Raw genomic sequence first — 57336 nt, 5'->3', positions numbered from 1 at the left:
GGGCTGCCAGCCAAGGCTTCTATAGAATCCGCTCGCACGGCTTGCTTCAGCGGTTTCTAACCATATCTTCTGATGGATTTGAAATAGAAAAGACTCTGCTTTGTGCATCAGATTGCGCCCCAACCCGTACCCTTCGAATTCCGGCAAGACGAAGACCGCGAATACGCAACCATCTTCAATATCGACCATCGAAAAACCGACTGGAACGCCACTGACCTCCGCGACCCAAGCGCACGGATTCTCTGAAATTGCCTGACTTATAGCTTCAGGCGTTATGCCTATCTCCGTTAACTGATCTTGAGATAAGTGATTTTCCCGAACACTGGTTCGAATCTTAAAAATCGCATCGATATCGGCAAGTTTGGCAAGCCGGATTACTGCGTCCATGGCATCTTCCTTTTTTCCATCCGTGTGATGAAAGCATCCTTACATATCTGGGCTATCAAGGGTGGCTCCAATCGTGTGGCAACAACTCCCCAATCTCACTTGCCCGCTGTGTCGGCAGTTTCCGAACGACCACGGACCTGCCACATTCGGGTTGCTCATCCAGTATCCGGAGGCGCACTGAATACCAGCCACTGCCACCCAGATCCATGTCATAAATCGCCACTCGCGATCGCTCGCACACCCAGTGCAAATGGGGGCAAAAATGGGGGCATAATTCTATTTTTTCTGGCTGTAAATACCGCTTTAGAGCCTAGTAAAAATGTTTTTTGGCTATCCTGGGAGTCTTTAGGCCTCGTCGGGCTGGCTGTTCATCTGATCATTTTTGCCCCTCCACAAACCATGGAGCTCCATTCACTTCCAGTGGATTGCTACATTGGGGGCACATCTGAGGGCATGCTTTGGTGTTCGATACCGCTGGCAATGGGTATGCCGAGCGTTCGTTGTCGGTGCTCAAGCCGAACGGCATCGTAGTGACGTCAATGGGCCTCAGTCATGCTCACATGCCCGCGTTGGCGGCTGCTTCCGGATTGCGCTTTTCTAGCGTTGCGGTAGAGCCAGATGGAGCGGGTCTGCAACAGTTGGCGGCGTGGGTGGGGTCCGGCCAATTGACGCCACACGTTAGCCACGAATTGCTACTTAGCGAAGGCGCACAGGCGCATGCGCTGGTGGAGCAAGGAAGCACATCGGGCAAGGTCGTGCTGAGGGTCACACCATGAGCGCGCCATCCACCCCGTCGCTAACTCCCCCCGTGGTTAAACCAGTTAGCGACCGACACGACCATGATTTCGTCAGTACTCGAACGTACGGTCGTAGGGAGGGATGCGATCATCAAAGTCATACAGGCCGCTGGCGCGCTGTATGAGACTCACTCGGTTACCTTCAGTGCCAGCTTCGGGAATCGGGAACTGTTCGAATATGAGGCGCAGGCGTTCGGCAACGTCGCCGTGCACGGTGTGGTGACACTGACACGAGGCTTGGAAGGAGAAATCGTCGCCGTTGGCGTTCACCACGGTCCGTTGAGCGCGGTAAACAAACTTTCTTCAGCTTTGAAAGAGCGTTTGGGCACAGAACTGGGCGCTGAATATTTCCCGTACTGAGCATCGGTTGTTTTGGCTGTAGCGCCTTTGCCACTTCAAAAAGCAACCGGCGACTTTGGTTGCGTGAGGCACTGGACCGAAAAGTCGGCCTATCGAGAGGCGATGAGCCTTAGGCAACAACTGCGTGCGAGGGCTTCTGGAGCTTGTGTCATTTGAGATCCCGTAATCACTGCGAATTCCATAAGTGAAGCTCAAGTTCGGCGAGAAAGTCAGAGTAGCTGCAAAAAAAAACTCACTTAATCTGAAAGATTAGCCGTAACTGATTGATATGCCGTCGGGCAAAATCTCATAATGAGTGATTACCCACGCCCTGCACACGGTCTGTTGTCTGTTGCCCCATGCGTAAACTTCTAGCGTTCACCGTCTCCATGGCCCTGGTTGCCGCCATCGCCGCGTATCTGGTCTGGACCCAGGAGCGCCCCGTGGCGCATTACCTGTCGGACCTGCGTATCACCCTGGCCGTCAATGAAGGCGAGCCCGCCGACCGTGGCAACCTGCTGGGCATCCAACCCGAGCTGTTCCCTGCTGATTACCAGAGCCTGGAACGCTTGCACCTGAAACTCTCGGCCTACCTGCAAAAGGCCCGCGACCAAGGTTTGATCAACGCCAAGACCGTCGTCGTGCTGCCGGAACATATCGGCACCTGGCTGATGCTCAGCGGCGAAAAGAATGAGCTGTACCAGGCCACTCACCTCAAGGACGCCATGAATTGGCTGTCCGCCAGCAACCCGTTGCAGTTTGCCCGCGCCTGGATCAGCGCCAAAGGCGATAACCGCATGGACGACGCCTACCTGCGTATGAAGGCACCGGCCATGGCACGCGACTATCAAGTGCTGTTCGGCGGCCTGGCCAAAGAATTCGGCGTGACCCTGGTGGCCGGCTCCATCGCGCTGCCCAACCCCAGTGTCAGCCAGGGCCAACTGCACATTGGCCATGGCGCGCTGTACAACGCCAGCGTGGTGTTTGCGGCCGATGGCCTGCCCATCGGCGAGCCACAGCGCCAGCTTTACCCGATTTACGATGAGCGCGGGTTTATCGCCCCGGGTGACGAAAATATCGTCAGCGTGGTCGACACCCCGGCCGGGCGCCTGGGCATCCTGATCGGCAGCGACAGCTGGTACCCGGACAATTACCGCAAGCTCAACGAGCAAGGTGCGCAACTGGTGGCCGTGCCGGCCTTCGTCACCGGCCGCGACACCTGGGACCGCCCATGGCGCGGCTTTAAAAGCGTGTCCACGCCGCCGGAAATCAGCCTCAAGCCCGAAGAACTCAGCGAAGGCGAAGCCTGGCGCCGCCTCACCCTGATCAGCCAGCAGCCCATCAGCCAGGCCAGCGCCGGCATGAGTGTGTTCCTGCGTGGGCAGTTCTGGGACTTGGGCACCGCCGGGCACAGCTTCCTCAGCAACGACGGGCACGTCACGGCGGGCAACGACGCCCGTGGCGCGCGCCTGCTGAATATCTGGCTGTAACGCCGTGAAGCCGGTGCGCCTTGGGGACTTGTCGGTGGGCTTTGTTCAGTCCTTGGCCGACGCCGTCCACAGCCACGGCCTGGACCCGCAGCCGCTGCTGCTGCAATACGGCCTGGACCCGGCGCGCCTTGCGGAAGCCGGGGCGCGCCTGTCGATCCCGCGCTATATGCGCCTGGGCCACGCCGCCATCCAACTGACCGGCGACCCCGGCCTGGGCTTGCGCATGGGTCAATTGAGCCGTCTGAGCCAGGCGGGATTGGCCGGCGTCACCGCCGCACAGGCGCCGAACGTACGCGAAGCGGCGCGCGCACTGACGCGGTTTGAAGCGCTGTACGGCTCCAACTATCGTGGCCAGTCGATCTTTCATGAGGACGCCGAAGGCGCTTGGCTGCGCTTCTATTCCATCAGCCCATACAACGCCTACAACCGCTTTGTGGTGGACTCGATCATCGCCGGCTGGCTGCAGCAATTGTCGAGCCTGGCCCAACAACCGGTGCAGGCCCAGCGCATCGACATCGAGTTTGAAGCCCCTGAGTACAGCGACCAGTACCGCGTGCTGGGTGACAGCCCCGTGCATTTCGGTGCCGAGGCCAACCAACTGCGCCTCAACCAGCCAACCCTGAGTCTGCGTAACCCGCAGCATTGCCCCAGCACCTGGCAGCTGTTGTTGAAGTTATGTGAACAGGAGTTGGAGCAGCTCACCCGCACCCGCAGCCTGCGCGAGCGCATCACAAGGTTGCTTGGGCCGATGCTCAATGGTGGCCGGGAACCCGACCTGGAAGAAGTGGCGGCACGCTTGAAGCTGCCTACCTGGACGCTGCGCCGCAAACTGGCCGACGAAGGCACGCAGTTTCGCGCAATTCTCAACGATACCCGCCGCGATCTGGCCATGACCTACATTCGCGACACGGAACTGGCGTTCGGCGAGATCGCCTACTTGCTCGGTTTTGCCTCAGCCCAAGCCTTTCAGCGGGCCTTCAGGCGGTGGAACAACCAGACCCCAGGGGAATTTCGCCGCAGTCAGCGGCATTCCGCCTGAAGTCGGTGTTACAGCTCGGTGGCGTCATCGGCCGGATCCAGCGGATCCAGTTCAAACGCGTGGTACTCCAGCAGTTCTTCCTGGTACTCGTCCATGGCGGACTCCTTCTTGGTTAAAAGCGCTTGCAGATAAATGACCTGCAAGCCCAGCCTAAAGTGCCGTGATGACGAAAAAATGTCGGCGCCATGACGTTCCTGCACTTCAAGATAAAACGTAGCAGGGTTGGATCGATTTAGCGTCGGAATCTTGAGGTGCTATTGCAATCATTGCATTTGCAATCAATAACAGATTTCCATTAGGGTACGAGACTTCGCAGCAAGGAGCCTCGACCATGCCTGTCTCTACCGCCCAAGCCGCGCAGCGCTGTATCGATGCGCTGAGCAGTGCCGCCCCGCCGCCCGGCTCGCCGCTGTACACGGTCATGAACATGGCCAATACCCTGGAATTCAGCCGACAGGCCTGGGTGATTCGTGGCCAGTCACGCAGCCGCCGTGCGGGCAACTGGCCCAGTTGGTTTGCGCGCAATACCGGCGAAAAACCCATACTGTACCTGCACCGTGCAGCATCGTCGGCGCAGTTATGTGGGCTGTCGCAGGCCGCCACGCAGCGCGGCATCCTCTGCAACGACGTCGAGAACCAGCCCTCTGCCTGGCCCAGGGGCGCGCAACCGTCGCTGCCGTTGTGGCTGGCGACCAACCCGCACTGCACGCCGTATGACCCGGCGTCCGGCGAAGAAGCCCGGGCGATTGTGCTGGCCGGGATTCGCGCGCTGTATGTCGACGGCAAGCCGGGGTTTTATTACCTCGCGCTGCATGATCAACAGCGCACAGCGAGGCTGGATAAGCAGGATCGTGAAAACGCGCTCAAGGGCATGTACCCGCTCCAGCGTACTCACACTGGGGAGGTGCGCTTGCTGGGTGCGGGCCGAGCGCTCGAGGACGTGACCCACGCGGCGCAATTGCTTGAACAGGATTGGGGCGTGACGGCGCAGGTATGGAGCTGCCCAAGCTACACGCGGCTGGCCCGTGAGGCAGCGGCGGCCGAGCGCTGGAATCGCCTGCACCCGATGGCTGCCCGGCAAAGCTGCCATCTGCATGAGTGCCTGGCCGGGAGCAGCGCGCCGGTGATTGCCGTGACCGGCTATCCGCAGGTGATTGTCGATCAGTTGGCGGCGTATGTGCAGGCGCGGTTTGTCGGGTTGGGTGCGGGGTCGGTGCAGGTTTCTGCGCCCAGTCGGTATTGGATTGTGGTGTGTGCGCTGCGGGCGTTGGCCGATGAAGGCCGTATTGGTGTCGAGCAGGTCGAAACGGCGATGCGTCGGTATCCACTGTGATGCATGGGCACGCGGTCAAACATGTGGGAGCTGGCTTGCCTGCGATGCAGTCACCTCAAGGTGTCAGGTACACCGCGGTGAGGCTATCGCAGCGGTGCGACGATTCGACAAGCCAGCTCCCACACAAGCTCGCATTGCACCTCAGGCCTTGCGTCGACTGCGGGTTTGCACGCCCGCCTCCACCGCCAACGCCGCAGTGCGCTCCAAGGTATCGGCAAACAGCTGGCGCTGCTCAGGCTCGATTTGCGACAGGAACAGCTCATCCACCGTGCTTTCGTAGATTTTCCACATCTTTTTACGCAACACCCGGCCGGCCTCGGTGATCGAGGCAAACGCTGCGCGGCCATCGCCGTCGGAGCGTGAACGCACTACCAGGCCGTCCTTTTCCAGGCGGTCTACCAGGCGTGTGAGGTTGTAGCGCTCAATCGCCAGCACATCGGCCAATTCGTGCATGCGCCGTGTGCCGTCGGGGCCGCTTTCCAGGCCCCATAACGCGTCATACCAGGCATAGGGCGGCAGGTCTGCTGCAGCCAGGCGGCGTTCGATTTCTCGGATGACCGTCCTGTGGGCCCTGACAAAACGGAACCATACATCTGGCTCTTTCGACGACATGCAACACCATCCGGGGAATTTCAAGAAGGTTGCAATAGTAGCTCATCCCGCGCTAGATTCAGTCATGTAGTTGCAATTGCAATTACATTTGCGCAACTCCCACAAGGAGCCCGCTGCTTGAAATCCGCCTACCCTGGAGCCTCACATGACCCCCAATAACGCAGTAAGACTGGACGACGATCCACAGGAAACCCGCGAGTGGCTGGAGTCCATCGAATCGGTGCTGTCCACCGAAGGCCGCCCGCGTGCCCACTACCTGATTGATCAGTTGCTGGATTTCGACGTTGCGCGCCATGGTGACTTCTACGGGCGGGTGACCACGCCTTACGTCAACACCATCGCGGTTGACCGCCAATTGCCCTACCCCGGCAACCTGGCCATCGAGCGGCGCACCAATGCGTTTATTCGCTGGAATGCCATGGCGATGGTGCTGCGTGCGGGTAAACACTCGGGTGTTGGTGGGCATATTGCGACCTACGCGTCGGCCGCCGTCCTGTACGACGTAGGCTTCGACCACTTCTTCCGTGGCCGAACCGATACCTTCGACGGCGACCTGGTGTACATCCAGGGCCACTCCTCCCCGGGCATTTACGGCCGCGCCTACCTCGAAGGCCGCATCAGCGAAGCGCAGCTGGACAACTTCCGCCGCGAGGCCGGTGGCGAGGGCTTGTCCTCTTACCCGCACCCACGGCTGATGCCGGACTTCTGGCAGTTCCCGACAGTATCGATGGGTCTGGGCCCGATTACCGCCGCCTACCAGGCGCGCTTTATGCGCTACCTGGAGTTCCGTGACCTCAAGCAACACCAAGGCCGCAAGGTGTGGGCGTTTCTGGGCGACGGCGAAATGGACCAGCCGGAATCCCTGGCGGCCATCTCCCTGGCCGGCCGCGAGAAGCTCGACAACCTGATCTTTGTGGTCAACTGCAACCTGCAGCGCCTGGATGGCCCGGTGCGTGGCAATGCCAAGGTGATCCAGGAGTTCGAAAGCCTGTACCGCGCCGCCGGCTGGAATGTGATCAAGGTGATCTGGGGCGGCGGCTGGGATGCGCTGCTGGAAAAGGACCAGAGCGGCCTGTTGCGACAACGCATGATGGAGTGCGTGGACGGCGACTACCAGAACTACAAATCCCAGAACGGCGCCTATGTGCGTGAACATTTCTTCGGCAAATACCCGCAATTACTGGCGCTGGTTGCCGACATGTCCGACGACGATATCTGGAAACTCTCACGCGGTGGCCACGACCCGGACAAGGTCTACAATGCCTACGCCGCTGCCGTGCGCCACAAGGGCCAACCGACGGTGATCCTGGCCAAAACCGTCAAGGGCTTCGGCATGGGCGAAGCGGGCGAAGGCCAGAACATCAATCACCAGTTGAAGAAGATGGGCGCTGATGCAGTAAAAGCCTTTCGCGACCGCTTCGGCCTGGAAGTGGCCGATGACCAGCTCGACGAAATCCCTTACCTCAAGCCCGCCGCCGACAGCGAAGAAGCCCGCTACTTCGCTGCCCGTCGCCAGGCGTTGGGCGGCTATGTGCCAGCACGACACACTGCAGTCGAGGCCTTGCAGATTCCCGAACTGAGCGCCTTTGCCACCCAACTCAAAGACACCGGCGAGCGTGCCATCTCCACCACCATGGCGTTTGTGCGCATCCTCGGCACGCTGTTGAAAGACCCGCACCTGGGCAAGCTGATCGTACCCATCGTGCCGGACGAGTCGCGCACCTTCGGCATGGAGAGCCTGTTCCGCCAGATCGGCATTCATTCCGCCGTCGGCCAGCTCTACACCCCACAAGACGCCGGGCAATTGAGCTACTATAAAGAGAGCAAAGACGGACAGATCATGCAGGAAGGCCTGAATGAATCCGGGGCTATTTCTTCGTGGATTGCGGCGAGTACGTCCTACAGCAATCACGGCTTGATGACCGTGCCGTTCTACATTTTCTATTCGATGTTCGGTTTCCAGCGCGTCGGCGACCTGGCCTGGGCCGCCGGCGATGCCCGCGCTCGCGGCTTTCTGCTGGGCGCCACGGCCGGCCGCACCACGCTGATGGGCGAAGGCTTGCAGCATGACGACGGCCACAGCCACATCCTGGCGTCGGTGATCCCCTGCTGCGTCGCCTATGACCCGACCTTTGCCTACGAGTTGGCGGTGATCATTCGCGAAGGCATGCGGCGCATGTACGTCGAACAAGAGGACATTTACTACTACATCACCCTGCTCAACGAGAACTACCCGCACCCGGCCATGCCCGAAGGCGTGGAGGACGGGATTCTCAAAGGCTTGTATCCGCTGAGCACGTCCCCCCAGGCGCAGGTGCAATTGATGGGCAGCGGCTCGATCCTGCGCGAAGTAATTGGCGCAGCGCAACTGCTCGACAAGGACTTTGGCGTAGCCAGTAATGTCTGGAGCGCCACCAGCCTGACCGAATTGCGCCGCGACGGGCACGCGGTGGAGCGCTGGAACCTGTTGCATCCGCAGGAAGAACCGCGTGCGAGCTACGTGGAAACCAGCCTGGCCGGACACAGCGGGCCGGTGGTGGTGGCGACGGACTATATGAAGTTATTCGCCGACCAGATCCGCCCGTTTGTACACGGCCGCCGTTTTGTGGCGCTGGGCACCGATGGCTTTGGGCAATCGGACACCCGCGAAACCCTGCGCGAATTCTTTGAGGTGGACCGCCACTTCATCGTGCTGGCGGCGCTGAAGGCGCTGGCCGATGACGGCGTGATCGGGCGTGACAAGGTGAGCGAGGCCATCAGCCGCTACGGGATAAACGTCGACAAGACGAACCCCGTAGCCGTCTGAGTTACCGCCCAGGCGTTGGCAGCGGTGGAATCGCCTCTGTCGGCGCCGGCAGGTTCGGGTTGGTCGGCGCAGGCGCTGGTTCCGCAGCCGGTGCAGGTGTTGGCGCAGTGGTCGGCACCGGCTCGGCCTGTGGCGCAATCGGTGCCGCCTCTGGCGGCGGTGCCAGCGGTTCCGACACGGCGGGCGCTACCGGAGCGTCTTTGGGCGCGTCTATCTTATCGGCGGGCGCTACCTTATCGGCAGGCGCTACCTTATCGGCAGGCGCAGGCTTATCGGCAGGCGCAGCCGCTTTCGGCTCCGGCATGCCCAGCTCAGCCTTGGGCTTCTCTGGAATATGCTCGGCCGCCTTCACGTCCTGGGGCAGGAACACATCCACCAGCGAGAAGTAGCGATCGTAAAACTTCGGTGCCGTCACTGTCTCGCTGGCCACCTTGACCATCGAATCATCGGTTGAGCCGATCGGCATCGACACCGAGCCCAACACACCCACGCCGAGACTGGCGGAGTTGTTGACCTTCTTCAGCGCGTAGCGGTCCTGCAAGGCGTTGGCGAACATGGTTGAGTGCTTGGCGCCTTTGCCATCATCGGCACATACCACGTTGAAGCTGATTTGCAGATGGGTTTCGCCGGTTTGCTGGAAACTCTTGTTACCCACCACCAGCTTGGGGTCGCTGCTGGTGATGATGTAACCCTGGCTCAACAGCGCACGTCGCGCCGCTTCACAGGCCGCCACATCGCTGACCGGGTAATCACGGGAGAACGTACCGGAGTCGTCGAAATTCTCATGTTCATAAATAGCGGTCTTGGGTGACGAGCAGCCCGCAGCGCCCGCCAGCACCAGCGCCAACCCGAGGCTACGCAAGTGAAATGATGTCGACATCGAAAATCCTGAGGAAAACAGTCAGGGCGCTATTGTGCAACAGAACGCAGGGTTGGCGCGCACATTCCTGTCGGTAAAACGTCACAGCGTTATTACACCGCCTGCGCAGGGAAAAGCCCGGCAGACATATGGTCGATAAACACCCGCAGCTTGGCCGAGGCAAAGCGACTCGAGGGCCACAGCATCCAGAAACTGCCACGGTGGACCAGGTGCTCATCCAGCACCCGTTGCAGACGCCCCTGGCGCACCGCCTCCTTGACCATGAAGTCCGGCAGGCAGGCGATGCCCAAACCTTCGTGCACCACATAGTTGAGGGACTCGATGGTGGTGCTGATCAGCGGCGCACGTAACACCGGCTCCGCCACGCCGGGCACATGGCGCAGTGGCCAGGGTTCCAGCTTGCCGGTGGCGCAGAATTTGTGGCGCAGGCAGGCATGGTCGCTCAAGTCCTGCGGGTGTTGCGGGGTGCCGTATTGCGCCAGGTAGCCTGGCGAGGCCACCAACACCAGTTGGTAATGCCCCAGATGACGTGCCATCAGCCGCGAATCTTCCGGCTTGCCGGTACGAATCACCGCATCAAAACCTTCCTCGATCACGTCCACCATGCGGTCAGAAAAATCCACATCCAGCTCGATGTCCGGGTAGGCGCGCATAAAGTCGCTGAGCACCGGCATCAACAGGCCACGCACCTGCGGCAAGCTGATGCGCAACGTGCCTCGGGGCGTGGCGCCGGCCTCAGTCAGCTCCTGCTCGGCCGCCTCCACCTCGGCCAGAATCCGCCGCGAGCGCTCGAGGAACAACGCGCCTTCGCCGGTCAGGGTGACGCTGCGTGTGCTGCGATGAAACAGCCGCACGCCCAGGCGTTCTTCCATGCGCGCGATGCTTTTGCCCACCGCCGAAGATGACACCCCCAAAACGCGGCCAGCTGCGGTGAAGCTGCGGGTTTCCGCAACCTGCACGAACACCGAAAGGCCGCTCAGACTGTCCATTGCCCTACCCTTTTTGATTACGGACGTTGACGTCCGATAAGTTCGGAACCTTAGCCTGTTTTTCCGCAACCCGCAGCCCCCTACTCTGCCTTCCTGACCTTTTTCATGGAGACGCAACATGAGCGACTGCCCTTCGATTACCGGCCCGGCCGCCACGGCCGTAAAGGACGCACTGCCTCTCGCCGGCTTACTGGCGTTGGCGTGCGCAGGGTTTATCACGATTCTCACCGAGGCCATGCCGGCCGGGCTGCTGCCTCAGATGGGCGAAGGGTTGCAGGTTTCGCAGGCGTTAGTCGGCCAACTGGTGACCCTGTATGCCCTTGGCTCGTTACTCGCGGCCATCCCCCTCACCCTACTGACCCGAGGCTGGCGGCGGCGCCCTTTGCTGCTGATTGCCATCGGCGGCTTTGCCTTGGTCAACAGCGTGACGGCACTGTCCACCCATTACGGGCTGACCCTGGCCGCGCGCTTTTTTGCCGGGGTGTTCGCCGGGTTGCTCTGGGCACTGCTGGCCGGGTACGCCAGCCGAATGGTGGCCCCGCACCTGCAAGGCCGGGCGATTGCTGTGGCCATGCTCGGCGCACCGCTGGCCTTGTCACTGGGTGTACCTGCCGGTACGTTCCTCGGCGCTGCGGTGGGCTGGCGCCTGAGCTTTGCAATCATGACCGGGCTGACGCTGTTGCTGTTGGTGTGGGCGCGCTGGCAACTGCCGGACTTCGCCGGCCAGCCGGAACAAAAGCGCCTGGGCTTGCGCCAGGTACTGAGCCTGCCAGGTATTCGTCCAGTGTTGTGGGTGACCTTTACCTACGTGCTGGCGCACAACATTCTCTACACCTACATCGCGCCGTTACTGGTGCCTGCCGGAATAGCCGCCGACATCGACCGGATACTGCTGGTATTCGGCTTGGCGGCCCTGTTGAGCATCTGGCTGACGGGCATGCTGATTGATCAACACTTGCGGCGCCTGCTGATCATCAGTTGCGTGATGTTCGCTGTATCGGCCCTGGCACTGGGCGTGTGGATGACTTCCACCCGTGCGGTGTATGCCAGCGTGGCGCTGTGGGGCCTGGCCTTTGGTGGCCTGCCGGCGCTGTTGCAAACGGCACTGGCCAAGTCTGCCGGCGACTCGGCTGACGCAGCGCAGTCAATGCTGGTGACGGTGTGGAACCTGGGAATTGCCGGCGGCGGGCTAGCAGGCGGTATGTTGCTACAAACATCGGGGGTGGCGTTGTTCCCGTGGGCGGTTGCCGGGTTGGTGCTTTTGGCATTGGCCGCGACACGGCGCATCGCGAGGACAAGCGCTTGATATACGGTTAATCTTGAAACACCCTGAAACTTATTCGGAATTCACCTGGGTGATCAAACCGTTCATTTCACTGCGCCGCCGCTTTACCTCACTGCGTTGGCGCACCCGGATCACCCTGTGGGCCGGCGCCACCATCGCCGGGCTGATGGTGGTGATGTTTGCGCGCCTGGCTGACGTGGCGCTCACTCAGTTCGCCGAGCAATCCAGCGCCCATCCGTGGCTGCCCTTCCTCTACACACCGCTGGTGGGCATGCTGGTGGTGTGGCTGACCACACGTTTTTTTGCCGGAGCCCAAGGCAGTGGCATTCCCCAGGTCATCGCCGCTACTCGCCTGGCCAACAAAGGACAGGACGTCAGCAAGCTGGTGTCCTTGCGCATCGCATTGGCCAAGATAGGCCTCGGAACACTGGCGTTGACCGGCGGTTTCTCTGCCGGGCGCGAAGGGCCGTCCGTGCAAGTGGCGGCATCGATCATGCATTTCTTCCATCGCTACCTGCCCAATGCACGCATCATCCGCAGCGAAGACTTGATCCTGGCCGGCGGCGCCGCCGGTATCGCCGCCGCGTTCAATACGCCGCTGGCCGGCGTCGCCTTCGCAGTAGAAGAATTGGGGCGCAAGCTAGAAACCCGCACCAGCGGGGTATTGCTCAGCACCATTATTTTGTCGGGGATGGTCGCCATCGCCCTGCAGGGCAATTACAACTATTTTGGCCACCTGGACGTTGAAGGGATCAAGCTCGACATCATTGTTCCGGTATTGGCGGCAGGCATCGGCTGTGGCGTGCTCGGCGGGCTGTTCAGTCGCATGCTGCTGTGGCCCCAGCGCTACCACAGGTTTGTGGTCTGGGAATGGCGACGCGCCCACCCGGTTTGGTTCGCCGGGGCGTGTGGGCTGGTGGTCGCAATCCTGGGCTGGCTCAGCGGCGGGATGTCCTTCGGCAGCGGCTACGGGATTACTTCGCAGATCATTGCCGCCGATGTCGGCCTGCCGTGGCATGCGCCTGTCACGCGTTTTCTGGCGACGGTCGTGACGTATTTTTCCGGAATTCCGGGCGGCATTTTTGCCCCGTCGCTGGCCGTCGGCGCGGCCGTGGGCGCCAACGCAGCCGAGTTTTTCGCGCTGGCAGCGCAACCGATCATTGCGCTGTGCATGGTGGGCTTCCTGGCTGCCGTGACGCAATCGCCGATCACCTCGGCGATCATCGTAATGGAGATGATCGACAGCCACGGGATGGTGATCAGCCTGATGGCGGTGGCGCTGATTGCCAAAGCCGTCAGTTCGCGGATGGGGCCGGAGTTGTACCAGCAATTGGCGCGCGGGTTTCTGCACCCACCGACAAAAAGCCCTTAACCCTGACAACATTGTTTACAACTTATTCATCAACTTCCTATCATCACCCTGGGTGCGTGACTGCATAGGGCACAACGCAGGTTAAAGCAAAGCATTGGTCGGGCCGCCAATGGAGACTTGTCGTGCCCAAAAAACACCCTGCCATCCCTCGCCCCCAGGCATTGACCGAGGGCGCACTGTCGGCCCTTGAGCGGTTTTCACGCATCGAAGCCGTCAGCGGCATCGTCCTGTTGCTGGCGGCCATTGCAGCGTTGATCTGGGCCAACAGCCCGGCCGCCGCGTCCTACGAACACTTCTGGAACACCCCGATTACCCTCGGGCTGGGCGATTTCAGTGTGTCGCGCTCCCTGCACTTTCTGGTCAATGACGGCCTGATGACCATTTTCTTCCTGGTGGTAGGTGCGGAGATACGTCAGGAAATAAAGGACGGCGCACTCGCCAACCTGAAACTCGCGACCCTGCCGCTGGGCGCCGCACTGGGTGGCGTAGTGATGCCGGCCATTATCTACACCGCGCTCAACCATGGCACCGCCGCCGCGAGTGGCTGGGCCGTGCCCACCGCCACCGACATTGCCTTTGCCGTCGGCGTGCTGGCGCTGTTGGGCAAATCCATCCCCAGCGGTGTACGCGTCCTGCTGCTGGCACTGGCCATCATCGACGACATCGTTGCGATCCTGATCATTGCGGTGTTTTTCACTGCAAGCCTCGACTACATGGGTCTGGTGGTTGCCGCAGGTGGGCTAGCCCTGGTGTTGGTGTTCCAACGAATGGGCATCAGCAAGGCGGCGATCTATCTGCTGCCGGGGGCGATTGTCTGGTTCGGCCTGCTCAAGACCGGCGTGCACCCGACCCTCGCCGGGGTGATCCTGGGCCTGATGACGCCGGTCAGTTCCAAACCGACCACCGAACGCCCACTGGACACCATCGGCCGCACCTTCAACGAGCTGATGGATCGCCTCTCGCGACCGGCCGAAGACTCGCACCAGGTCGCCAAGCCGCTCAAGCAACTGCGCGAAGCCCAGCGCGAACTGATGCCGCCGGTGCAGCGCGTGCAGTCGGCGTTGCATCCGTGGGTCGCATTCGGTGTGATGCCGTTGTTCGCCCTGGCCAATGCCGGTGTCAGTTTGCAAGGCTTGAACCTTGAGCACCCGCTGCCCCACGGCGTGTTCATGGGCGTGATCTTCGCCCTGGTGATCGGCAAACCGTTGGGCGTGATGCTGGCGAGCATCACGCTGGTCAAACTCAATATCTGCAAGCTGCCCGACGGAGTCACCTGGAGCGGTGTCGGCCTGGTCGGCCTGCTGGCGGGGATTGGTTTTACCATGTCGATCTTTATCTCGTCCCTGGCCTTCTCCGACCCGGAACTGTTGGCAGCGGCCAAACTGAGTGTGCTGACGGCCTCGACCGTGGCAGCGGTGATTGGCTTGAGCTGGGGCAAACTGAAGTTCTGAGCCTGTCTGCGCGTCCCGCTTTCTGCACTTGCGTACGGGTGACGCAGAGCGTCACGGGATGTATTACCACGCAGAGCGTGGGAACGATCAGTTCTGAGCCGACAATTGCGCAAAAAAAAGCCCCCGGTCCTTTCAGACCGGGGGCTTTCTATTCAAACCAACATCAGAATTTCTTGATGTCAGCCTTGGTTTCCAACTGCTTGCGGTAGGCAGCAAAGTCCTGCTGGCCAATACGCGAGGCGAGGAAGCGGCGGTATTGCGCCTTTTCTTCGTCGGTAGGGGCTGCAGCTTCGTTGACGCCGTTCAAGCGCACGATCACCAGGCTACCGTCAGCCAGGGTCACGGTGGTGAAGGTCGGCTTGTCTTTGGCCGCAGGCTTAGGCATGCGGAACAGGGCTTGCAGCACGGCCGGCTCGATCGCTTCAGCGTTACGGGTCGCCGCTTCAGTCACCTTCCAGGCCTGGCCGTCGATCGGCTGGTTCAACGGGGTCTTGCCGTCACGCAGGCTGGCGATCAACTCGTCGGCATGGGTTTTGGCAGCCGCGATGGCGCGCTCTTTGGTCATCTGGGTGCGGATCGCAGCCGACACGCTTTCCAGCGGCAGTTGCGCAGGCTTCAGATGCTCTTTGGCACGCAGCACGATGATGGTTTCCGGGTCCAGCTCGATAGCGCTGCTGTTGGCACCTTCATCCAGCACTTCCGGGCTGAACGCTGCGGTGACCACGGCACGGTTGGCCGCAACACCTTCGCCACCTTCACGGCCAAACGGCGCGGACGTGTGCACGGTCAGCTTCAGGTCGGACGCCGGCTGAGCCAGGTCGGAGGCTTCGAATGCCGCGTCTTCCAATTGCTTGGTCGCTTCGACATAACGCTGCTCGACCTGCTGGGTCTTGAGCTCGCGGGTCAGCTTGTCTTTCAGGCTGGCAAACGATGGCACTTCAGGTGCTTCAACGCCCAACAGCTTGATCAAGTGCCAACCGAAAGTGGTGCGCACCGGCGCCGACACCTGGTCCTTGTTCAAGGCATACAGGGCGGTTTCGAAGTCCGGGTCGTAGACGCCAGGGCCGGCAAAGCCCAAGTCACCGCCATTGTTGGCCGAACCTGGATCCTGGGAGAACTCCTTGGCCAGGGCGTCGAACTTCTCACCCTTGGCCAGGCGTGCCTGGATGTCTTCGATCTTGGCCTTGGCTTGCGCGTCGGTGGTCTTGTCGTTGACTTCGATCAGAATGTGCGCGGCACGACGCTGTTCAGCGAGGTTGGCGGTTTCTTTCTGATAGGCAGCCTGCAGCTCTTCGTCCTTGACGGTGACCTGGTCGAAGAAGGAAGACTTCTTCAGTTCCAGGTAATCGATGACCACTTGGTCCGGGGTCATGAACTCTTTGGCGTGCTTGTCGTAGTAAGCCTTGACCTCATCGTCGGTGAGCTTCACCGCCGCAGGGTCAGTCTTGATGTTGACGGTGGCAAAATCGCGGGTCTGTTTTTCCAGACGGGCGAAAGCCAGCACTTCGGCGTCGGTGACGAAACCGCTGCCGGCGATGCCTGCGCGAACCTGGCCGATCAGCATTTCCTGGGTCAGCATCTGACGGAATTGCATACGGGTGTAGCCCAGCTGACGGATCACCTGGTCAAAGCGTTCGGCACTGAACTTGCCGTCCACCTGGAATTCCGGCGTCTGCAGGATCACTTGGTCCAGCGCAGCTTCAGAGAAGCCGAACTTGGAATCAGCGGCGCCTTGCAGCAACAGCTTGCGATCGATCAGGCCCTTCAGAGCCGCTTCGCGCAGGAGTTTTTCGTCCAGCAGCGAAGCATCGAAATCCTTGCCCAGCTGTTGCATCAGCTGGCGACGTTGCATGTCAACGGCCTGGCCCAGTTCGGTCTGGGTGATTTCTTCACCGTTGACCTTGGCTACGTCCTGCTTGTTGTTACCCGAAGCCTGGAAAATGGCCTCGATACCGGTGAACGCCATCAATGCGACGATGATCCCGATAATGGTCTTGGCAATCCAGCCTTGTGAATTGTCCCTGATATTTTGCAGCATGCGTCCCCCAGAAACGGTTGATCTTCAAAAATTAGGCAACCGTGGAGCGTGGGTAGAGTCCGGATAGAAGAAAGGCGCATCCGAGGATGCGCCTTCTCGTAACTGGCGGAGCGGACGGGGTTTTGAACCAACACCCCAGGCCCTGGCGACCCGATGGATACGTGGGTCAGCTGCCGCTCCGCTGCCAGGCCAGACCTGCGTCTGACCCGGGTAGGCAAGGCTTGAACGAAGCTTAGTTAACCGCTTCTTTCAGGGCTTTACCGGCTTTGAAACCTGGTTTTTTGGCAGCAGCGATTTGCAGTGCTTTGCCAGTCTGTGGGTTACGGCCAGTGCGAGCTGGGCGGTCAGTCACAGAGAAAGTACCGAAGCCTACCAGTACCACGGAGTCGCCGGCCTTCAGAGCGCCAGTGACGGATTCGATTACTGCGTCCAGCGCACGGCCAGCAGCAGCTTTCGGGATATCAGCGGATGCGGCGATAGCATCAATCAGTTCCGACTTGTTCACTCTAAGTCCCCTTATATATCTATTGAGTATGATTCTAAGTTTTTTGGTGAAAGCAAAAACCAGTGCTGAATGGCCTACAGACACTTAAGAGCCGCTTTATAACAAGGGCTCTAAAAAGCTGTCAAGGAAGCCCCCAGGCTCATTCGCATTAATGCGTGCTAATTCTTTCCTTGGAATCGGACTCGCGTTTTTCGTCCTTCGCGACAATCTCCGGAGCCACATCCGGCAAGGGCTCCGGCGCGTATTGCAACGCAATTTGCAGGACCTCGTCAATCCATTTAACCGGTTTAATCTGAAGATCCTGCTTGATATTGTCAGGAATTTCCTTCAAGTCGCGAACATTCTCTTCCGGAATGATCACGGTCTTGATACCGCCTCGGTGTGCAGCGAGCAATTTCTCTTTCAGACCACCGATGGCCAATACCTGACCCCGCAGGGTAATTTCCCCGGTCATCGCCACATCGGCACGCACAGGAATGCCAGTCAGTGCCGACACCAGTGCCGTGCACATGCCTACACCGGCGCTAGGGCCGTCTTTGGGGGTCGCCCCTTCCGGCATGTGGATGTGGGTGTCGTGCTTCTCGTGGAAGTCCAGGGGGATCCCCAGGCTCTTGGCGCGGCTGCGCACCACGGTCTGCGCGGCGGTGATCGATTCGACCATCACATCACCCAACGAACCGGTCTTGATAAGCTGGCCTTTGCCCGGGATAACCGCCGCTTCGATGGTCAGCAGTTCGCCGCCCACCTGGGTCCACGCCAGGCCCGTCACCTGCCCTACCTGATCCTGCTGCTCAGCCAGGCCGTAACGGAATTTCTTCACGCCCAGGAAGTGCTCCAGGGAATCGGCAACCACCTTCACCGAGAAGCGTTTTTCCAGCGAGTGCTCCTTGACCGCTTTGCGGCAGATCTTCGCAATCTGACGCTCAAGGCCACGCACACCGGCTTCGCGGGTGTAGTAACGCACGATGTCGCGGATCGCTTCGACGTCAAATTCGATCTCGCCTTTTTTCAGGCCATTGGCCGAAATCTGCTTGGGCGCGAGGTATTTGACGGCGATGTTGATCTTCTCGTCTTCGGTGTAACCCGGCAGACGAATCACCTCCATCCGGTCCAGCAGGGCTGGCGGGATGTTCATGGAGTTGGAGGTGCACAGGAACATTACGTCGGACAAGTCGTAGTCGACTTCCAGGTAATGGTCGTTGAAATTGTGGTTCTGCTCGGGGTCGAGCACTTCGAGCAACGCCGAGGCCGGATCGCCACGCATGTCGCTGCCCATTTTGTCGATTTCATCGAGCAGGAACAGCGGGTTGCGCACACCCACCTTCGTCATCTTTTGAATCAATCTTCCTGGCATCGAACCGATGTACGTACGGCGATGGCCACGAATTTCCGCTTCATCACGCACACCGCCAAGGGCCATGCGCACAAATTTACGGTTGGTGGCACTGGCAATCGACTCGGCCAGGGAAGTTTTACCTACACCCGGAGGGCCGACCAGGCACAACACCGGGCCACGAATTTTCTTCACGCGCTTTTGCACGGCGAGGTATTCGAGGATGCGTTCTTTGACTTCTTCGAGGCCGTAGTGGTCGGCGTCAAGGATCTCTTCGGCACGGGCCAGGTCCAGGCGCACTTTGGTCTGAGCTTTCCACGGCACCTGCACCAGCCAGTCGATGTAGGAACGCACCACGGTGGCTTCGGCCGACATTGGCGACATTTGCTTGAGCTTGTTCAGCTCAGCCATGGCCTTGGTCAGGGCGTCTTTAGGCAGGCCGGCGGCGTCGATGCGCTTTTTCAGCTCTTCGACTTCGTTGTGGCCTTCTTCGCTGTCGCCGAGTTCTTTCTGAATGGCCTTCATCTGCTCATTCAGGTAGTACTCGCGCTGGCTGCGCTCCATTTGTTTCTTCACGCGACCACGGATGCGCTTCTCAACCTGCAGCAGGTCGATTTCACCATCCAGCAGCGCCAGCACGTGTTCAACACGGGCCGGCAGGTCGATGATTTCGAGGATGTCCTGCTTCTGCTCGATCTTGAGCGCCATGTGCGCGGCCATGGTGTCGACCAGGCGGCTTGGCTCATCGATGCTGTTTAGGGACGACAGCACTTCAGCCGGGACTTTCTTGCCCAGTTGCACATACTGCTCGAACTGCGAGAGCAGGCTGCGCACAAACACTTCGGATTCGCGCTCAGGGGCTTCGACTTCGTCGATCAGCGCCACTTCGGCGCGCAGGTGACCGTCCACCTCCATGAAGCGCTCGACCGCACCACGCTGCTCGCCTTCGACCAGCACCTTGACGGTGCCATCGGGCAACTTGAGCAATTGCAGAACAGTCGCAACGGTACCGACCCGATACAGGGCATCTTCGCCTGGATCATCATCAGCAGGATTCTTCTGGGCCAACAGCAGGATCTGCTTGTCGCCCGTCATCGCAGCCTCGAGGGCTTCGATAGACTTCTCGCGCCCCACGAACAGCGGGATAACCATGTGCGGATAGACGACGACATCACGCAACGGCAGGAGAGGCAATTCAATGGTTGTCTTCATGATTTCGCCTCTATGACAGTTGAAAAATTAGCTTGAAACCAAGATGGGGGCTGTACGCAAAAAAAACAAGCTCAATGCCAGCAGTTAAACGCATGAATAAACGCGAATTTAACCGCAAAACACAAACCGCCCCGAAAAACCGCCACATAAAAAGAAAGGGCCTCGAAAGGCCCTTGCTTGTACTGCGACGGCTTGACGCTTACGCGTCAGGTGCAGCCTTGGCAGCCGGCTCACTGTTTTCGTAGATATACAGTGGCTTGGATTTGCCTTCGATAACGCTTTCGTCGATCACCACCTTGCTCACCTCGGATTGCGAGGGGATTTCGTACATGGTGTCGAGCAACACGCCTTCGAGGATCGAACGCAGGCCACGTGCACCGGTCTTGCGCTCCAGTGCCCGCTTGGCCACTGATTTGAGCGCGTCGGTACGGAACTCGAGGTCTACACCTTCCATCTCGAACAGCTTGGCGTATTGCTTGGTCAGGGCGTTTTTCGGCTCGGTGAGGATCTGAATCAGAGCAGCCTCATCCAGCTCGTCCAACGTGGCCAGGACCGGCAGACGGCCAACGAATTCCGGGATCAGACCGAACTTGACCAGATCGTCAGGCTCGACTTCACGCAGGGACTCGCCCACCTTCTTGCCTTCTTCCTTGCTGCGCACTTCTGCACCGAAGCCGATGCCGCCACGGGTGGAACGTTGCTGAATAACCTTTTCCAGCCCCGAGAAAGCACCGCCACAGATGAACAGGATGTTGCGCGTATCAACCTGAAGGAATTCCTGCTGCGGGTGCTTGCGGCCGCCTTGTGGCGGTACGGAAGCAACCGTGCCTTCGATCAGTTTCAACAGGGCTTGCTGCACGCCTTCACCGGAAACGTCCCGAGTGATCGACGGGTTGTCGGACTTGCGCGAAATCTTGTCGATTTCGTCGATGTAGACAATACCCATCTGGGCCTTCTCTACGTCGTAGTCGCACTTTTGCAGCAGCTTCTGAATGATGTTCTCGACATCTTCACCCACGTAGCCAGCCTCGGTGAGGGTGGTGGCGTCGGCGATGGTGAATGGAACGTTCAGCAGACGAGCGAGGGTTTCTGCAAGCAGGGTTTTACCCGAGCCTGTAGGACCGATCAGCAAGATGTTGCTCTTGCCGAGTTCGACTTCGTCGCCTTTCTTGTCACGCTGGTTCAAGCGCTTGTAGTGGTTGTACACCGCTACCGCCAAAACCTTTTTTGCACGCTCTTGACCAATCACATACTGATCAAGGATGCCGCTGATTTCTTTAGGCGAAGGCAATTTATGCGCGCTGCTCTCGGCCTGGGCTTCCTGCACCTCCTCGCGGATGATGTCATTGCACAGGTCGACGCACTCGTCGCAGATAAACACCGAGGGGCCGGCAATCAATTTGCGTACTTCATGCTGGCTTTTGCCGCAGAAGGAGCAATAGAGCAGCTTGCCGTTGTCCTCGCCGTTGCGGGTGTCAGTCATTCGTTCGATCCAAATCCGATAGGCTTGCAACACAAGATGAAGGCTTATGCGGGCTTTTTCAAGCCCGCCGGTGGTCGGACATGCCGACCAGCCTTATTTTGAGGTGCTTATATTAAGCGGGGCGCTTTTCGATCACTGCGTCGATCAACCCGTATTCACGAGCAGCTTCAGCGCTCATGAAATTGTCGCGGTTGGTATCACGCTCGATTTCTTCCAGGGTGTGCCCGCTGTGCTTGGCCATCAGCGTGTTCAGACGCTCACGAATAAACAGGATTTCCTTGGCGTGGATTTCGATGTCCGATGCCTGGCCCTGGAAACCGCCCAACGGCTGGTGAATCATCACGCGCGAGTTCGGCAGGCAGTAACGCTTGCCCTCGGCACCTGCGGTCAGCAGGAAAGCGCCCATGCTGCAGGCCTGGCCGATGCACGTAGTCGACACGTTTGGCTTGATGAACTGCATGGTGTCGTAGATCGACATGCCTGCAGTAACCGAGCCGCCCGGGGAGTTGATGTAAAGATGGATGTCCTTGTCCGGGTTTTCCGCTTCAAGGAACAGCAGTTGCGCGCAGATCAGGTTGGCCATGTAGTCCTCTACCGGGCCGACCAGAAAAATCACTCGCTCCTTGAGCAGGCGCGAGTAGATGTCATAGGCGCGTTCGCCACGAGCAGATTGCTCGACAACCATCGGGACCAAGCCGCCAGCGGCCTGGATATCAGAGTTCTGCTGAATATAGGAATTACGGAACATGCTCTGCAGTTACTCCCAAATAGTCATGTCTTGAAAACGCATAAGCCAGCGCGAGGCTGGCTTATGGTTATATTTCGAACGAGTTGGACAATCAGTCGGCTTGTGCTGCTTCCGCCGGTTTGACTGCTTCTTCGTAAGAGACCGCTTTGTCGGTCACCTTAGCCTTCTGCAGAACAGTATCCACAACTTGTTCTTCCAGCACAACCGAACGTACTTCGTTCAGTTGCTGGTCGTTCTTGTAGTACCAAGCCACGACCTGCTCAGGCTCCTGGTAGGCCGAAGCCATTTCCTGGATCATTTCGCGAACGCGATCTTCGTCAGGCTTGAGGTCGAATTGCTTGACCACTTCAGCCACGACCAGACCCAGCACAACGCGGCGCTTGGCTTGCTCTTCGAACAGCTCGGCCGGCAGCTGGTCAGGCTTGATGTTGCCACCGAACTGCTGAACCGCTTGAACGCGCAGGCGATCCACTTCGTTGGACAGCAGGGCCTTGGGCACTTCGATCGGGTTGGCGGCCAGCAGACCATCCATCACCTGGTTCTTGACCTTGGACTTGATGGCCTGACGCAGCTCACGCTCCATGTTCTTGCGAACTTCGGTACGGAAGCCGTCGATGCCGGTTTCCTTGATACCGAACTGGGCGAAGAATTCTTCGTTCAGCTCAGGCAGCTTAGGCTCGGAAACACTGTTGACGGTCACGGTGAACTCGGCGGCTTTGCCGGCCAGGTCCAGGTTCTGGTAGTCAGCAGGGAAAGTCAGGTTCAGAACGCGCTCTTCACCGGCCTTGGCGCCAACCAGGCCGTCTTCGAAGCCCGGGATCATGCGGTTGGAACCCAGCACCAGCTGGGTACCCTTGGCGGAGCCGCCAGCGAATGCTTCGCCGTCAACCTTGCCAACGAAATCGATGTTCAACTGGTCTTCGTTCTGGGCGGCACGGTCGGCCACTTCAAAACGGGTGTTCTGCTTGCGCAGGATTTCCAGCATGTTGTCCAGGTCGGCATCTGCCACGTCAGCGCTCAGGCGCTCAACGGCGATGTCTTCGAAACCGGCAACGGTGAATTCCGGGAACACTTCGAATACGGCAACGTATTCCAGGTCTTTACCGGCTTCCAGGGACTTAGGCTCGATCGAAGGCGAACCCGCTGGGTTCAGCTTGTGCTCGACAACGGCTTCGTAGAAGGAAGCCTGGATCACGTCACCAACAGCTTCCTGACGCGCATCGGCACCAAAACGACGCTTGATTTCGCTCATTGGCACTTTGCCTGGACGGAAACCAGCGATCTTGGCCTTTTGGGCAGTCTGCTGCAGACGCTTGTTGACCGCAGTCTCAATACGCTCTGCCGGCACGGTGATGCTCAGGCGGCGCTCGATGGCAGTAGTATTTTCAACAGAAACTTGCATGGATATTCCTCGTTGCACAGACGTTAGCCGGCCGTTTCCGACCCCAGAATCAAGGGCATGCATTCTAGTGGGTCAAACTCAAGAAGTCACCCTACTGAAAACGGGTGGAAAAACAGCAGGCCATTTATAGGTTCAAGTGCACGCATGCACCTCATCCCGTTAGCAAATACAGCGCATCACGCCAGGGCTCTAGCGCCAGCCCTTCTATATATAGAAGAGGCTGGATGCATACCCCGGCGAGCGACCCTGCAAGCAAGGTCGAAGGGTGTGGCAGCAGCATCGAGAAACACAAATACGATGAAACGCCCTACCCTGGAAACTCAAAACACTCAAACAAAAACGGCACAGCCCTTTTTCAGGTACTGCGCCGTTATTCGCTATTAAATAGCTGTACCGACCCTTATATAGCCGCGGATCAGTTCTACACGCTCAAAACCGGCAACGATTCTAACGCCAAGGCATTGAGAATGCTTGTTTTTTCTTGACGTCAATCAACGCCACAGGCCTGATGCCGGTCGATGGCGGCAAAAACCCGACTGCGCGCCCGGTGCAGCAGCACCCGCGCATTGCACAGACTGACGCCCAGCAACTCGGCAATCTCCTCAAGCTCAAGCCCTACCCGCTCACGCAGCACAAGCGCAGCGCTCTGAAGCGTCGACAGTTCCTGCAACGCGCGCTCGATACAGGCGCGCAGTTCGTCTTCACTGACCAGCGCCTCGGGCGTATCTTCATGCCAGCCCGCCGGTGCCGACAGCCACTGGCCACTGGCGGCGCAAAAGCGCTCCTGACCCTGCGAGTCATCGAAAAACACTTCGCGCCGACTCCGACCATAGCGGCCCTTGGCTTTATTGGCCGTAATCGTCAGCACCCAGGTCTTGAGGCTGGAGCGCCCCTGAAAACCACTCAGCCCGCGCACAATCGCCAACCAGGCATCCTGCACCACATCATCGACATGCCGATGCCCGGCGATCGCCGAAGCCACCGCACGCATGGCGCCCTGATGAGTTTTGACCAGGTCGCAATAGGCCGATTGCTCCCCCAACAGCAGGCGCCCGAGCAAATGCGCCTCACCAACCGCCATTCCCTGACTTTGATCCTGCTGTTGTGCCAACATTTTTCAGACCCTCCACGTAGCAGCGGATGAGGATCCAGGCCCATCCACGGCCATCCTCGTCAGTACATACGCGGCAGGGCATTTTTTGGATGCAAAAAAAAAGCGCCAGATCATTGATCTGGCGCTTTTTAAAATATGGGGTGGACGAAGGGGATCGAACCCTCGACAACGGGAGTCACAATCCCGTGCTCTACCAACTGAGCTACGCCCACCATATTGCTTCAACAAGGAACTCGAACACCTTCCTTGTCTGGCCTCACCCTGCCTGATGGCTGGGTGACGCTTAATTGGTGCGGATGAAGAGACTCGAACTCTTACGCCTCGCGGCGCTGGAACCTAAATCCAGTGTGTCTACCAATTCCACCACATCCGCGCTTGAAACTCTTAAAGCAAAGGCGCCAGATGATTAATCTGGCGCCTTTCTAAATATGGGGTGGACGAAGGGGATCGAACCCTCGACAACGGGAGTCACAATCCCGTGCTCTACCAACTGAGCTACGCCCACCATATAGCGCTACTTGTGCCAAAGCTGCCTAATGGCGCACCCGGCAGGACTCGAACCTGCGACCATCCGCTTAGAAGGCGGATGCTCTATCCAGCTGAGCTACGGGCGCCTTATTAATCTGTACTCGTTGAAGATTACAAACTAAGTGCTTCCAGCCTTGCAGAACAGCTCTATCTGCTCGACCTTCTTAACCAGTGCTAGGCTGTGCCCGACAAGTGCGACGAATAGTATAGACGGCCTTGATACCCGTCAAATCTTTTTTGAAAAAAACTGATTTTATTTAAGGGGTTAGGGCAATTTGCAGACCAAGCGCCTTTGCCCTCACGTCATGGCGTGCGAGAATGCGCGCACTTTTCTTCCCCCTCTCGATGGTTAATCACGCGTAATGACTGCACAACTTATCGACGGCAAATCAATCGCCGCCAGCCTGCGCCAGCAGATCGCCAAACGAGTCACCGAGCGCCGCCTGCAAGGTCTGCGCACGCCTGGCCTCGCGGTGATCCTGGTCGGCAGCGATCCTGCCTCTCAGGTTTATGTCTCGCACAAGCGTAAAGACTGTGAAGAGGTCGGCTTTATTTCCAAGGCCTACGACTTGCCTTCCGAGACCACCCAGCAGGCGCTTACCGACCTGATCGACGGCCTCAACGACGACCCGGCCATTGACGGTATCCTGCTGCAACTGCCACTGCCCGAGCACCTGGACGCCTCCAAACTGTTGGAGCGCATCCGCCCGGACAAAGACGTCGACGGCTTCCACCCCTATAACGTCGGCCGCCTGGCCCAACGCATCCCGCTGCTGCGCCCCTGCACCCCGAAGGGCATCATGACCCTGCTGGAGAGCACCGGCGTCGATCTGTACGGTCTGGATGCCGTAGTCGTTGGTGCCTCCAACATTGTTGGCCGCCCGATGGCCATGGAGCTGCTGCTGGCCGGCTGCACCGTGACTGTCACCCACCGTTTCACCAAAGACCTCGCCGGCCATGTTGGCCGTGCCGACCTGGTGGTGGTTGCCGCGGGCAAGCCGGGCCTGGTCAAGGGCGAGTGGATCAAGGAAGGCGCGATCGTGATCGATGTGGGCATCAACCGTCAGGACGACGGCAAGCTGGTCGGCGACGTGGTGTACGAAACCGCCCTGCCGCGTGCCGGCTGGATCACCCCGGTACCCGGCGGTGTCGGCCCGATGACCCGTGCGTGCCTGCTGGAAAACACCCTGTATGCCGCAGAAAGCCTGCACGGCTAATAACCTGCCGTACTGAAAAAGCCCTGCCTTATCGCAGGGCTTTTTATTGAACGGCTAAAAACCCTTTTTTCATAGTTTTTAAGCACTTTCGTCTGGATCTAGAAGAACATTCGACAGTTCTTCGTCCATACTCCTAAAATGTAACGGCATTTATCAAAAAACCGTTCTCGAACGGCATTTTCCTTACTTTTTTAGCGAGTTCACCCGCGTGAAAATTCGTCTCTCTCTTGTCAGCCTATTTTTTGCATTTACAGGCACCTTCGCGCACGCCAGCGAAACCACCCTCGCCCCGCGTGATACTTCAAAACTGCAGATTGCTTCCGGCAGCGCCATCCTGGTCGACCTGCAGACCAACAAAGTCATCTATTCCAGCAACCCCGACGTGGTGGTGCCAATTGCCTCCGTCAGCAAGCTGATGACCGGCCTGATCGTGCTCGAAGCCAAACAGAACATGGATGAGTACATCGACATCAACATCAAGGACACGCCAGAAATGAAAGGCGTGTTCTCCCGGGTGAAAATCGGCAGCGAAATGCCGCGCAAGGAAATGCTGCTGATCGCCCTGATGTCCTCGGAAAACCGCGCCGCCGCCAGCCTGGCCCACCACTACCCGGGCGGCTACCCGGCGTTTATTGCAGCGATGAACGCCAAGGCCAAGGCACTGGGCATGACCAGCACGCACTACGTGGAGCCCACCGGCCTGTCGATTCACAACGTGTCCACCGCCCGCGACCTGAGCAAGCTGCTGGCCGCCGCGCGTAAATACCCGATGCTGAGCCAACTGAGCACCACCAAGGAAAAGACCGTGGCGTTCCGCAAGCCCAACTACACCTTGGGTTTCTCCAACACCGATCACCTGATCAACCGCGCCAACTGGGATATCAAGCTGACCAAGACCGGCTTCACCAACCAGGCCGGCCACTGCCTGGTGCTGGTGACCAGCATGGGCAACCGCCCGGTGTCGCTGGTGATCCTCGATGCGTTCGGCAAGTTCACCCACTTTGCCGATGCCACGCGTATCCGCAACTGGGTCGAAACGGGGCGCGGCGGTTCGGTGCCGGACGTGGCCTTGCGCTACAAGGCCGACAAGAACCTGAAGAATCGCCCGAACGCGGCTGAAGTGCGCCGCTGAATAATGTGGGAGCTGGCTTGCCTGCGATAGCATCAACGCGGTGCAACAGATAAACCGAGTTGCCTGCATCGCAGGCAAGCCAGCTCCCACAGGCTATAGCCTTCAGCGTTTTTACTTTCTTTCCGCCAATACCTTGAGCGCCTGCGCAGCCGCCTGCTCCTGCCCGGCCTGCGCCGTGGCATTGGCAGAATCGCGCCAGCGCTGCACATCCACATTCGCCGGCAACTGGCTCGGGCGCTGGGTCAAAATCGCCCAGTGCCCCGCGCTCTTCCACGCCGACTCAAAATTACTGAAGCTCATCAACAGCCGTCGGTCCATGCCCGAGCGCAGCAGCACGGTGCTTTTCTGCTGATTGAACCCCACCACCACAACATAACGCGTGCCCGACCACATGCTCGGGTTGATCCGCGCCATCACCGGGTAACCCGCCGCCACTTGCGCCAGCACGGCCGTCAGCTGGCTGTCCAGCGGGTACACCATCAGCCCGTATTCACGCGCCAGCACCTGCATATTGCGCTCAAGGTTCGCCTCGCCACCCGGTAAGTGCAGCGGTTTGTCCAGCAAGCCGGGTGTCATGACAATGCCTTGTTGCGACAGCATGCTGGCTAAAGCTGAAGGACCGCTCTGATAGGCCTCGCTGCGATACGCCGGCACACCCGTGAGTTCAACGCGCTCCGGCAACCCCGCCAGTTTCGACGGGTGCCCGGAACACGCCGCCAGCCCGAGGGCGCACGCCAGCAGCAAGGAGGTTTTAACGTTCGAGCGTAAGCGCAATTTTTTACTCTCTTGATCAACGGCCGGTAAGGGCCCAGATCATAGCCCAATCGCGTTTAGGGAGTAGCGACAGGCTGCTGATATAGCCAACAAGTTGGACCGATTCGACCATTGGTCAATAGCACGCAACCGTCAGCTGGCTAGACTGTCCATTGAGAAGACTGTGTGTGCCCCCAGCGGGGCGAAAGGAGGCCAGAATGAGCCTTGCAACAACGATTTTCCTGTTGGTCTGCGGTTGGCTGTCAGTAGCCGCCGCCATGCTGTGGGGCGTGATGCGCGTAACGCGTCGGCATCACCACCCCCATGTCACACCGGCTGCACCCGCCAAGCCGCACAAGGCCGCGGTGCATCACGCCTAGCCAGGCATGCAACTGAAGTCTTGAGTCGCGGCCACTTCCTTGCCGCGACCGTCCTTGAGCACGGCACGCACGGTAGTGCCCAGGCTGGATTCCACCAGCGTGTAGTGCTCACCCGCCTTGAAGTTCTTGTACTCGACCCGGCCCTGGCAGTCTTGCTGGTTGTCGTCGCCCGGCTCTTCTTCAAACAGTGTCACATCCAAACGATGGCCCCCCGGCGTCACTTCAAAATAGCGACCGTCATCCACGCGGTGGCCGTCGACGCGCTCGGCCATCAGGTCATTTGGCGCTTCTTCCTTCAGACCAATCCATGCCTCGCTCGGGTCAGCTTTAGGGATGGGGCCGGCGCAGGCTGACAACAACAAAACAACACCAAGCGCGGGGATCAACAACAGAGGTTTGAATGACATGGCAGGGCTCCAAAGGGCATCAGTAAAAACGTTGAAGGCGATTCAAATGTATCGCCGCCGATGGGTTACAAGCTTGGAGAGCTGCCCTATGTAGAACAAATGAATACATATGAAACGATCTTCAGCCGTTAACTAAATGTTCCTTCACCTGGCTGAAAGGTACGTGTTAGGTGGGTCGGGCAAGACTGCCGGGGTTTGCAATCCTGCTCCCTCGGAGGTTCACGCATGCTCGGGCTGGTAAAGACCGCACTGCAAAAGCCCTACACGTTTATCGTGTTGGCCATATTCATCTGCATCATCGGGCCGATGGCGGCCCTACGAACCCCCACGGATGTTTTTCCCGATATCGGCATCCCCGTCGTCGCTGTGGTTTGGCAGTACAACGGCCTGTCGCCGGACGCCATGGCCGGTCGGGTGATCTACACCTACGAACGCTCCTTGAGCACCACTGTCAACGACATCGAACACATCGAATCGCAATCGCTGCCCGGCATGGGCATCGTCAAAATCTTCTTCCAACCGGGTGTGGATATCCGCACCGCCAACGCCCAAGTCACGGCCGTGTCACAGACCGTGCTCAAGCAGATGCCACCGGGCATCACGCCGCCGCTGATCCTCAACTACAGCGCCTCCACGGTGCCGATCCTGCAACTGGCGTTTTCCAGCCCCAGCCTCTCGGAAGCCAAGATCCGCGACCTGGTACAGAACAATATCCGCCTGCCCTTGAGCGCCCTGCCCGGCCTGGCCATGCCCACGCCAATGGGTGGCAAGCAACGCCAGATCACCCTCGACCTCGACCCGCAGGCGCTGGCCGCCAAAGGCTTGTCGGCACAGGACGTGGGCAACGCCCTGGCACTGCAAAACCAGATCATTCCAGTGGGCACCGCCAAACTCGGCCCCAACGAATACACGATCCTGCTCAACAACAGCCCCAAGGCGATTGATGAGCTCAACGACCTGCCGATCAAGACGGTCGACGGCGCAATCATCACCATCGGCCAAGTGGCCCACGTGCGTGACGGCTCGCCGCCGCAGACCAACATCGTGCGCGTCGACGGCCACCGCGCGGTGCTGATGCCAGCGTTGAAAAACGGCAGTATCTCTACCCTGTCGATCATCGACGGCATCCGCCAGATGCTGCCGCGCATCAATGAAACCCTGCCGCCGTCGCTGAAGACCTCACTGCTGGGCGACGCCTCGGTGTTCGTCAAACAATCGGTGGGTAGCGTGGCCCAGGAAGGCATCATCGCGGCGCTGCTGACCAGTGCGATGATCCTGCTGTTCCTCGGCAGCTGGCGCTCCACCTTGATCATCGCCGCCTCGATTCCGTTGGCGGTGTTGTCGGCCATTGCATTGCTGGCGGCCACCGGGCAAACCCTCAACGTGATGACCCTCGGCGGGCTCGCATTGGCGGTGGGGATTCTGGTCGACGATGCCACGGTGACCATCGAAAACATCAACTGGCACCTGGAACAAGGCAAGGCGGTGAAGACCGCGATCCTCGACGGCGCCGCGCAGATCGTCGGCCCGGCGTTTGTGTCGCTGCTGTGTATCTGCATCGTGTTTGTGCCGATGTTCCTGCTGCAAGGCATCGCCGGTTACCTGTTCCGGCCGATGGCGCTGGCGGTGATTTTCGCCATGGCCAGCTCGTTCATTCTCTCGCGAACCCTGGTGCCGACCCTGGCGATGTTTTTGCTCAAGCCGCATGTGCCGGAACAAGGGCCAGGGCATCACCCGGAAGATGAATTCATCAACCATCACGAAGGTGAACAGCACAAGAAACCGCGCAACCGTGTGCTGCAATCGGTGCTGAACTTCCAGCAGGGTTTCGAACGCCATTTCTCGAATATCCGTGACACCTACCACGGCCTGCTGACCTTGGCGCTGGGCGCACGCAAGCGCTTTATCGTCGGTTTCCTGGCCTGCGTGCTGGCCTCGTTCCTGCTGTTGCCGAGCCTGGGCCAGGACTTCTTCCCGGCCACCGACGCCGGAGCGCTTGCCCTGCATGTGCGCCTGCCATTGGGCACGCGTATTGAAGAAAGCGCGGCGGCGTTCGACCGCATTGAAGCGCGGATTCGCGAAGTGATCCCGGCCGAGCAACTCGACACCATCGTCGACAACATCGGCATCCCGCTCAGCGGCATCGACATGGCCTACAGCAGCAGCGGCACCATCGGCCCGCAGGACGGCGACATCCAGGTCAGCTTGAAAAAGGACCACGCGCCGACCGCCGACTACGTGAAAAAACTGCGTGAAGCCTTGCCGCAAAGCTTCCCCGGCAGCCACTTTGCGTTCCTGCCTGCCGACATCAGCAGCCAGATTCTCAACTTCGGTGCCCCGGCGCCGCTGGACGTGAAAATCTCCGGGCGCAGCGATGCGGAAAACCGCGCCTACGCCATCGAACTGGAGCGCCGCCTGCAACATATTCCGGGCATTGCCGACCTGCGCATCCAGCAGTCCACCGGCTACCCGTCGTTGCAAGTGAACGTCGACCGTATGCGTGCCAATGGCCTGGGCATCACCGAGCGTGACGTGACCAACAGCATGGTTGCCTCGCTCGCCGGCAGCTCACAGGTGGCGCCGACGTTCTGGCTTAACCCGGCCAACGGCGTGTCGTACTCCATCGTCGCCGCCACCCCGCAATACCGCCTCGACAGCTTGCCGTCACTGGAAGCCTTGCCGGTGACCGGTGCCGATGGGCAATCGCAAATCCTCGGCGGCGTGGCGAGCATCTCTCGCGTGCAAAGCCCGGCGGTGGTGACCCACTACAACATCGAGCCGACCCTGGACCTGTATGCCAACGTGCAAGGCCGCGACCTCGGCGGCGTGGCCCGTGACGTGCAAAAGGTGCTGGATGACACCGCCTCCATGCGCCCCAAAGGCGCGGTGATCAGCCTGCACGGGCAGATCGATGCGCTGCATGAAGCGTTCAGCGGGTTGAGCTTCGGCTTGCTCGGCGCCGTGGTGCTGATCTACCTGCTGATCGTGGTCAACTTCCAGTCGTGGGCTGACCCGTTTGTGATCATCACTGCACTGCCGGCCGCACTGGCGGGGATTGTGTGGATGCTGTTCCTCAGCGGCACCTCGCTGTCGGTGCCGGCACTCACCGGCGCCATCCTCTGTATGGGCGTGGCCACCGCCAACTCGATCCTGGTGGTGAGCTTCTGCCGTGAACGCCTGGCCGAACATGGCGACGCGCTGAAGGCGGCCATGGAAGCCGGTTACACGCGCTTCCGCCCGGTATGCATGACCGCCCTGGCGATGATCATCGGCATGTTGCCGTTGGCGATTTCCGAGGAGCAGAACGCCCCGCTCGGCCGCGCCGTTATCGGTGGCTTGATCTTCGCCACCATCGCCACATTGTTGTTTGTACCCGTGGTCTTCAGCCTGGTCCACGGTCGTCACCCTACTCGCGCAGCTGCTGGAGAAACTTCACATGTCGTCTGATCACAAACCCTCGCGCAAGCGTCTGATGCTCCTGGGTGTCGGCGGCCTCACCTTGGCCGCCCTGTTGGTCGCCAACGGCCTGCACGCCCGCACCACCCACGAAGAGGCGGTTACGGCCTGGACCGAAACCGCCGCCATCCCTCAGGTGATGGTGTTCCAGCCCAAGCAGAACGCGGCCGGCGATACCCTGCGCCTGCCCGCGCACCTCGACGCCTGGAGCAAGGCGCCGATCCATGCGCGGGTGAGCGGTTACTTGAAGGACTGGAAAGTCGACATCGGCAGCCAGGTGAAAGCCGGGCAAATCCTCGCTGAAATCGACAGCCCGGACCTCGACCAGCAACTGGCGCAAACCCACGCGCGCCTGCTCCAGGAACAGGCCAACGCACGCCTGGCCGCAACCACCGCCACACGCTGGCAGAACCTGCTCGCCAGCCATTCGGTGTCGCGTCAGGAGGCGGATGAAAAAACCTCCAACGCCGCTGCCGCCAAAGCCAACGCCGAGGCCGCCGCTGCCGACTATGCGCGGCTGTCGGCGCTGGAAAGCTACAAGACCATCCGCGCTCCGTTCGCCGGCACCATCACCGCGCGCAACACCGATATCGGCCAGTTGATCAAGGCCGACACCGACAGCGACCCGGAACTGTTCAACATCGCCGACACTCACCAACTGCGTCTGTATGTGCCGGTGCCGCAGAACTACGCGTCGGTGATCCACCCTGGGCTTGAGGCCGAGCTGACCGTACCCGAGCACCCTGGCGAGCACTTCAAGGCGCGCCTGATCGGCGACTCCACCGCCATCGACCGCCGTTCCGGCACCCTGCTTGCGCAGTTCGTCGCCGACAACCCCAACGGCGAGTTGCTGCCCGGTGACTACGCCGAAGCCACGCTGCCAATCCCGGCCGACACCCACGGCGTGAGCATCCCGGCCAGCGCCTTGATCTTCCGCGCCCAAGGCACCCAAGTGGCGGTGCTGGACGCGCAGAACCATGTGCACCTGCAAGACATCCACATCGGCCTGGACCTGGGCGAGCGCCTGGTGATCGACCAAGGCCTCAAACCCGCCGACCGCGTGGTCGACAACCCGCCCGACGCCCTGCGCGAAGGCGACCCGGTAGAGCTTGCCCAAGCCGGAGGTGCGCATGCGCGCAAGGTTTAACCCCCTAGCGGCGTTGGTACTATTGGCCTTGCAGGGTTGCTCGATGGCGCCCACCTACAAGGTGCCCGCCGTTGACCTGCCGGCCGGCTACCGCGAACAGACCAGCGATGGCCCGTGGCACAGCGCACAACCGTCCGACCAACTGGCACCCGAATGGTGGAAGCTCTACAACGATTCGCACCTCAATGACCTGCAACAGCAACTGCTCAAGGCCAACCCGGACCTGGCGGCGGCACTGGCGCACTTTGATGCGTCCCAGGCGTATGCCAGCCAATTGCATGCCGGGCTGTTCCCGCAAATCACCGCCAGCGCGCAGCCATTGCGCCAGCGGCAATCGGATTCGCGGCCGCTGCGTGGCGATACGCAGCCATCGGTGTACAACAGCAATACCGCAGCGTTTTCGCTGAGCTACGACCTGGACCTGTGGGGCAAGATCCGCAACCAGGTCGCAGCGGGCGATGCGCAGGCACAAGCCTCCGGGGATGACCTGGCAGTGGCGCGCCTGAGCCTGCAGCATCAATTGGCGACCCTGTATGTGCAGCTCAATGGGCTGGATGCACAGAGTCGGATCCTCAATAGCTCGCTGGAGGATTTCAGCCAGGCGCTGCAACTGACGCGCAGCCGATACGAAGGCCAGATTGCTTCCGAACTCGACCTGACCCGTGCGCAAAACCAGTTGGCCGAAGCCAAAGCCCAGCTGGATGAAGTGCGCGGGCAACGCAACCTTACCGAGCACGCCATTGGTGAATTGGTGGGGGTGGCAGCCAGCAACTTCACGTTGCCGCCAAGCCGGCAATTGATTGCCCTTCCGGGCATCCCATCGCAACTGCCGAGCCACCTGCTGCAACGTCGTCCGGACATTGCGGCGGCGGAACGGCGGGTGTTCGCGGCCAATGCCAATATTGGCGTGGCCAAGGCGGCGTGGTATCCGGATTTCAGTCTCACCGGGTTAATCGGTGGGCAGACCCAAGGGGTTGGCAACCTGCTGTCTGCCGGCAACCGCTACTGGGCGCTGGGGCCGTTGGTGAATCTGCCGATCTTTGATGGTGGGCGGCTGAGCGCCAATGAACGGCAGGCCAAGGCCGAGTTTGAAGAGGCGTCGGCGCAGTACCGTAGCCATGTGCTCAAAGCGGTGCGTGAGGTGGAAGATAACCTGGCGCAATTGCGGGACCTGCAGCAGGAAGCCCAGGATGAGCAAGCGGCAGCGGATGCGGCGCAGCATACGCAGGCATTGGCGATGAACAGCTATCAGGCCGGGGCCGTGAGCTATCTGGATGTGGTGACCGCGCAAACGGCAGCGTTGCAGGCGCAGCGGACCTTGCAGGCGGTGCAAACGCGGCAATTGCAGGCGAGTGTAGGGTTAGTCACGGCCCTCGGCGGTGGCTGGCAACCCGGCGCCTGAGACTCCCCTGTAGATCGTCCCCACGCTCCGCGTGGGCATGCAGCCGGTGACGCTCCGCGTCACAACTTTAAGGGCGGACGCAGAGCGTCCAGAGCGGCATTCCCACGCAGAGCGTGGGAACGATCTGCAACTCTGCGTCTGTTTTTTGGGGCTGCTGCGCAGCCCAACGCAGGGCAAGCCTGCTCGCCACAACAGCCCGCTTGCCACAGACTTTGTATTCAACAGAAGTTGCTTAGAGACTCCCTGTAGATCGTCCCCACGCTCCGCGTGGGCATGCAGCCGGTGACGCTCCGCGTCACGACTTTAAGGGTGGACGCAGAGCGTCCAGAGCGGCATTCCCACGCAGAGCGTGGGAACGATCTGCAAAGCACAGCTGGGACTAAAGGTGGGAGCTGGCTTGCCTGCGATGAGCATAGGTATCTACCCACCTTTTTAAAGCTGCCACAACAGCCCGCTTGCCACAGACTTTGTATTCAACAGAAGTTGCTTAGATACCTGTACTGCGATAGCCCCCTATCAGGCAGCAAGCTTCCCACTGGCAATCGCCGCCGACGCCGCCACCATCGCCCGCAGCAAGACGGCACACCCTGCCGCCAGATCATCCGGTGCGGCATTCTCGATTTCGTTATGGCTGATGCCTCCTTCACATGGCACGAAGATCATCCCCGCCGGGCCCAGTTCAGCGACAAAGATCGCGTCGTGCCCTGCCCCGCTGACGATATCCATGTTCGACAAACCCAACCCGTTCGCCGCATCGCGCACCGCGTCCACGCAGCCTTTGTCGAAGTACAACGGCGGGAAGTCAGCAGTGGGTTCCAGCTCGAACGTCAGCCCATGCTTGGCACAGGTCTCATCGATCACCTTGCGCACCTGCGCAATCATCGAATCCAGCCGCGCGGGTTCCAGGTGGCGCAAGTCCAACGTCATGCGCACTTCACCGGGGATCACGTTGCGTGAGCCTGGGTAGGCTTGCAGGCAACCGACAGTGCCGCACGCATGGGGTTGATGCCCCAACGCCGCGGCATTCACCGCCGCCACCACGGCGGCCGCGCCCACAAGCGCATCCTTGCGCAGGTGCATCGGCGTCGGCCCTGCATGCGCCTCAACACCGCGCAATTTCAGGTCGAACCACTTCTGCCCCAATGCCCCCAGCACCACGCCGATGGTTTTCTTCTCGTCCTCCAGAATCGGGCCTTGCTCGATATGCGCTTCGAAATACGCGCCCACCTTGTGGCCACTGACAGCACGCGTGCCCGCATAGCCAATCGCATTCAACGCATCGCCCACGCTGACGCCGTCCACATCAACCTTGGCCAAGGTATCAGCCAAACTGAATTTCTCGGCAAACACGCCCGAGCCCATCATGCACGGCGGGAAGCGTGAGCCTTCTTCGTTGGTCCACACCACCACTTCCAGCGGCGCTTCGGTTTCGATCTTGAGGTCATTGAGAGTGCGCAGCACTTCCACGCCCGCCAGCACGCCGAAGCAGCCGTCGAACTTGCCGCCCGTAGGCTGGGTGTCGATATGGCTGCCGGTCATCACCGGTGGAAGGTTGGGATTGCGGCCAGGGCGTCGGGCGAAAATATTGCCGATGCCATCGATGGTCACGGTGCAACCGGCTGCTTCGCACCACTGCACAAACAGGTCGCGGGCCTTGCGGTCGAGATCGGTAAGGGCCAGGCGACAAACACCGCCCTTGGGCGTGGCGCCAAGTTTGGCCAGGTCCATCAGCGACTGCCACAGGCGGTCGCGGTTGATGTGCTGATGGGTCGATTGCAGAACGTCCAGGGCAGCGTTCATGGGGATCTCCTCAGGCTGTGTTTCTTATGATTTAACTCGATCCAATGTGAACCGAGCTTGTGTGGGAGCTGGCTTGTGTGGGAGCTGGCTTGCCTGCGATACAGGCGACTCGGTATTCCCGCCGAACCGTGGTGATGCAATCGCAGCGGTGCGACGACTCGACAAGCCAGCTCCCACATTAGCTGTATTTACACAGGTGATTTGGCGGCGACCGGTCTGATGCCACGCTTGGCATTCAGGCCGTAATACAGCACCCCACCCAACGCCGAGCCGGTGAACCAGCCGTAGCTGTAAAACCAACTGAACGCATCACTGCCCAGCGACAGCAAGGTCAGCACCACCGGCACGCCGAAGGCAACAAAGCCGCTCCAGTTCCACGCCGGGTACACGTCATCGCGGTACAAACCGGCCAGGTCCAACTGCTGTTTGCGCGTGATGAAATAGTCCACCACCATGATCCCGGCGATCGGGCCGAGCAGGCTGGAGTAGCCCAGCAACCAGTTGGAATACACGGTTTCCAGGCTCACATTCGAGACGATCAGCCCGAGTTTTTTCAGCAGTTCGTGGGCCATCAACGCGAGCCCGACCAGGCCGGTAAGAATCACCGCCGTGGTGCGGTTGATCAGCTTGGGCGCGATGTTCTGGAAGTCGTTGGTGGGCGAGACGATGTTCGCGGCGGTGTTGGTGGACAAGGTGGCGATGATGATCAGCGCCATGGCGATGGCCACCCACACCGGACTCTGAATGTGCCCGATCAGGGTGACGGGATCGGAGACGCTGACGCCCACCAGCTTCACCGACGCCGCGGTCATGATCACGCCGAGGGCGGCGAACAGGAACATGGTCAGCGGCAGGCCGAAAATCTGCCCGAGAATCTGGTCCTTCTGGCTTTTGGCGTAGCGGCTGAAGTCGGGAATGTTCAGCGACAAGGTGGCCCAGAACCCGACCATGGCTGTCAGCCCGGCCATGAAGTAACCGGTGAGGCTTGCGCCTTCGGGGCGCTTGGGTGGAATCGCCATCAGTTCACTCAGCGACACATTCGGCATCGCCCACACCAGCAAGCCTATTCCCACCGCCACCAGCAGCGGCGCCGACAAGGTTTCCAGGCGCTTGATCGACTCGGCGCCGCGCAGCACCACCCACAGGTTCAGGGTCCAGAAAATCATGAAGCCGATCACTTCACCGGTGCCACCAAGGGACTTCCAGCCTTCGAAAATCGAGCCCAGGAACAGGTGAATCGCCAGCCCGCCGAACATCGTCTGGATGCCAAACCAGCCACAGGCCACCAGCGCGCGAATCAGGCACGGCACGTTGGAGCCGAGGATGCCGAAGGACGAACGCAACAGCACCGGAAACGGAATGCCGTACTTGGTACCCGGGAAGGCGTTAAGGGTCAGCGGGATCAGCACCACGATGTTGGCGAGCAAAATCGCGATCAGCGCCTCGCCCACCGACAGTCCGAAATAGGCGGTGAGCACCCCGCCCAGGGTGTAGGTCGGCACGCAGATCGACATACCGACCCACAGCGCAGTGATGTGCCACTTGTTCCAGGTGCGTTCATGCACCTTGGTCGGTGCCATGTCGTGGTTGTAGCGCGGGCTGTCGAGGACGTCGGGGCCGGCGTCGAGTTCATACAGGCCGTTGCGTTCAATGACTTGCGATCTGTTCTGTTGCATGGCCGCTCCACGGTTTTTTTTAAAATTATTGTTGCTCATCCAGCGCGTGGCGCCGGATGGCCGGAGTACCTCGTAAACAACATGACATCACGGGCTCGGCCAGCCGCCACTGCACTCAAAATCCGTGCCGACAACCGCATCTGAACCCGCACCGCTTATATAACTCGCTGATGTTTATCAGCTTTCCGATTGTGCCCTGGGTACTTGTCGCCTTACTCAGGCTAAATAACGCGAAAGTTGCCCGAACTGTCAGGACTCAATCTGGTGCAACACAATTATTTTTATTTACCCACGCCGTCAAGCGGCATGTCTCAAGCGCCTGATTTGCAATAAGAAATGTTGCTCAATTCAAGAACCTGTCAAGTGCGTCAAAATGGTGAAGGGGCGCTACATTTTGGTGATTTTTAGTTTTTATCCTTATAAATCAATAATTTAATTACGATATATACTTATAAAAAATCTTCTTGCCCATTCGAAAAACTCGGGCTAGTTTCTATTCCTGTCACCGATGACAGGATTAAACCCTGCATCGGCAAGCAGCATTACAACACTTAGAACTGGCACAAGCCGGTCAAGCCTGTGAGGAACTCGACATGTCGCTGTTGATCCGTGGCGCCACCGTTATTACCCATGATGAAAGTTACCGCGCCGATGTGTTATGCGCAGGCGGTCTAATTCGCGCTATTGGCACTAATCTGGAGGTGCCCGCCGGCACTGAAACACTCGATGGCAGCGGCCAATACTTGATGCCCGGCGGCATCGACCCGCATACGCACATGCAACTGCCCTTCATGGGCACTGTGGCCAGTGAAGACTTTTTCAGTGGCACGGCGGCGGGTCTGGCAGGTGGCACCACCTCGATCATCGACTTCGTGATTCCAAACCCGCAGCAATCGCTGATGGAGGCTTTTCACCAGTGGCGCGGCTGGGCGGAAAAATCCGCCTCCGACTACGGTTTTCACGTGGCGATCACCTGGTGGAGCGAGCAGGTGCGCGAGGAGATGGCCGAGTTGGTCAGCCACCATGGCATCAACAGCTTCAAGCACTTCATGGCCTACAAGAACGCAATCATGGCGGCGGATGACACCTTGGTCGCCAGCTTCGAACGCTGCCTGGAACTGGGCGCGGTGCCGACGGTGCACGCAGAGAACGGTGAGCTGGTGTATCACCTGCAACGCAAGTTGATGGCCCAGGGCATTACCGGGCCGGAAGCGCATCCACTGTCGCGTCCGTCCCAGGTGGAAGGTGAGGCCGCCAGCCGCGCCATTCGCATCGCCGAGACCATCGGCACGCCGTTGTACCTGGTCCATGTGTCGACCCAGGAGGCACTGGATGAAATCACCTACGCCCGTGGCAAAGGCCAGCCGGTCTACGGCGAAGTGCTCGCCGGGCACTTGCTGCTGGATGACAGCGTGTACCAGCACCCCGACTGGCAAACCGCCGCAGGCTATGTGATGAGCCCGCCGTTCCGCCCGCGAGGGCATCAGGAAGCACTCTGGCACGGCTTGCAGTCCGGCAACCTGCACACCACCGCCACCGACCACTGCTGCTTCTGCGCCGAGCAAAAAGCTGCCGGCCGTGATGACTTCAGCAAGATCCCCAACGGCACCGCCGGTATCGAAGACCGCATGGCACTGCTGTGGCACGAGGGCGTGAACACCGGGCGGTTGTCGATGCAGGAGTTCGTCGCGCTGACGTCGACCAACACCGCGAAGATCTTCAATCTCTACCCGCGCAAAGGCGCGATCCGCGTGGGTGCCGATGCAGACCTGGTGCTGTGGGACCCCGAGGGCACGCGCACGATTTCGGCCAAGACCCACCATCAGAAAGTCGACTTCAACATCTTCGAAGGCAAGACCGTGCGCGGCGTGCCGAGCCACACCATCAGCCAGGGCAAGCTGGTATGGGCCGATGGTGATTTGCGCGCCGAGCGCGGTGCCGGGCGGTATGTGGAACGGCCGGCGTACCCGACAGTGTTTGAGCAGTTGAGCAAGCGGGCTGAGCATTCCAGGCCCACTGCTGTAAAGCGCTGAGACCGCTATCGCAGGCAAGCCAGCTCCCACATGTTGATGTGCGAACACATTCAAATGTGGGAGCTGGCTTGCCTGCGATGAGGCCGGTACAGGCAACAAAAATGCCCGCCAGAGGCAATCCCAAAAAAACCGTGAGGCCAAAACCGTGATCCAGACCCTGACCCACCTCCCCCATCCCCATGAAGATGGGCCGACACTCGCCAGCCACTTCACCGACCTGGCGCCACCCCTCAACGCCCGCCAGGCGCAACTGGAAGCCTCGCGATGCCTGTATTGCTACGACGCGCCTTGCGTGAATGCGTGCCCCAGCGAAATCGACATCCCGTCGTTCATCCGCAATATCCACACCGAGAACGTGCAGGGCGCCGCGCAGAAAATCCTCTCGGCCAATATCCTCGGCGGCAGCTGCGCCCGCGTGTGCCCCACCGAGATTCTGTGCCAGCAAGCCTGCGTGCGTAATAACGCCGAAGAATGCGCGCCGGTGCTGATCGGCCTGTTGCAGCGCTACGCCATCGACAACGCGCACTTTCGCGAACACCCGTTCCAGCGCGCTGCACCGACCGGCAAACGCATCGCCGTGGTCGGCGCCGGGCCTGCGGGCCTGGCCTGCGCACACCGCGCGGCCCTGCATGGCCATGACGTGGTGATTTTCGAAGCACGGGAAAAAGCTGGCGGCCTGAACGAATACGGGATCGCCAAATACAAGCTGGTGGATGATTTTGCCCAAAAGGAGCTGGATTTCCTGTTGCAGATCGGCGGCATCGAGATCCGTCACGGCCAGCGCCTGGGTAGCAACCTGACGTTGAGCGAACTGCATCAGCAATTCGATTCGGTATTCTTGGGCCTCGGCCTTGCCGCCAGCAAACAGCTGGGCTTGCCCCATGAAGATGCGCCCGGCCTGCTCGCCGCCACCGACTATATCCGCGAACTGCGCCAGGCCGATGACTTGAGCCAACTGCCGCTGGCCGACCGCTGCATCGTGCTCGGCGCCGGCAATACCGCCATCGACATGGCCGTGCAAATGGCCCGCCTGGGCGCCCGCGATGTCAACCTGGTGTACCGCCGTGGCTTGGCCGACATGGGCGCCACTCACCATGAACAAGAGATTGCCAAGGCCAATCAGGTACGGCTGCTGACCTGGGCTCAACCGGATGAAGTGTTGCTGGATGATCAAGGCCGTGTGCGCGGCATGCGTTTTTTGCGCACGCACATGGAGAACGGTCGCCTGCTCCCCACTGGCGAGACCTTTGAACTGGCCTGCGACGCGATCTTCAAAGCCATCGGCCAGGGTTTTGACAACGAGGCGCTGCACGACCCGTTGGCTCAGCAACTGCACCGCGTGGGCGAACGCATCTTCGTCGACGAACAGCTGCAAACCAGCATTCCAGGCGTCTATGCCGGTGGCGATTGCGTCAGCCTCGGCCAGGACCTCACCGTGCAGGCGGTGCAACACGGCAAGCTGGCCGCCGAAGCCATGCACGCCCAACTCATGCTGAACGTGGAGGCTGCGTAATGGCCGATCTCTCGATTGTATTTGCCGGTATCAAAGCCCCCAACCCGTTCTGGCTGGCCTCCGCGCCGCCCACCGACAAGGCCTACAACGTGGTCCGCGCCTTCGAAGCCGGCTGGGGCGGCGTGGTGTGGAAAACCCTCGGTGAAGACCCGGCGGCGGTCAACGTATCTTCCCGTTACTCGGCGCACTATGGCGCCAACCGCGAGGTACTGGGCATCAACAATATCGAGTTGATCACCGACCGCTCCCTGGAGATCAATCTCAAGGAAATCACCCAGGTGAAAAAGGATTGGCCCGACCGCGCCCTGATCGTGTCGCTGATGGTGCCGTGTGTTGAAGAATCCTGGAAAAACATCCTGCCGTTGGTGGAGGCCACCGGTTGCGATGGCATCGAGCTGAACTTCGGCTGCCCCCACGGCATGCCCGAGCGTGGCATGGGCGCAGCGGTCGGCCAGGTGCCGGAGTATGTAGAACAGGTGACGCGCTGGTGCAAGACCTACTGCTCGCTGCCGGTGATCGTCAAGCTCACGCCGAACATCACCGACATCCGCGTGGCGGCGCGCGCGGCGTATCGCGGCGGCGCGGATGCGGTGTCGCTGATCAACACCATCAACTCCATCACCAGTGTGGACCTGGAGCGCATGGTCGCCCTGCCGGTGGTCGGCACGCAAAGTACCCATGGCGGTTATTGCGGCTCGGCGGTCAAGCCGATTGCGTTGAACATGGTGGCTGAAATCGCCCGCGACCCACAGACCCAGGGCCTGCCGATCTGCGGCATCGGTGGCATTGGCAACTGGCGTGACGCGGCGGAATTTGTCGCACTGGGCTGTGGCGCGGTGCAGGTGTGCACGGCGGCGATGCTGCATGGGTTTCGGATTGTGGAAGAGATGAAGGACGGGCTGTCGCGGTGGATGGACAGCCAGGGTTACGCCAGCCTGCAGGCGTTTTCCGGGCGGGCGGTGGGCAATACCACGGATTGGAAGTACCTGGACATCAACTATCAGGTAATTGCCAAGATCGATCAGGAGGCGTGTATCGGCTGCGGGCGTTGCCATATTGCCTGCGAGGACACGTCACACCAGGCGATTGCCAGCTTGAAGCAGGCGGACGGCACGCACAAATACGAGGTGATCGATGATGAGTGTGTTGGCTGCAATTTGTGCCAGATCACTTGCCCGGTGGCCGATTGCATCGAGATGGTGCCGATAGAAACGGGCAAGCCGTTTTTGAACTGGACGCAGGATCCGCGTAACCCTTACCGCGAGGCTGTGTAAGTTACCTTTTGAAATGATCGTTCCCACGCTCCGCGTGGGAATGCAGCCAGGGACGCTCCGCGTCCCAAGAGCGGACGCAGAGCGTCCAGTGAGGCATTCCCACGCAGAGCGTGGGAACGATCATCAAGGCTCCAAGCCAATCCCACGCAAAATCACACTGGTCACCGTCTGGATTGCCTTCTCGAACTGCCTGTCCGACAACGGCTGGTGATCATTCAAGATCTTCACCTGGTGATCAAAGTCCGCATAGTGCTGGGTCGAGGCCCAAATCATATACAACAGGCTTGACGGCTCCACTGGCAGGATGCGTTTGTCCTCCACCCACTGACGAATTTTCGCCTCTTTCATCTTGGCCCAGTCGTACAGGCTTTCATCCAGCGCCTCGCCGAGGGTCGGCGCGCCGTGGATGATTTCATTCGCCCAGACTTTCGAACCATGCGGCCGCGTGCGTGAGCGCTGCATCTTGGCGCGGATGTAACTGCTGAGCACCACGCGCGGGTCATCGAAGGTTTCAAAGCTCAGGGCGTCTTGCTTCCACAGGTCCAGCAGGTCAAACAGCACGGCGCTGTACAGCTCGCTTTTGGTGCTGAAGTAGTAATGCAGGTTGGAGCGCGGCAGTTGCACTTCTTCGGCAATATCGGCCATGGCGGTGCTGCCATAGCCCTTCTCGGCAAAGACTTTCTCTGCCGCCAGCAGGATTTTCTCGACGTTGCTGCGCCGGATACCGATCTTGTGATTGCCCATGGATGATGGAGCCCCAGTCACTTTTAAATACAATTCATTTTCAACCATCACATCATGAACCGCCTCATTAGGCTACACGCCATTGATCGCCAGATCGGCGCCAGCGCTTCAAAGCCCGCAGTATTCCAAGGCGTCAGCCTGCGTGATCGAGCTATGATCGGCGCATCTGAACCGGACACCCCTGACCTATGGCCGTTGACCTGCACGCCCTCTACCCGAAATTGATCCACCTGATGCTGGACACGGTCTTCGTGGTCGACAGTGACAACCTGATCGTGTTTGTCAGCGATGCCTGCGAAGCCCTGCTCGGTTACCGCGCCGACGAACTGACCGGCACCCCCATTACCGACTACATGCACCCCGAAGACCTGGCACGCACGCGGGCTTCGATTGTGCGGGTCATGAATGGCCGGCCCCATGTGGATTTTCGCAACCGTTATCTGCGCAAGGATGGCAGCGTGGTGCACATCCTGTGGGCAGCGTTCTGGTCCGAAGAAGTCGGCGCGCGCATCGGCGTGGCGCGCGACGTGACGGCGCTCACCCAGGCCGAGGAGGAACTGCGCTTCCTCGCCCACCATGACCCGCTGACGGCGCTCACCAACCGCTCGTTGTTCAACGATGGCCTGGCGTCGGCCCTGCACACCGCACAGCGTCATAACACCCGGCTGGCGTTGCTGTTTCTGGACGTCAATGACTTCAAGGGCATCAACGATGTGCATGGCCACGCGGTGGGCGATCGCGTGCTCTGCGTGATTGCACGGCGGCTGGAACGCTGCGTGCGTGACAGCGACCTGGTGGCGCGCATGGGCGGCGACGAATTCACGGTGTTGCTGACCGATGTGCAGTCACACGAAACGGTTAGCGCCAAAGTCGCGCAAATTCTCGCGGCCATGGCCGAGCCGCTGGGCGCTGAGTTTGGCTCGGTCAAGATGCCGTCGTGCAGTGTGGGCGTGGCGTTTTATCCGGCCGACGGTGCAGACGCCGATACCCTGCTCAGCCACGCAGACAGCGATATGTACAGGATAAAAAGGCTGCGGTTGGCCGCCGAGTGATGAAACTTCCTACGCGAACCTTTCCCGCCAAAAACGGATTGGTTAGGATCGCGGTCCACTTGAAGGATCATTGCAATGACTATTCGACCTCGCGTGGCCGCCGACGACCCGGTGCTGGGCGCACTGTGGGAGCGCTCGGTGCGAGCCACCCATGACTTCCTCCCCGAGGACGACATCCAGCGTTTGCTGCCGCTGGTGCGCGACGCCTACCTGCCAATGCCGGCCCTCGACGTGTGGGTGTATGAAGACCACCACGGTATCGCCGGTTTTATCGGCACTGGCGGGCATAACGTCGAAATGCTGTTTATCGACCCCGAGCGCCGCGGCCAGGGCGTCGGCCGCCAATTGCTCGACCACGCCCGCGCCCGTCATGACACGCTGACCGTGGACGTCAACGAACAAAACCCGCAGGCTGTGGGTTTCTATCTGCATTATGGTTTTATCCAGGTCGCGCGCTCGCCGCTGGATGGCGAAGGCAAACCCTTTCCCTTGTTGCACATGGCATTACCGACTCACTCACTTGAAGGTACTGAACAATGCTGATCAAGAAAGCCCTCACCACTGTCACCCTGCTCGCTTCCCTGCTGGGCGCCTCTGCGGCATTTGCCCACGCCCATCTCAAAAGTTCGACACCGGCGGCAGACAGCACGGTTGCTGCGCCCGCCGACCTGCGCCTGACCTTCAGCGAAGGCGTCGAGGCCACCTTCACCAAAGTGTCCCTGAGCAAAGACGGCACCGAACTCGCCATCAAAGGCCTGGAAACCCCGGACGCCGACAAGAAAACCCTGGTGGTCACACCCGCCGCGCCGCTGGCCGCCGGCAACTACAAAGTGGTGTGGAACGCCGTCTCGGTCGACACCCACAAGAGCAACGGTGAATACAGCTTCAAGGTCGGCCAATAACCCATGGCAACCCTGCTGGTGCTGTGCCGCTTCGTGCATTTCATCGTCGTGCTGTTGATGTTCGGGGCCTGTGCCTTCAGGCCCTGGCTGCTGGGCAACGAAGTGCAACCGGCACTCGACCGGCAACTGCTGCGCATCACCCGCGCCCTGGCCTGGCTGGGGTTGTTCTCCGGCGTGGCCTGGCTGCTGTTGATCACCGCCAGCATGGCGGGCAGCTGGGACGCGGCGCTGCAACCGGCCACCGTGCAGTTGGTGCTGGGCAAAACCTTTTTCGGCCAGGTGTGGGTCTGGCATCTGTTGCTGAACCTGCTGCTGGTAGTGGTGTTGCTCAAACCCCGGCCGGCCTTGCGCCTGCCGTTGACCGCACTGCTGCTGGCGACGCTGGCACCGGTCGGCCATGGCGCCATGCTCAATGGGCTGAGCGGCCAATTGCTGATCCTCAATCAAGTGGTGCACCTGGTGTGCGTCGGCGCCTGGCTGGGCGGGTTGTTGCTGCTGGTGCTGATTCTGCGGCTGTCGCCAAAGCCTGCGCTGGAGCCGATCCTCAAGCGCTTCAGCGGCGTGGGTTATGGCCTGGTTGCCGGTTTGCTGGTAACGGGTTTGATCAATGTTCGCGTGCTGACCGGGCAGCTGTGGCCCACGCCGCTGTTTAACGGGTTTGCGCTGATTCTGTTGATCAAGGTGCTGCTTGTGCTGGGTATGTTGGCGCTGGCGCTGTTGAACCGGTTGCGTATCGAGCGCTGTGAGGAGCGAGTGGGCAGTTTGAAAGCCAGTGTGATGCTCGAATGGTTGCTGGGTATTGCAGCAGTAGCCGCGGTGTCCCTGCTGGGCACCTTGCCACCGATGGTGATGGCCGGCTGAAGATCTCTGTGGGAGCAGGCTTGCCTGCGATGCAGACACCGCGGCCCCACAGTTACACCGCGTCGATGCCATCGCAGGCAAGCCAGCTCCCACATGGACCGTGCCCGCTTTTCATCGATGCGCACTTGGTCATCGTATAACTTCTGCTTGACAGCCCCCGAAAACCCCGCAAATATCCCTCGCAATGTTGTACGACAACGTATAACAAATAATAAAAACAACAAAATGGAAGGGAGCTTCACTGTGCCTCAATTCGCCCGCAATTCCTCCTCGCGTCTCGGTCTTATCAGCCTCAGCAGCCTGGCACTCGCCCTGCCCCTCAGCGCCCAGGCAGAAGGTTTTATCGACGATGCCAAAGCCACGCTCAACCTGCGCAATGCCTACTTCAATCGCAATTTCACCAACCCCACGTACCCACAGGCCAAGGCCGAAGAATGGACGCAGAACTTCATTCTCGACGCCAAATCCGGCTTTACCCAAGGCACCGTGGGCTTCGGGATTGACGTACTCGGCCTGTATTCTCAGAAGCTCGATGGCGGTAAAGGCACCGGCGGCACCCAACTGTTGCCGCTCGACAGAGATGGCCGCCCTGCCGACAATTTCGGACGCCTGGGCGTGGCACTGAAAACCCGGCTGTCCAAAACCGAACTGAAAGTTGGCGAATGGATGCCCGTGCTGCCGATCCTGCGCTCGGACGACGGCCGCTCCTTGCCGCAGACCTTTCGTGGCGGCCAGGTAACCTCCAATGAAATCGCCGGGCTGACGCTCTACGGCGGGCAATTTCGCGGCAATAGCCCACGCAACGATGGGAGCATGGAAGACATGTTCATGAACGGCAAAGCCGCGTTCACCTCGGACCGTTTCAACTTCGGCGGCGGCGAATACACCTTCAACGACAAACGCACCCAGGTCGGCGTGTGGTACGCCGAACTCACCGACATCTACCAGCAGCAATACCTGAACCTGACCCACAGCCAGCCGGTCGGCGACTGGACGTTTGGCGCCAACCTGGGGTTCTTTAATGGCAAGGAGGACGGCAGCGCCCTGGCCGGCAACCTCGATAACAAAACCTACTCCGCCCTGCTCTCGGCCAAATACAAAGGCAACGCCTTCTATGTCGGCCTGCAAAAACTCACCGGCGACAGCCTGTGGATGAGGGTCAACGGCACCAGCGGCGGCACCCTGGCCAACGATAGCTACAACGCCAGCTACGACAATGCCAAGGAAAAATCCTGGCAGATACGCCATGACTTCAACTTCGTGGTACTCGGCATTCCGGGGCTGACCATGATGAACCGGTATATCAGCGGCAATAACGTACACACTGGCGCCATCACCGACGGCAAGGAATGGGGCCGCGAGTCGGAGCTGGCCTACACGGTGCAGAGCGGCACACTGAAGGATTTGAATGTGCGCTGGCGCAACTCGACCATGCGTCGGGATTTCAGCAACAACGAGTTTGATGAGAATCGGATCTTTGTCAGCTACCCGATCTCGTTGCTGTAACGCGCTCCCTGCAGGCACTGACATGTGTAGCAGCCCGCTTGTGTGGGAGCTGGCTTGCCTGCGATAGCGCAGGATCAGCAAAAGAAATGTCAGTTAGCCGACCGCAATCGCAGGCAAGCCAGCTCCCACCTTTTGAGCATCACTTGCCTGCAAGGGCGTTGACAACCCAGGGAGTCCAAAACGATACTTCCGCCAAGTCATACGACAACCTACAACAACAATGGAATTCCCATGACCACCACCACGCCTGCTCCCTTCAACCGCCTGCTGCTTACCGGTGCTGCCGGCGGCCTGGGCAAAGTCTTGCGCGAACGCATGCGGCCTTATGCCCAGGTATTGCGCCTGTCGGACATCGCCAACATGGCCCCGGCGGCCGGTGAGTTCGAAGAAGTGCAACCCTGTGACCTGGCCGACAAACAGGCTGTGCACCAACTGGTGGAAGGCGTCGATGCCATCCTGCACTTCGGCGGTGTGTCGGTGGAGCGCTCTTTCGAAGAAGTGCTGGGCGCAAACATCAGCGGTGTTTTCCATATCTACGAAGCCGCCCGCCGCCATGGCGTGAAACGCGTGATCTTCGCCAGCTCCAACCATGTGATCGGCTTTTACAAGCAAGACGAACACATCGACGCCCACTCCCCACGTCGCCCGGACAGCTACTACGGCTTATCCAAATCCTACGGCGAAGACATGGCCAGCTTCTACTTCGACCGCTACGGCATCGAGACCGTGAGCATCCGCATCGGCTCCTCGTTCCCGGAACCCCAGAACCGCAGGATGATGCACACCTGGTTGAGTTTCGATGACCTGACCCAACTGCTCGAGCGCGCGCTGTACACGCCCAATGTCGGCCACACCGTGGTCTACGGCATGTCGGATAACCTCGACACCTGGTGGGACAACCGCTACGCCGCGCACCTGGGTTTTGTGCCCAAGGACAGCTCCGAGGTGTTCCGCACCAAGGTCGAAACCCAGCCGCCAGTGGCCGCCGATGACCCGGCCGCGGTCTACCAGGGCGGCGCGTTCTGCGCGGCGGGGCCGTTTGGTGACTGAACGTACATCAACCCAAGGGAATGAGTTGCCATGACCGCTGAACTGATCGTCGACGCCCGCAATGCCGTGGGTGAATGCCCAGTGTGGGTGCCGCAGGAAAACGCGCTGTACTGGGTGGACATCCCCAACGGTGGCCTGCAACGCTGGGACGCCGCCACCGGCCACGTCGCCGCCTGGAAAGCCCCGCAGATGCTCGCCTGTATTGCCCGCACCGACGCGGGCAATTGGCTCGCGGGCATGGAAAGCGGGTTTTTCCAACTCACCCCGCATAACGACGGCAGCCTCGACACCACGCCTCTGGCGAGCATCGAGCACCCACGCCCGGACATGCGCCTCAACGATGGCCGCTGCGATCGCCAGGGCCGTTTCTGGGCTGGCAGCATGGTGCTGAACATGGGCCTGAATGCGGCCGAAGGCACCCTGTACCGCTATGCGTCAGGCGCCGCGCCGCATGCGCAACTGAACGGGTTCATCACCCTCAATGGCCTGGCGTTCAGCCCGGACGGCCGCACGATGTACGCCTCGGATTCACACCCGCTGGTGCAGCAGGTCTGGGCGTTCGATTACGACATCGACACCGGCACGCCATCCAACCGCCGGGTATTTGTCGACATGCATCAATTCCTCGGGCGCCCCGATGGCGCGGCAGTCGACGCCGAGGGTTGCTACTGGATCTGCGCCAACGACGCGGGGCTGGTTCACCGCTTCACCCCGGATGGCCGTCTGGACCGCTCCCTCAGCGTGCCGGTCAAAAAACCCACCATGTGCGCCTTCGGCGGCAGCCGGCTGGACACCTTGTTCGTCACCTCGATTCGTGATGACCACAGTGAGCAGTCGGTCGCGGGCGGCGTGTTTGCCCTCAACCCCGGCGTCAGCGGATTGCCGGAGCCCACGTTCACCCTCTAGCTGCATCGCTGTGCCTTGAATACAACAACAATAAGACAGGAGTGACACCCCATGGACTTCAAACGCACTTTGCTCGCCGCTGCATTCTTTACCCTCAGTACCGCCGCCCACGCGCTGGAAATCAAATTCGCCGACATCCATCCCGCCGGCTACCCCACCGTCGTCGCTGAACAGAACATGGGCAAGGCCCTGACTCAGGCAAGTAACGGCGAACTGACCTTCAAATACTTCCCGGGCGGTGTGCTGGGTTCCGAAAAAGAAGTGGTAGAACAGGCCCAGGTCGGTGCGGTGCAGATGACCCGCGTCAGCCTCGGCATCGTCGGGCCAGTGGTGCCGGACGTGAACGTGTTCAACTTGCCGTTCGTGTTCCGCGACCAGGCGCATATGCGCAAAATCATCGACGGCGAGATCGGCGATGAAATCCTCGCCAAAATCACCGACTCCGAGTTCGGCCTGGTGGCCCTGGCCTGGATGGACGGTGGCACGCGCAACCTCTACACCAAGAAGCCGGTGCGCAAGATCGAAGACCTCAAGGGCATGAAAATTCGTGTACAGGGCAACCCGATCTTCATCGAAGCCTTCAACGCGATGGGCGCCAACGGCATTGCCATGGACACCGGCGAAATCTTCAGTGCCTTGCAGACCGGCGTGATCGACGGCGCGGAAAACAACCCGCCGACGATGCTGGAGCACAACCACTTCCAGAACGCCAAGTTCTACACCCTCACCGAGCACCTGATCCTGCCCGAACCCATCGTGATGTCGAAGATCACCTGGAACAAACTCACGCCCGCCCAGCAAGACCTGGTGAAAAAAGCCGCCAAGGCCGCCCAGGCCGATGAGCGCGCGCTGTGGGACGCCAAGTCCGCCAGCAGCGAGGAAAAGCTCAAGAAGGCCGGCGTCGAGTTCATCACCGTCGACAAAAAACCCTTCTATGACGCCACCGCAGCGGTTCGCACCAAGTACGGTGCGGCTTACGCCGACATCATCAAGCGCATCGACGCGGTCGAGTAATCACCCTTCCCTTTAGTCAGGCCCGGCGCGGTCGGCATCGACGCGCCCGGTTACGGTGAACGCCATGAAGAATTTAGTGCTGCGCATCAACGACCGCATTTACATGACCTGCATCTGGGTCGCCGGCCTCTCGGTGCTCGGGGTCGCGCTGATCATCCCCTGGGGCATCTTCGCCCGCTACATCCTCGGCACCGGCGCAAGCTGGCCGGAGCCCACCGCCATCCTGCTGATGCTGGTGTTCACTTTTGTCGGCGCGGCGGCCAGTTACCGTGCCGGCGCGCATATGGCGGTGGCCGTAGTTACTGACCGCCTGCCAGCGCGCCAACGGCAAATCGTCGGCGTTATCACGCAACTGCTGATGGCCACCATCTGCCTGTTCATGACCGTCTGGGGCAGCAAGCTGTGCCTGTCCACCTGGAACCAGTTCATGAGTGCGATCCCCACCCTGCGCGTGGGCATCACCTATATGCCGATCCCGATCGGCGGGCTGCTGACGCTGGTGTTCGTGCTGGAAAAACTTTTGCTCGGTGACCAGAGCCAGCGCCGCGTGGTGCGCTTTGATCTGGTTGAAGAAAACGAAGGGGCTGCCTGATGGACGCATTGATGCTGCTGGGCAGTTTTATCGCCTTGATCCTGATCGGCATGCCGGTGGCCTACGCCCTCGGGCTGTCGGCGCTGATCGGCGCGTGGTGGATCGACATCCCGTTCCAGGCCTTGATGATTCAGGTTGCGGGCGGGGTGAACAAGTTTTCGCTGATGGCGATTCCGTTCTTTGTGCTGGCCGGAGCGATCATGGCCGAGGGCGGCATGTCACGCCGCCTGGTCGCGTTTGCCGGGGTGCTGGTGGGGTTTGTGCGCGGCGGCCTGTCGTTGGTGAACATCGTGGCGTCGACGTTTTTTGGCGCGATTTCCGGCTCGTCGGTGGCCGATACCGCCTCGGTCGGTTCGGTGTTGATCCCGGAAATGGAGCGCCGTGGCTACCCGCGTGAGTTCTCTACCGCCGTCACTGTCAGCGGCTCGGTGCAAGCCTTGCTGACGCCGCCCAGCCATAACTCGGTGCTCTACTCCCTGGCGGCCGGCGGCACGGTCTCGATTGCCTCATTGTTCATGGCCGGCGTGGTGCCGGGGCTGCTGATGAGTGCATGCCTGATGGTGCTGTGCCTGATCTTCGCGAAAAAGCGCAACTACCCCAAGGGCGAGGTCATCCCGCTTAAACAAGCGCTGAAGATCTGCGCCGACGCGCTCTGGGGCTTGATGGCCATGGTGATCATCCTGGGTGGCATCCTCTCGGGCATTTTCACTGCCACCGAGTCGGCCGCGATTGCGGTGTTGTGGGCATTTTTCGTGACCATGTTCATCTATCGCGACTACAAATGGCGTGAGCTGCCCAAGCTGATGCACCGCACGGTGCGCACCATTTCCATTGTGATGATCCTGATCGCCTTCGCCGCCAGCTTCGGCTACATCATGACCCTGATGCAGATCCCGGCAAAAATCACCACGCTGTTCCTGACCCTGTCGGACAACCGCTACGTGATCCTGATGTGCATCAACGTGATGCTGCTGTTGCTCGGCACCGTGATGGACATGGCGCCGCTGATCTTGATCCTCACCCCGATTCTGCTGCCGGTGATCCTCGGTATTGGCGTGGACCCGGTGCACTTCGGCATGATCATGCTGGTGAACCTCGGGATCGGCCTGATCACTCCACCCGTGGGTGCGGTGCTGTTTGTGGGTGCGGCGGTGGGCAAGGTCAGTATCGAGAAAACCGTGACGGCGCTGCTGCCGTTTTATGCGGTACTGTTCCTGATATTGATGGCAGTGACTTACATTCCCGCGTTGTCCCTGTGGCTTCCCGGGCTGGTGCTCTGATGATTGAACTGGAAGACAGCCTGACCCATCTCACCCTCGCCCCGGCCGTGGGTGGCAGCCTCGTCAACTGGACGGTGCGCGCGACCGGGCAGCCGCTGTTGCGCCATAGCGACGAAGCTGCGCTGAACACTGGGCTGCCGGGCAAGCTGGCGTGTTACCCGCTGGCGCCATGGTCCAATCGAGTTGCCCACGGCGGTTTCGACAACCCCAGCGGCTGGCTGGCACTCACGCCCAACAGCCCGCTCGACCCGCTGCCGATTCACGGTTCGGCCTGGCAACAGGCGTGGCAGGTGGTAAGCCAGACGGCGGATGAAGTGGTGCTGGAGGTGGTGTGCGACACGCCGTTTGCCTATCGCGCCGAGCAGCGGTTTCGCTTACGTGGCGGCGAACTGAGTATCGAGTTGCGCGTAACGCATCTGGCCGAAAAAGCCGCGTGGCATGGCTTGGGATTGCATCCGTATTTGCCACGAAGGCCCGGCACGCGGTTGCAGGCCAAGGCCGATCAGGTGTGGATGAGCGATGCGTCCAAGCTGCCAACCGGGCTGGCGCCGGTGCCGGCCGAATGGGATTTCACTCAGCTCAAGGGGCTGCCGCAAGGCCTGGTGGACAATGGGTTTTGCCAGTGGGACGGGCGTTGCCGCATCGAACAGCCGGAGCTGGGCTATGCACTGGAATGCCAGGCCAGCGGCGCCGATTACTTCCTGCTGTTCTGCCCGCCGGGGTTGGGGTTCTTTTGCATCGAGCCGGTGAGTCATCCGGTGAATGCGCATCACCTGCCGGGCAGGCCCGGCCTGAAGCTGCTGGAAAACGGCCAGTCAACTCACCTCAATTTCACCCTGAAATACCAACCTTTGTAACCCCACAAAACCCTGTGGGAGCCGGGCTTGCCCGCGATGGCGGTGTGTCAGCCTGCACACCTGGACCTGACAAACCGCTATCGCAGGCAAGCCAGCTCCCACATTTTTGATCCGCATGGTGTCAAGGCGGGCTGTTTTTCAGGCGACCCGCCGTGTCGATACTCACCACCACCGACAACCCCGGCCGCAGGCGCTCGCTCTCGGCCTGATCCGGGTCCACCGTAATCCGCACCGGCACCCGCTGCGCGATCTTCACAAAGTTGCCGGTGGCGTTATCCGCCTGCAACAGGCTGAACTCCGAGCCGGTCGCCGGGGAAATATGCTGCACCGTGCCGTGAAACTTGCGGTGGTTGAGCGCGTCCACGGTGAACGTCACCGGCTGGCCGACCTGCACATTGTCCATCTGGGTTTCTTTCATGTTGGCGATCACCCACAACTGCGGCGGCACCAGCGCCATCAACTGCGCGCCGGAGTTGACGTAGGCGCCCAGGCGCACACCGATCTGCCCCAACTGGCCGTCACGCGGCGCAATGATGCGGGTGTTGGACAGGTCGATACGCGCCAGCTCCACGGCCGCATCGGCACTGGCCACCGCCGCTTCGAGGGAACCACGATTGACGATCACGGTTTGCAGGTCCTGACGGGCGATTTCCAGGTTGGCCTGGGCCTGAGCCACCGCCGCGACGGTCTGCGCATTCGCGGCGCGGGTCACGTCCAACTCGCGCTTGGACACTGAACCATCGCTGATCAACTCTTCATTGCGGCGCAAGTCGGCGGTGCTTTTGCGCGCCTGGGCCTGGCTGTCCACCAGCGCGGCCTGGCGCAGTTTGATGGTGGCTTCGGCGCTGTTGCGCTGCTGCACCACATTGGCCAAGGAGGCTTTCTGTACTGCCAATTGCGCCAGCGCCTGGTCAAGACGCTGCTTGTAGATGCGGTCATCCAGGCGCACCAGCAGGTCGCCGGCCTTGACGTACTGGAAGTCCTGCACCGGCACTTCATACACGTAGCCACTCAGTTGCGGGCCGATAATCGTCACTTGGCCGCGCACCAGGGCGTTCTCGGTGGTTTCCACCGCACTGCTGAAGGGTGGCAATTGCCAGGCATACAGCACGATCAACACACCGACGATGGCAATCGCGGCAAAACCCAGCGATGAGATGATGCGCACTCGCAGCGAGCGCGGCTCCGTGACGGTCGAGCCCGGTGGTGGCGTGCCTTCCGGAGTGGAGGCGATGGCGTTGGTCGTGGTCGTGGTGGTGGTTTCGGTCATGAAGTAACGCCGCTGGGTTGAACGGGAGGGGCTGCTGCTTTGGTGGTACTCATCAGCCACAGGCTGCGGGTGAAGATCCAGAGCATGGTGAGGATCGCGATGATCGCGATCAGCATGAATACGTCGTTGTAGGCCATCACATTCGCCTCACGCGTGGCCGCCGTGGCCAGGCTGCGAATGCCCATGAGGTTGCGCAGTTCCGGGTCGGCGATTACGCCGCCATAGGCCGAGCCGCCGCTCTGCACCCGTGCCGCCACGCGTGGGTCCAGCAGGGTCAGGTGTTCGACGATCATGCTGGAGTGGTATTTCTCGCGCACGATCTGAAACGTGCCCAGCAACGCCGCGCCAATCAGGCCGCCGAGGTTCTGGCAGATGCCGAACATCACCGAGAAGCTCACCAGGTTGCGCGGGTTGGTCAATACGTTTTTTGTGCCCAGCACCATGGTTGGCCCCAGGAAGAAGGTGCCGCCAAAGCCTAGCAGGAACTGGCTGATATACAGGTTTTGCGGGCGGGTCAGGTTGCTGGAGAAACTGTCCATCACGGAGCCGGTGGCCATCAGCGCCAGGGAGATGATCAACGGCATCAGCAGGTGCGCCGGGTTGATCGTCAGCGCGCTGACCACCAGCCCGGCAATCGCCCCGGCCAGCATCACCACGTAGAGGGTGTGCATCTGCTGGTAGCTCATGTTCAACATCTGCATAAAGCCCACCGCGCCGGTGGACTGCTCGGACAGCACCATGCGAATCAGCACCACCGCCAGCGCCAGGCGAATCATCGCCCCGCTGCCGAGCCAACGCGTCATCAACATCGGGTTGGCGCGGTTATGCTCAATGGCCAGGCCGGCCATGATCAGCACCAGCGAACAGGCCGAGGCCACGCCGATCCAGGGCGCTTCCAGCCACCAGTCGATACGCCCCAACGACAGCACCGCACAGAGCAACGCCACGCCGCTGGCGAGAATGGCAAAGGTGAGGAAGTCGAGTTTTTCAAAGGTTTTGAAACGGTCGCCGGGCGGCAGTTTGAGCATGAATACGCAGCCCAGACAGATCAGCGCCATGCCCAGCTCGAACAGGTACAGCCCGCGCCATTCGGCAATTTGCAGCAAGTCTTCGGAGAACAATCGCGCCATTGGCAGCGCCAACTGCGCAGTGCCCAAGCCCAGCACCAGAGCTTTGAGCCGCCACTTGGCGGGGAACGCCTGGATCATGTAGTACAAGCCCAACGAACTCAGCGCCGCACCGACCATGCCGTGAGCCGCCCGCACTGCAATCGCCGAACTCAAGTCGTTGACGAACAAATGGCCGAAGGTCACCAGCGCATACAGCACCAGAAACACCTCGGTAAACGCGCGCAGGCCGAACTGCTGACGAAACTTCACCAGCAGCAGGTTCATGCACACGTTGGTCATCACATAGGCGGCCGGCAGCCAGGCCATTTCTGCGGTGGTGGCACCCAGTGCGCCTTGCAGATATTGCAGGTTGGCGATCACCAGGGCGTTGCCGAGCCCGCCGGTAATTGCCACCAGGATCCCGACCAACGCAAACAGCCAACGCTTGTGCGTAGGGTGCAGCGGCGTCGACGGCGAGCCGGGCAAGCTCGGCCGCTCGTGGGGTTGCCAGGTGTGGGGGGTGTATTTATCCATCGCATGACCTTGATGAGCCGACGTGCAAGGTCGGTAAATCCGTTACTCAGGGACCAGTAAACCTGAGAGGCGTTCATCTTGCCATGTCTCGTGCGGGCATGGTCAAAACTGTGGGGGCGGGCTTGCCTGCGATACAGACACCTCGGTGTGTCAGGTACACCGAGGTGTCTGTATCGCAGGCAAGCCAGCTCCCACATTAGACCGAGTATGGCTCTGCTGTTGCTGTTGCTGTTGCTCCGGCCCTTACATCCTTTTCGATGACGAAGTCAGCGGTCTTTTGATCTGCGCTTTTGATCTTGATCTGAAATCGCCCCGTCAAACACGAT

49 protein-coding genes and 4 tRNA genes (1 of these 53 only partly in view) are annotated in these 57336 nt (G+C 60.3%); 30 read left to right on the top strand and 23 right to left on the bottom strand.

The features are described from left to right. A protein-coding gene (locus GIW28_RS19910) for a GNAT family N-acetyltransferase (RefSeq protein WP_065910935.1) crosses the window boundary here: on the bottom strand, window positions 1-387 show its 5' portion. It extends 51 nt beyond the left edge of the window; only the first 387 of its 438 coding nucleotides appear in the window; it begins with the start codon at window positions 385-387; its stop codon lies beyond the left edge, outside the window. 461 nt (window positions 388-848) lie between these two features. On the opposite strand from GIW28_RS19910, the gene GIW28_RS19905 reads away from it, so the two are divergent. From GIW28_RS19905 to GIW28_RS19890, 4 genes are all read left to right on the top strand, one after another. Beyond that, on the top strand, window positions 849-1163 hold the full coding sequence (locus tag GIW28_RS19905; RefSeq protein WP_236447427.1) for a zinc-binding dehydrogenase: 315 nt from the start codon (window positions 849-851) through the stop codon (window positions 1161-1163). A 63-nt stretch (window positions 1164-1226) separates the two neighbouring features. After that, the gene (locus GIW28_RS19900) at window positions 1227-1544 is read left to right on the top strand and encodes a hypothetical protein (RefSeq protein ID WP_236447426.1); all 318 of its coding nucleotides are present in this window, start codon (window positions 1227-1229) and stop codon (window positions 1542-1544) included. A 338-nt stretch (window positions 1545-1882) separates the two neighbouring features. Next, window positions 1883-3013 (top strand): carbon-nitrogen hydrolase family protein, encoded by a 1131-nt coding sequence (locus GIW28_RS19895; RefSeq protein WP_017136477.1) that lies wholly within the window; start codon window positions 1883-1885, stop codon window positions 3011-3013. A 4-nt stretch (window positions 3014-3017) separates the two neighbouring features. Next, window positions 3018-4052, top strand: coding sequence for an AraC family transcriptional regulator (locus GIW28_RS19890; RefSeq protein ID WP_236459065.1), 1035 nt, complete (start codon window positions 3018-3020; stop codon window positions 4050-4052). Window positions 4053-4060: 8 nt separating this feature from the next. Here GIW28_RS19890 and GIW28_RS30620 read toward each other — a convergent pair whose 3' ends face one another. Continuing rightward, window positions 4061-4195 carry a hypothetical protein gene (locus tag GIW28_RS30620; protein WP_017136475.1) on the bottom strand — a complete coding sequence of 45 codons (135 nt, stop codon included), beginning with the start codon at window positions 4193-4195 and terminating at the stop codon, window positions 4061-4063. Window positions 4196-4383: 188 nt separating this feature from the next. Between GIW28_RS30620 and GIW28_RS19885 the strand changes: the two genes are divergently transcribed. Next, complete coding sequence (locus GIW28_RS19885; RefSeq protein WP_236447904.1) at window positions 4384-5385, top strand: transketolase-like TK C-terminal-containing protein; 1002 nt, start codon at window positions 4384-4386, stop codon at window positions 5383-5385. Between the two features lie 141 nt (window positions 5386-5526). Here the strand turns inward: GIW28_RS19885 and GIW28_RS19880 are convergent, their stop codons facing one another. After that, window positions 5527-5997 carry a MarR family winged helix-turn-helix transcriptional regulator gene (locus tag GIW28_RS19880; RefSeq protein WP_236447905.1) on the bottom strand — a complete coding sequence of 157 codons (471 nt, stop codon included), beginning with the start codon at window positions 5995-5997 and terminating at the stop codon, window positions 5527-5529. 145 nt (window positions 5998-6142) lie between these two features. Here GIW28_RS19880 and aceE point away from each other — a divergent pair, with 145 nt between their 5' ends. Beyond that, window positions 6143-8803 carry a pyruvate dehydrogenase (acetyl-transferring), homodimeric type gene (aceE, locus tag GIW28_RS19875; protein WP_236447906.1) on the top strand — a complete coding sequence of 887 codons (2661 nt, stop codon included), beginning with the start codon at window positions 6143-6145 and terminating at the stop codon, window positions 8801-8803. A 1-nt stretch (window position 8804) separates the two neighbouring features. Here aceE and GIW28_RS19870 read toward each other — a convergent pair whose 3' ends face one another. Next, window positions 8805-9683 (bottom strand): DUF2242 domain-containing protein, encoded by an 879-nt coding sequence (locus GIW28_RS19870; protein WP_236447907.1) that lies wholly within the window; start codon window positions 9681-9683, stop codon window positions 8805-8807. 92 nt (window positions 9684-9775) lie between these two features. Continuing rightward, window positions 9776-10672 (bottom strand): LysR family transcriptional regulator, encoded by an 897-nt coding sequence (locus tag GIW28_RS19865; protein WP_099550022.1) that lies wholly within the window; start codon window positions 10670-10672, stop codon window positions 9776-9778. Between the two features lie 118 nt (window positions 10673-10790). On the opposite strand from GIW28_RS19865, the gene GIW28_RS19860 reads away from it, so the two are divergent. The 3 genes from GIW28_RS19860 to nhaA all read left to right on the top strand — a co-directional run bounded on the left by GIW28_RS19860 (window position 10791) and on the right by nhaA (window position 14780). After that, window positions 10791-11978: an MFS transporter gene (locus GIW28_RS19860; RefSeq protein WP_170040754.1), complete on the top strand. Its 1188-nt coding sequence runs from the start codon at window positions 10791-10793 to the stop codon at window positions 11976-11978. A 49-nt stretch (window positions 11979-12027) separates the two neighbouring features. After that, window positions 12028-13329 (top strand): chloride channel protein, encoded by a 1302-nt coding sequence (locus GIW28_RS19855; RefSeq protein WP_026013645.1) that lies wholly within the window; start codon window positions 12028-12030, stop codon window positions 13327-13329. A gap of 122 nt (window positions 13330-13451) precedes the next feature. Next, window positions 13452-14780, top strand: coding sequence for a Na+/H+ antiporter NhaA (nhaA, locus tag GIW28_RS19850; protein WP_099550020.1), 1329 nt, complete (start codon window positions 13452-13454; stop codon window positions 14778-14780). A gap of 163 nt (window positions 14781-14943) precedes the next feature. On the opposite strand, the gene GIW28_RS19845 is transcribed toward nhaA, so the two are convergent. The 6 genes from GIW28_RS19845 to tig all read right to left on the bottom strand — a co-directional run bounded on the left by GIW28_RS19845 (window position 14944) and on the right by tig (window position 23501). After that, complete coding sequence (locus GIW28_RS19845) at window positions 14944-16818, bottom strand: SurA N-terminal domain-containing protein (protein WP_017136466.1); 1875 nt, start codon at window positions 16816-16818, stop codon at window positions 14944-14946. Window positions 16819-17050: 232 nt separating this feature from the next. After that, window positions 17051-17323 carry an HU family DNA-binding protein gene (locus tag GIW28_RS19840; RefSeq protein WP_003174819.1) on the bottom strand — a complete coding sequence of 91 codons (273 nt, stop codon included), beginning with the start codon at window positions 17321-17323 and terminating at the stop codon, window positions 17051-17053. A 148-nt stretch (window positions 17324-17471) separates the two neighbouring features. Beyond that, window positions 17472-19868, bottom strand: a complete 2397-nt coding sequence (gene lon / locus GIW28_RS19835; protein ID WP_017136465.1) for an endopeptidase La — start codon at window positions 19866-19868, stop codon at window positions 17472-17474. Between the two features lie 199 nt (window positions 19869-20067). Further along, window positions 20068-21351 (bottom strand): ATP-dependent Clp protease ATP-binding subunit ClpX, encoded by a 1284-nt coding sequence (clpX, locus tag GIW28_RS19830; RefSeq protein WP_017136464.1) that lies wholly within the window; start codon window positions 21349-21351, stop codon window positions 20068-20070. A gap of 112 nt (window positions 21352-21463) precedes the next feature. After that, window positions 21464-22099: an ATP-dependent Clp endopeptidase proteolytic subunit ClpP gene (clpP, locus tag GIW28_RS19825; protein WP_003174822.1), complete on the bottom strand. Its 636-nt coding sequence runs from the start codon at window positions 22097-22099 to the stop codon at window positions 21464-21466. A gap of 91 nt (window positions 22100-22190) precedes the next feature. Next, window positions 22191-23501, bottom strand: coding sequence for a trigger factor (gene tig / locus GIW28_RS19820; RefSeq protein ID WP_017136463.1), 1311 nt, complete (start codon window positions 23499-23501; stop codon window positions 22191-22193). A 224-nt stretch (window positions 23502-23725) separates the two neighbouring features. Here tig and GIW28_RS19815 point away from each other — a divergent pair, with 224 nt between their 5' ends. Continuing rightward, the gene (locus tag GIW28_RS19815; RefSeq protein WP_032865532.1) at window positions 23726-23986 is read left to right on the top strand and encodes a hypothetical protein; all 261 of its coding nucleotides are present in this window, start codon (window positions 23726-23728) and stop codon (window positions 23984-23986) included. Between the two features lie 2 nt (window positions 23987-23988). Here the strand turns inward: GIW28_RS19815 and GIW28_RS19810 are convergent, their stop codons facing one another. The 5 genes from GIW28_RS19810 to GIW28_RS19790 form a co-directional block, all read right to left on the bottom strand. Continuing rightward, window positions 23989-24582 (bottom strand): RNA polymerase sigma factor, encoded by a 594-nt coding sequence (locus GIW28_RS19810; protein ID WP_099550018.1) that lies wholly within the window; start codon window positions 24580-24582, stop codon window positions 23989-23991. A 169-nt stretch (window positions 24583-24751) separates the two neighbouring features. Then, a tRNA-His gene (locus tag GIW28_RS19805) sits at window positions 24752-24827 on the bottom strand. 76 nt (window positions 24828-24903) lie between these two features. Further along, window positions 24904-24988: transfer RNA gene (locus GIW28_RS19800), tRNA-Leu, on the bottom strand. 56 nt (window positions 24989-25044) lie between these two features. Next, window positions 25045-25120, bottom strand: a tRNA-His gene (locus GIW28_RS19795). 32 nt (window positions 25121-25152) lie between these two features. Beyond that, window positions 25153-25229, bottom strand: a tRNA-Arg gene (locus GIW28_RS19790). A gap of 276 nt (window positions 25230-25505) precedes the next feature. On the opposite strand from GIW28_RS19790, the gene folD reads away from it, so the two are divergent. Together folD and pbpG are read left to right on the top strand one after the other, a co-directional pair. Next, a complete protein-coding gene (gene folD / locus GIW28_RS19785; RefSeq protein ID WP_017136461.1) occupies window positions 25506-26360 on the top strand; it encodes a bifunctional methylenetetrahydrofolate dehydrogenase/methenyltetrahydrofolate cyclohydrolase FolD in 855 nt (284 codons plus the stop codon). A gap of 208 nt (window positions 26361-26568) precedes the next feature. Then, window positions 26569-27492, top strand: coding sequence for a D-alanyl-D-alanine endopeptidase (pbpG, locus tag GIW28_RS19780; RefSeq protein WP_017136460.1), 924 nt, complete (start codon window positions 26569-26571; stop codon window positions 27490-27492). 111 nt (window positions 27493-27603) lie between these two features. Here pbpG and GIW28_RS19775 read toward each other — a convergent pair whose 3' ends face one another. Continuing rightward, a complete protein-coding gene (locus GIW28_RS19775) occupies window positions 27604-28266 on the bottom strand; it encodes a peptidase C39 family protein (RefSeq protein ID WP_017136459.1) in 663 nt (220 codons plus the stop codon). A gap of 197 nt (window positions 28267-28463) precedes the next feature. On the opposite strand from GIW28_RS19775, the gene GIW28_RS19770 reads away from it, so the two are divergent. Further along, complete coding sequence (locus GIW28_RS19770) at window positions 28464-28625, top strand: hypothetical protein (RefSeq protein WP_017136458.1); 162 nt, start codon at window positions 28464-28466, stop codon at window positions 28623-28625. Here the strand turns inward: GIW28_RS19770 and GIW28_RS19765 are convergent. Continuing rightward, on the bottom strand, window positions 28622-29032 hold the full coding sequence (locus GIW28_RS19765; protein WP_017136457.1) for a PA0061/PA0062 family lipoprotein: 411 nt from the start codon (window positions 29030-29032) through the stop codon (window positions 28622-28624). The genes GIW28_RS19770 and GIW28_RS19765 overlap by 4 nt on opposite strands. Before the next feature lie 225 nt (window positions 29033-29257). Between GIW28_RS19765 and GIW28_RS19760 the strand changes: the two genes are divergently transcribed. The 3 genes from GIW28_RS19760 to GIW28_RS19750 are packed head-to-tail and all read left to right on the top strand — an operon-like array spanning window position 29258 to window position 35037. Continuing rightward, a complete protein-coding gene (locus GIW28_RS19760; protein ID WP_169988159.1) occupies window positions 29258-32479 on the top strand; it encodes an efflux RND transporter permease subunit in 3222 nt (1073 codons plus the stop codon). Further along, complete coding sequence (locus GIW28_RS19755; protein ID WP_099550015.1) at window positions 32469-33635, top strand: efflux RND transporter periplasmic adaptor subunit; 1167 nt, start codon at window positions 32469-32471, stop codon at window positions 33633-33635. Before GIW28_RS19760 ends, GIW28_RS19755 begins: the two co-directional genes overlap by 11 nt. Beyond that, complete coding sequence (locus GIW28_RS19750) at window positions 33619-35037, top strand: efflux transporter outer membrane subunit (RefSeq protein ID WP_170040751.1); 1419 nt, start codon at window positions 33619-33621, stop codon at window positions 35035-35037. Before GIW28_RS19755 ends, GIW28_RS19750 begins: the two co-directional genes overlap by 17 nt. Window positions 35038-35553: 516 nt before the next feature. Here the strand turns inward: GIW28_RS19750 and GIW28_RS19745 are convergent. Continuing rightward, the gene (locus GIW28_RS19745; protein WP_169988155.1) at window positions 35554-36837 is read right to left on the bottom strand and encodes a Zn-dependent hydrolase; all 1284 of its coding nucleotides are present in this window, start codon (window positions 36835-36837) and stop codon (window positions 35554-35556) included. Between the two features lie 188 nt (window positions 36838-37025). Continuing rightward, the gene (locus tag GIW28_RS19740; RefSeq protein WP_236448116.1) at window positions 37026-38513 is read right to left on the bottom strand and encodes an NCS1 family nucleobase:cation symporter-1; all 1488 of its coding nucleotides are present in this window, start codon (window positions 38511-38513) and stop codon (window positions 37026-37028) included. 593 nt (window positions 38514-39106) lie between these two features. Here GIW28_RS19740 and hydA point away from each other — a divergent pair. From hydA to preA, 3 genes are all read left to right on the top strand, one after another. Then, entirely contained in the window at window positions 39107-40546 is a 1440-nt protein-coding gene (hydA, locus tag GIW28_RS19735) for a dihydropyrimidinase (protein WP_236448115.1), read from the top strand. Between the two features lie 145 nt (window positions 40547-40691). Then, window positions 40692-42059, top strand: a complete 1368-nt coding sequence (locus GIW28_RS19730) for an NAD(P)-dependent oxidoreductase (RefSeq protein WP_099550009.1) — start codon at window positions 40692-40694, stop codon at window positions 42057-42059. Beyond that, window positions 42059-43333 (top strand): NAD-dependent dihydropyrimidine dehydrogenase subunit PreA, encoded by a 1275-nt coding sequence (preA, locus tag GIW28_RS19725; protein WP_017136449.1) that lies wholly within the window; start codon window positions 42059-42061, stop codon window positions 43331-43333. The genes GIW28_RS19730 and preA overlap by 1 nt, the downstream gene beginning before the upstream one ends. Window positions 43334-43456: 123 nt before the next feature. Here preA and GIW28_RS19720 read toward each other — a convergent pair whose 3' ends face one another. After that, entirely contained in the window at window positions 43457-44077 is a 621-nt protein-coding gene (locus GIW28_RS19720; RefSeq protein ID WP_017136448.1) for a TetR/AcrR family transcriptional regulator, read from the bottom strand. A gap of 188 nt (window positions 44078-44265) precedes the next feature. On the opposite strand from GIW28_RS19720, the gene GIW28_RS30670 reads away from it, so the two are divergent. From GIW28_RS30670 to GIW28_RS19660, 11 genes are all read left to right on the top strand, one after another. Then, window positions 44266-45129 (top strand): sensor domain-containing diguanylate cyclase, encoded by an 864-nt coding sequence (locus GIW28_RS30670; RefSeq protein WP_329606459.1) that lies wholly within the window; start codon window positions 44266-44268, stop codon window positions 45127-45129. Between the two features lie 75 nt (window positions 45130-45204). Next, the gene (locus GIW28_RS19705; protein WP_017136446.1) at window positions 45205-45672 is read left to right on the top strand and encodes a GNAT family N-acetyltransferase; all 468 of its coding nucleotides are present in this window, start codon (window positions 45205-45207) and stop codon (window positions 45670-45672) included. Then, window positions 45666-46031 (top strand): copper homeostasis periplasmic binding protein CopC, encoded by a 366-nt coding sequence (gene copC, locus GIW28_RS19700; protein WP_099550007.1) that lies wholly within the window; start codon window positions 45666-45668, stop codon window positions 46029-46031. The genes GIW28_RS19705 and copC overlap by 7 nt, the downstream gene beginning before the upstream one ends. 3 nt (window positions 46032-46034) lie before the next feature. Next, window positions 46035-46892, top strand: a complete 858-nt coding sequence (gene copD, locus GIW28_RS19695; protein WP_236448063.1) for a copper homeostasis membrane protein CopD — start codon at window positions 46035-46037, stop codon at window positions 46890-46892. A 243-nt stretch (window positions 46893-47135) separates the two neighbouring features. Next, on the top strand, window positions 47136-48398 hold the full coding sequence (locus tag GIW28_RS19690; protein WP_026013644.1) for an OprD family porin: 1263 nt from the start codon (window positions 47136-47138) through the stop codon (window positions 48396-48398). A gap of 231 nt (window positions 48399-48629) precedes the next feature. Then, entirely contained in the window at window positions 48630-49448 is an 819-nt protein-coding gene (locus tag GIW28_RS19685) for an NAD-dependent epimerase/dehydratase family protein (RefSeq protein WP_236447825.1), read from the top strand. Between the two features lie 30 nt (window positions 49449-49478). Next, on the top strand, window positions 49479-50354 hold the full coding sequence (locus GIW28_RS19680) for an SMP-30/gluconolactonase/LRE family protein (protein WP_236447826.1): 876 nt from the start codon (window positions 49479-49481) through the stop codon (window positions 50352-50354). Between the two features lie 51 nt (window positions 50355-50405). Continuing rightward, complete coding sequence (locus GIW28_RS19675; RefSeq protein ID WP_236447827.1) at window positions 50406-51368, top strand: TRAP transporter substrate-binding protein; 963 nt, start codon at window positions 50406-50408, stop codon at window positions 51366-51368. A 64-nt stretch (window positions 51369-51432) separates the two neighbouring features. Continuing rightward, window positions 51433-51960, top strand: coding sequence for a TRAP transporter small permease (locus GIW28_RS19670; RefSeq protein WP_236447828.1), 528 nt, complete (start codon window positions 51433-51435; stop codon window positions 51958-51960). Then, on the top strand, window positions 51960-53240 hold the full coding sequence (locus tag GIW28_RS19665) for a TRAP transporter large permease (protein WP_017136438.1): 1281 nt from the start codon (window positions 51960-51962) through the stop codon (window positions 53238-53240). The genes GIW28_RS19670 and GIW28_RS19665 overlap by 1 nt, the downstream gene beginning before the upstream one ends. Further along, complete coding sequence (locus GIW28_RS19660; RefSeq protein WP_176991373.1) at window positions 53240-54097, top strand: aldose 1-epimerase; 858 nt, start codon at window positions 53240-53242, stop codon at window positions 54095-54097. The genes GIW28_RS19665 and GIW28_RS19660 overlap by 1 nt, the downstream gene beginning before the upstream one ends. Before the next feature lie 121 nt (window positions 54098-54218). Here GIW28_RS19660 and GIW28_RS19655 read toward each other — a convergent pair whose 3' ends face one another. Then, on the bottom strand, window positions 54219-55367 hold the full coding sequence (locus GIW28_RS19655; RefSeq protein WP_017136436.1) for an HlyD family secretion protein: 1149 nt from the start codon (window positions 55365-55367) through the stop codon (window positions 54219-54221). Continuing rightward, window positions 55364-57010 carry an MFS transporter gene (locus tag GIW28_RS19650; RefSeq protein ID WP_236447829.1) on the bottom strand — a complete coding sequence of 549 codons (1647 nt, stop codon included), beginning with the start codon at window positions 57008-57010 and terminating at the stop codon, window positions 55364-55366. Before GIW28_RS19650 ends, GIW28_RS19655 begins: the two co-directional genes overlap by 4 nt. Window positions 57011-57336: the final 326 nt, after the last annotated feature.

It is taken from the genome of Pseudomonas sp. PA-5-4B (genome assembly GCF_021606215.1).
GTDB classification, from domain to species: domain Bacteria; phylum Pseudomonadota; class Gammaproteobacteria; order Pseudomonadales; family Pseudomonadaceae; genus Aquipseudomonas; species Aquipseudomonas edaphica.
This window is presented reverse-complemented; position numbering and strand designations above follow the sequence as displayed.

Excerpts from the sequence above, each read along its gene's own strand:
- copC (WP_099550007.1), top strand. The coding sequence starts at position 45,666 with ATGCTGATCAAGAAAGCCCTCACCACTGTCACCCTGCTCGCTTCCCTG.
- GIW28_RS19770 (WP_017136458.1), top strand. The coding sequence starts at position 28,464 with ATGAGCCTTGCAACAACGATTTTCCTGTTGGTCTGCGGTTGGCTGTCA.
- GIW28_RS19705 (WP_017136446.1), top strand. The coding sequence starts at position 45,205 with ATGACTATTCGACCTCGCGTGGCCGCCGACGACCCGGTGCTGGGCGCA.
- GIW28_RS19720 (WP_017136448.1), bottom strand. The coding sequence starts at position 44,077 with ATGGGCAATCACAAGATCGGTATCCGGCGCAGCAACGTCGAGAAAATC.
- GIW28_RS19670 (WP_236447828.1), top strand. The coding sequence starts at position 51,433 with ATGAAGAATTTAGTGCTGCGCATCAACGACCGCATTTACATGACCTGC.
- GIW28_RS19870 (WP_236447907.1), bottom strand. The coding sequence starts at position 9,683 with ATGTCGACATCATTTCACTTGCGTAGCCTCGGGTTGGCGCTGGTGCTG.
- GIW28_RS19845 (WP_017136466.1), bottom strand. The coding sequence starts at position 16,818 with ATGCTGCAAAATATCAGGGACAATTCACAAGGCTGGATTGCCAAGACC.
- GIW28_RS19760 (WP_169988159.1), top strand. The coding sequence starts at position 29,258 with ATGCTCGGGCTGGTAAAGACCGCACTGCAAAAGCCCTACACGTTTATC.
- hydA (WP_236448115.1), top strand. The coding sequence starts at position 39,107 with ATGTCGCTGTTGATCCGTGGCGCCACCGTTATTACCCATGATGAAAGT.
- GIW28_RS19895 (WP_017136477.1), top strand. The coding sequence starts at position 1,883 with ATGCGTAAACTTCTAGCGTTCACCGTCTCCATGGCCCTGGTTGCCGCC.
- GIW28_RS19810 (WP_099550018.1), bottom strand. The coding sequence starts at position 24,582 with ATGGCGGTTGGTGAGGCGCATTTGCTCGGGCGCCTGCTGTTGGGGGAG.
- clpX (WP_017136464.1), bottom strand. The coding sequence starts at position 21,351 with ATGACTGACACCCGCAACGGCGAGGACAACGGCAAGCTGCTCTATTGC.
- GIW28_RS19865 (WP_099550022.1), bottom strand. The coding sequence starts at position 10,672 with ATGGACAGTCTGAGCGGCCTTTCGGTGTTCGTGCAGGTTGCGGAAACC.
- GIW28_RS19740 (WP_236448116.1), bottom strand. The coding sequence starts at position 38,513 with ATGCAACAGAACAGATCGCAAGTCATTGAACGCAACGGCCTGTATGAA.
- GIW28_RS19655 (WP_017136436.1), bottom strand. The coding sequence starts at position 55,367 with ATGACCGAAACCACCACCACGACCACGACCAACGCCATCGCCTCCACT.
- GIW28_RS19860 (WP_170040754.1), top strand. The coding sequence starts at position 10,791 with ATGAGCGACTGCCCTTCGATTACCGGCCCGGCCGCCACGGCCGTAAAG.
- GIW28_RS19660 (WP_176991373.1), top strand. The coding sequence starts at position 53,240 with ATGATTGAACTGGAAGACAGCCTGACCCATCTCACCCTCGCCCCGGCC.
- GIW28_RS19755 (WP_099550015.1), top strand. The coding sequence starts at position 32,469 with ATGTCGTCTGATCACAAACCCTCGCGCAAGCGTCTGATGCTCCTGGGT.
- GIW28_RS19680 (WP_236447826.1), top strand. The coding sequence starts at position 49,479 with ATGACCGCTGAACTGATCGTCGACGCCCGCAATGCCGTGGGTGAATGC.
- aceE (WP_236447906.1), top strand. The coding sequence starts at position 6,143 with ATGACCCCCAATAACGCAGTAAGACTGGACGACGATCCACAGGAAACC.
- GIW28_RS30670 (WP_329606459.1), top strand. The coding sequence starts at position 44,266 with ATGGCCGTTGACCTGCACGCCCTCTACCCGAAATTGATCCACCTGATG.
- clpP (WP_003174822.1), bottom strand. The coding sequence starts at position 22,099 with ATGTTCCGTAATTCCTATATTCAGCAGAACTCTGATATCCAGGCCGCT.
- GIW28_RS19650 (WP_236447829.1), bottom strand. The coding sequence starts at position 57,010 with ATGGATAAATACACCCCCCACACCTGGCAACCCCACGAGCGGCCGAGC.
- tig (WP_017136463.1), bottom strand. The coding sequence starts at position 23,501 with ATGCAAGTTTCTGTTGAAAATACTACTGCCATCGAGCGCCGCCTGAGC.
- GIW28_RS19900 (WP_236447426.1), top strand. The coding sequence starts at position 1,227 with ATGATTTCGTCAGTACTCGAACGTACGGTCGTAGGGAGGGATGCGATC.
- GIW28_RS19880 (WP_236447905.1), bottom strand. The coding sequence starts at position 5,997 with ATGTCGTCGAAAGAGCCAGATGTATGGTTCCGTTTTGTCAGGGCCCAC.
- GIW28_RS19745 (WP_169988155.1), bottom strand. The coding sequence starts at position 36,837 with ATGAACGCTGCCCTGGACGTTCTGCAATCGACCCATCAGCACATCAAC.
- GIW28_RS19675 (WP_236447827.1), top strand. The coding sequence starts at position 50,406 with ATGGACTTCAAACGCACTTTGCTCGCCGCTGCATTCTTTACCCTCAGT.
- GIW28_RS19685 (WP_236447825.1), top strand. The coding sequence starts at position 48,630 with ATGACCACCACCACGCCTGCTCCCTTCAACCGCCTGCTGCTTACCGGT.
- GIW28_RS19885 (WP_236447904.1), top strand. The coding sequence starts at position 4,384 with ATGCCTGTCTCTACCGCCCAAGCCGCGCAGCGCTGTATCGATGCGCTG.
- lon (WP_017136465.1), bottom strand. The coding sequence starts at position 19,868 with ATGAAGACAACCATTGAATTGCCTCTCCTGCCGTTGCGTGATGTCGTC.
- preA (WP_017136449.1), top strand. The coding sequence starts at position 42,059 with ATGGCCGATCTCTCGATTGTATTTGCCGGTATCAAAGCCCCCAACCCG.
- GIW28_RS19665 (WP_017136438.1), top strand. The coding sequence starts at position 51,960 with ATGGACGCATTGATGCTGCTGGGCAGTTTTATCGCCTTGATCCTGATC.
- GIW28_RS19815 (WP_032865532.1), top strand. The coding sequence starts at position 23,726 with ATGCATACCCCGGCGAGCGACCCTGCAAGCAAGGTCGAAGGGTGTGGC.
- GIW28_RS19765 (WP_017136457.1), bottom strand. The coding sequence starts at position 29,032 with ATGTCATTCAAACCTCTGTTGTTGATCCCCGCGCTTGGTGTTGTTTTG.
- copD (WP_236448063.1), top strand. The coding sequence starts at position 46,035 with ATGGCAACCCTGCTGGTGCTGTGCCGCTTCGTGCATTTCATCGTCGTG.
- folD (WP_017136461.1), top strand. The coding sequence starts at position 25,506 with ATGACTGCACAACTTATCGACGGCAAATCAATCGCCGCCAGCCTGCGC.
- GIW28_RS19750 (WP_170040751.1), top strand. The coding sequence starts at position 33,619 with ATGCGCGCAAGGTTTAACCCCCTAGCGGCGTTGGTACTATTGGCCTTG.